61 protein-coding genes (1 of these 61 only partly in view) are annotated in these 52,019 nt (G+C 42.7%); 22 read left to right on the top strand and 39 right to left on the bottom strand.

From position 1 onward, the window contains the following. Positions 1-167: 167 nt before the first annotated feature. From VF412_RS17080 to VF412_RS16975, 23 genes are all read right to left on the bottom strand, one after another. Positions 168-917, bottom strand: coding sequence for a substrate-binding periplasmic protein (locus VF412_RS17080; protein WP_331340477.1), 750 nt, complete (start codon positions 915-917; stop codon positions 168-170). 435 nt (positions 918-1,352) lie between these two features. Further along, the gene (locus VF412_RS17075) at positions 1,353-2,456 is read right to left on the bottom strand and encodes a site-specific integrase (RefSeq protein ID WP_331340476.1); all 1,104 of its coding nucleotides are present in this window, start codon (positions 2,454-2,456) and stop codon (positions 1,353-1,355) included. Between the two features lies 1 nt (position 2,457). Further along, positions 2,458-2,685 carry a helix-turn-helix domain-containing protein gene (locus VF412_RS20100; protein WP_414640844.1) on the bottom strand — a complete coding sequence of 76 codons (228 nt, stop codon included), beginning with the start codon at positions 2,683-2,685 and terminating at the stop codon, positions 2,458-2,460. Positions 2,686-2,746: 61 nt separating this feature from the next. After that, positions 2,747-3,208: a hypothetical protein gene (locus VF412_RS17070; RefSeq protein WP_331340475.1), complete on the bottom strand. Its 462-nt coding sequence runs from the start codon at positions 3,206-3,208 to the stop codon at positions 2,747-2,749. A 381-nt stretch (positions 3,209-3,589) separates the two neighbouring features. Further along, a complete protein-coding gene (locus VF412_RS17065; RefSeq protein ID WP_331340474.1) occupies positions 3,590-4,306 on the bottom strand; it encodes a hypothetical protein in 717 nt (238 codons plus the stop codon). A 112-nt stretch (positions 4,307-4,418) separates the two neighbouring features. Further along, positions 4,419-5,891, bottom strand: coding sequence for an FtsK/SpoIIIE domain-containing protein (locus tag VF412_RS17060; RefSeq protein ID WP_331340473.1), 1,473 nt, complete (start codon positions 5,889-5,891; stop codon positions 4,419-4,421). Positions 5,892-5,976: 85 nt separating this feature from the next. Continuing rightward, positions 5,977-6,879, bottom strand: a complete 903-nt coding sequence (locus tag VF412_RS17055) for a TrbI/VirB10 family protein (protein ID WP_331340472.1) — start codon at positions 6,877-6,879, stop codon at positions 5,977-5,979. Then, the gene (locus tag VF412_RS17050; RefSeq protein ID WP_331340471.1) at positions 6,876-7,283 is read right to left on the bottom strand and encodes a hypothetical protein; all 408 of its coding nucleotides are present in this window, start codon (positions 7,281-7,283) and stop codon (positions 6,876-6,878) included. Before VF412_RS17050 ends, VF412_RS17055 begins: the two co-directional genes overlap by 4 nt. After that, entirely contained in the window at positions 7,280-7,810 is a 531-nt protein-coding gene (locus VF412_RS17045; RefSeq protein ID WP_331340470.1) for a hypothetical protein, read from the bottom strand. Before VF412_RS17045 ends, VF412_RS17050 begins: the two co-directional genes overlap by 4 nt. A 74-nt stretch (positions 7,811-7,884) precedes the next feature. Then, positions 7,885-8,817, bottom strand: a complete 933-nt coding sequence (locus VF412_RS17040; protein ID WP_331340469.1) for a hypothetical protein — start codon at positions 8,815-8,817, stop codon at positions 7,885-7,887. Positions 8,818-8,820: 3 nt separating this feature from the next. Further along, positions 8,821-9,510 (bottom strand): hypothetical protein, encoded by a 690-nt coding sequence (locus VF412_RS17035; protein WP_331340468.1) that lies wholly within the window; start codon positions 9,508-9,510, stop codon positions 8,821-8,823. Continuing rightward, positions 9,507-11,933: a VirB4 family type IV secretion system protein gene (locus VF412_RS17030; RefSeq protein WP_331340467.1), complete on the bottom strand. Its 2,427-nt coding sequence runs from the start codon at positions 11,931-11,933 to the stop codon at positions 9,507-9,509. The genes VF412_RS17035 and VF412_RS17030 overlap by 4 nt, the downstream gene beginning before the upstream one ends. Positions 11,934-12,263: 330 nt before the next feature. Further along, positions 12,264-12,545 carry a TrbC/VirB2 family protein gene (locus VF412_RS17025; protein ID WP_331340466.1) on the bottom strand — a complete coding sequence of 94 codons (282 nt, stop codon included), beginning with the start codon at positions 12,543-12,545 and terminating at the stop codon, positions 12,264-12,266. Positions 12,546-12,645: 100 nt separating this feature from the next. Further along, entirely contained in the window at positions 12,646-13,017 is a 372-nt protein-coding gene (locus VF412_RS17020; RefSeq protein WP_331340465.1) for a hypothetical protein, read from the bottom strand. Continuing rightward, complete coding sequence (locus VF412_RS17015) at positions 13,004-13,138, bottom strand: hypothetical protein (protein WP_331340464.1); 135 nt, start codon at positions 13,136-13,138, stop codon at positions 13,004-13,006. The genes VF412_RS17020 and VF412_RS17015 overlap by 14 nt, the downstream gene beginning before the upstream one ends. After that, positions 13,135-13,413, bottom strand: a complete 279-nt coding sequence (locus VF412_RS17010) for a hypothetical protein (RefSeq protein ID WP_331340463.1) — start codon at positions 13,411-13,413, stop codon at positions 13,135-13,137. Before VF412_RS17010 ends, VF412_RS17015 begins: the two co-directional genes overlap by 4 nt. A gap of 20 nt (positions 13,414-13,433) precedes the next feature. Then, positions 13,434-13,973, bottom strand: coding sequence for a sigma factor-like helix-turn-helix DNA-binding protein (locus VF412_RS17005; protein ID WP_331340462.1), 540 nt, complete (start codon positions 13,971-13,973; stop codon positions 13,434-13,436). 267 nt (positions 13,974-14,240) lie between these two features. Continuing rightward, the gene (locus VF412_RS17000) at positions 14,241-15,941 is read right to left on the bottom strand and encodes a HAMP domain-containing sensor histidine kinase (protein ID WP_331340461.1); all 1,701 of its coding nucleotides are present in this window, start codon (positions 15,939-15,941) and stop codon (positions 14,241-14,243) included. After that, positions 15,938-16,903: a hypothetical protein gene (locus VF412_RS16995; RefSeq protein ID WP_331340460.1), complete on the bottom strand. Its 966-nt coding sequence runs from the start codon at positions 16,901-16,903 to the stop codon at positions 15,938-15,940. Before VF412_RS16995 ends, VF412_RS17000 begins: the two co-directional genes overlap by 4 nt. After that, on the bottom strand, positions 16,900-18,312 hold the full coding sequence (locus VF412_RS16990; protein WP_331340459.1) for an ABC transporter substrate-binding protein: 1,413 nt from the start codon (positions 18,310-18,312) through the stop codon (positions 16,900-16,902). The genes VF412_RS16995 and VF412_RS16990 overlap by 4 nt, the downstream gene beginning before the upstream one ends. Before the next feature lie 89 nt (positions 18,313-18,401). After that, positions 18,402-18,641: a hypothetical protein gene (locus VF412_RS16985; RefSeq protein ID WP_331340458.1), complete on the bottom strand. Its 240-nt coding sequence runs from the start codon at positions 18,639-18,641 to the stop codon at positions 18,402-18,404. Between the two features lie 3 nt (positions 18,642-18,644). Next, entirely contained in the window at positions 18,645-20,063 is a 1,419-nt protein-coding gene (locus VF412_RS16980) for a sigma-54-dependent transcriptional regulator (protein WP_331340457.1), read from the bottom strand. A gap of 215 nt (positions 20,064-20,278) precedes the next feature. Beyond that, entirely contained in the window at positions 20,279-20,536 is a 258-nt protein-coding gene (locus VF412_RS16975) for a helix-turn-helix transcriptional regulator (RefSeq protein WP_331340456.1), read from the bottom strand. Positions 20,537-20,642: 106 nt separating this feature from the next. Between VF412_RS16975 and VF412_RS16970 the strand changes: the two genes are divergently transcribed. The 4 genes from VF412_RS16970 (at position 20,643) to VF412_RS16955 (ending at position 24,941) form a co-directional block, all read left to right on the top strand. Further along, positions 20,643-20,897: a hypothetical protein gene (locus VF412_RS16970; RefSeq protein ID WP_331340455.1), complete on the top strand. Its 255-nt coding sequence runs from the start codon at positions 20,643-20,645 to the stop codon at positions 20,895-20,897. 678 nt (positions 20,898-21,575) lie between these two features. Continuing rightward, positions 21,576-21,827 carry a hypothetical protein gene (locus tag VF412_RS16965; protein WP_331340454.1) on the top strand — a complete coding sequence of 84 codons (252 nt, stop codon included), beginning with the start codon at positions 21,576-21,578 and terminating at the stop codon, positions 21,825-21,827. A 982-nt stretch (positions 21,828-22,809) separates the two neighbouring features. Continuing rightward, complete coding sequence (locus VF412_RS16960) at positions 22,810-23,730, top strand: S1 family peptidase (RefSeq protein ID WP_331340453.1); 921 nt, start codon at positions 22,810-22,812, stop codon at positions 23,728-23,730. Between the two features lie 452 nt (positions 23,731-24,182). After that, positions 24,183-24,941, top strand: coding sequence for a hypothetical protein (locus VF412_RS16955; RefSeq protein WP_331340452.1), 759 nt, complete (start codon positions 24,183-24,185; stop codon positions 24,939-24,941). 212 nt (positions 24,942-25,153) lie between these two features. Here the strand turns inward: VF412_RS16955 and VF412_RS16950 are convergent, their stop codons facing one another. The 3 genes from VF412_RS16950 to VF412_RS16940 form a co-directional block, all read right to left on the bottom strand. Then, positions 25,154-25,822, bottom strand: coding sequence for a recombinase family protein (locus tag VF412_RS16950; RefSeq protein WP_331340451.1), 669 nt, complete (start codon positions 25,820-25,822; stop codon positions 25,154-25,156). Positions 25,823-25,900: 78 nt separating this feature from the next. Further along, positions 25,901-26,206 (bottom strand): hypothetical protein, encoded by a 306-nt coding sequence (locus VF412_RS16945; RefSeq protein WP_331340450.1) that lies wholly within the window; start codon positions 26,204-26,206, stop codon positions 25,901-25,903. Positions 26,207-26,213: 7 nt separating this feature from the next. Continuing rightward, positions 26,214-26,621, bottom strand: coding sequence for a recombinase family protein (locus tag VF412_RS16940; RefSeq protein WP_331340449.1), 408 nt, complete (start codon positions 26,619-26,621; stop codon positions 26,214-26,216). Positions 26,622-27,236: 615 nt separating this feature from the next. Between VF412_RS16940 and VF412_RS16935 the strand changes: the two genes are divergently transcribed. Further along, positions 27,237-27,530, top strand: coding sequence for a hypothetical protein (locus VF412_RS16935; RefSeq protein ID WP_331340448.1), 294 nt, complete (start codon positions 27,237-27,239; stop codon positions 27,528-27,530). 344 nt (positions 27,531-27,874) lie between these two features. Here the strand turns inward: VF412_RS16935 and VF412_RS16930 are convergent, their stop codons facing one another. Next, entirely contained in the window at positions 27,875-28,741 is an 867-nt protein-coding gene (locus VF412_RS16930; RefSeq protein WP_331340447.1) for a LysR family transcriptional regulator, read from the bottom strand. 68 nt (positions 28,742-28,809) lie between these two features. Here VF412_RS16930 and VF412_RS16925 point away from each other — a divergent pair, with 68 nt between their 5' ends. The 5 genes from VF412_RS16925 to VF412_RS16905 all read left to right on the top strand — a co-directional run bounded on the left by VF412_RS16925 (position 28,810) and on the right by VF412_RS16905 (position 31,216). After that, complete coding sequence (locus tag VF412_RS16925) at positions 28,810-29,946, top strand: VOC family protein (protein WP_331340446.1); 1,137 nt, start codon at positions 28,810-28,812, stop codon at positions 29,944-29,946. Positions 29,947-29,948: 2 nt separating this feature from the next. Continuing rightward, positions 29,949-30,233 carry a helix-turn-helix transcriptional regulator gene (locus tag VF412_RS16920; RefSeq protein WP_331340445.1) on the top strand — a complete coding sequence of 95 codons (285 nt, stop codon included), beginning with the start codon at positions 29,949-29,951 and terminating at the stop codon, positions 30,231-30,233. A gap of 96 nt (positions 30,234-30,329) precedes the next feature. Beyond that, positions 30,330-30,590 carry a hypothetical protein gene (locus VF412_RS16915; protein WP_331340444.1) on the top strand — a complete coding sequence of 87 codons (261 nt, stop codon included), beginning with the start codon at positions 30,330-30,332 and terminating at the stop codon, positions 30,588-30,590. Positions 30,591-30,610: 20 nt separating this feature from the next. After that, complete coding sequence (locus tag VF412_RS16910; RefSeq protein WP_331340443.1) at positions 30,611-30,871, top strand: hypothetical protein; 261 nt, start codon at positions 30,611-30,613, stop codon at positions 30,869-30,871. Between the two features lie 102 nt (positions 30,872-30,973). After that, entirely contained in the window at positions 30,974-31,216 is a 243-nt protein-coding gene (locus tag VF412_RS16905) for a hypothetical protein (protein WP_331340442.1), read from the top strand. A gap of 5 nt (positions 31,217-31,221) precedes the next feature. On the opposite strand, the gene VF412_RS16900 is transcribed toward VF412_RS16905, so the two are convergent. Beyond that, positions 31,222-32,160: an AraC family transcriptional regulator gene (locus tag VF412_RS16900; protein WP_331340441.1), complete on the bottom strand. Its 939-nt coding sequence runs from the start codon at positions 32,158-32,160 to the stop codon at positions 31,222-31,224. A 1-nt stretch (position 32,161) separates the two neighbouring features. Here VF412_RS16900 and VF412_RS16895 point away from each other — a divergent pair, with 1 nt between their 5' ends. Beyond that, entirely contained in the window at positions 32,162-32,698 is a 537-nt protein-coding gene (locus tag VF412_RS16895; protein ID WP_414640845.1) for a YbhB/YbcL family Raf kinase inhibitor-like protein, read from the top strand. 346 nt (positions 32,699-33,044) lie between these two features. On the opposite strand, the gene VF412_RS16890 is transcribed toward VF412_RS16895, so the two are convergent. Then, the gene (locus VF412_RS16890; protein WP_331340478.1) at positions 33,045-35,156 is read right to left on the bottom strand and encodes a prolyl oligopeptidase family serine peptidase; all 2,112 of its coding nucleotides are present in this window, start codon (positions 35,154-35,156) and stop codon (positions 33,045-33,047) included. 463 nt (positions 35,157-35,619) lie between these two features. Here VF412_RS16890 and bla point away from each other — a divergent pair, with 463 nt between their 5' ends. The 5 genes from bla to VF412_RS16865 all read left to right on the top strand — a co-directional run bounded on the left by bla (position 35,620) and on the right by VF412_RS16865 (position 39,769). Continuing rightward, positions 35,620-36,477 (top strand): class A beta-lactamase, encoded by an 858-nt coding sequence (bla, locus tag VF412_RS16885; protein ID WP_331340439.1) that lies wholly within the window; start codon positions 35,620-35,622, stop codon positions 36,475-36,477. A gap of 366 nt (positions 36,478-36,843) precedes the next feature. Further along, a complete protein-coding gene (locus VF412_RS16880; RefSeq protein WP_331340438.1) occupies positions 36,844-37,383 on the top strand; it encodes a GNAT family N-acetyltransferase in 540 nt (179 codons plus the stop codon). 96 nt (positions 37,384-37,479) lie between these two features. After that, positions 37,480-37,974, top strand: coding sequence for an ATP-binding protein (locus tag VF412_RS16875; protein ID WP_331340437.1), 495 nt, complete (start codon positions 37,480-37,482; stop codon positions 37,972-37,974). Between the two features lie 288 nt (positions 37,975-38,262). Next, positions 38,263-38,988, top strand: coding sequence for a CPBP family intramembrane glutamic endopeptidase (locus VF412_RS16870; RefSeq protein WP_331340436.1), 726 nt, complete (start codon positions 38,263-38,265; stop codon positions 38,986-38,988). Between the two features lie 31 nt (positions 38,989-39,019). After that, on the top strand, positions 39,020-39,769 hold the full coding sequence (locus tag VF412_RS16865; RefSeq protein ID WP_331340435.1) for a hypothetical protein: 750 nt from the start codon (positions 39,020-39,022) through the stop codon (positions 39,767-39,769). A 319-nt stretch (positions 39,770-40,088) separates the two neighbouring features. On the opposite strand, the gene VF412_RS16860 is transcribed toward VF412_RS16865, so the two are convergent. From VF412_RS16860 to VF412_RS16835, 6 genes are all read right to left on the bottom strand, one after another. Beyond that, a complete protein-coding gene (locus VF412_RS16860) occupies positions 40,089-40,520 on the bottom strand; it encodes a hypothetical protein (protein WP_331340434.1) in 432 nt (143 codons plus the stop codon). A gap of 403 nt (positions 40,521-40,923) precedes the next feature. After that, entirely contained in the window at positions 40,924-42,195 is a 1,272-nt protein-coding gene (locus tag VF412_RS16855; RefSeq protein ID WP_331340433.1) for a hypothetical protein, read from the bottom strand. Between the two features lie 399 nt (positions 42,196-42,594). Next, positions 42,595-43,182 carry a GrpB family protein gene (locus VF412_RS16850; RefSeq protein ID WP_331340432.1) on the bottom strand — a complete coding sequence of 196 codons (588 nt, stop codon included), beginning with the start codon at positions 43,180-43,182 and terminating at the stop codon, positions 42,595-42,597. A gap of 246 nt (positions 43,183-43,428) precedes the next feature. Continuing rightward, on the bottom strand, positions 43,429-43,911 hold the full coding sequence (locus VF412_RS16845) for a hypothetical protein (protein ID WP_331340431.1): 483 nt from the start codon (positions 43,909-43,911) through the stop codon (positions 43,429-43,431). Between the two features lie 143 nt (positions 43,912-44,054). After that, positions 44,055-44,543: a GNAT family N-acetyltransferase gene (locus VF412_RS16840; protein ID WP_331340430.1), complete on the bottom strand. Its 489-nt coding sequence runs from the start codon at positions 44,541-44,543 to the stop codon at positions 44,055-44,057. A 20-nt stretch (positions 44,544-44,563) separates the two neighbouring features. Further along, positions 44,564-44,755 (bottom strand): helix-turn-helix transcriptional regulator, encoded by a 192-nt coding sequence (locus VF412_RS16835; RefSeq protein ID WP_331340429.1) that lies wholly within the window; start codon positions 44,753-44,755, stop codon positions 44,564-44,566. A gap of 77 nt (positions 44,756-44,832) precedes the next feature. Here VF412_RS16835 and VF412_RS16830 point away from each other — a divergent pair, with 77 nt between their 5' ends. Further along, positions 44,833-45,081, top strand: coding sequence for a helix-turn-helix transcriptional regulator (locus tag VF412_RS16830; protein WP_331340428.1), 249 nt, complete (start codon positions 44,833-44,835; stop codon positions 45,079-45,081). A gap of 30 nt (positions 45,082-45,111) precedes the next feature. Here the strand turns inward: VF412_RS16830 and VF412_RS16825 are convergent, their stop codons facing one another. The 3 genes from VF412_RS16825 to VF412_RS16815 all read right to left on the bottom strand — a co-directional run bounded on the left by VF412_RS16825 (position 45,112) and on the right by VF412_RS16815 (position 47,410). Then, complete coding sequence (locus tag VF412_RS16825; RefSeq protein ID WP_331340427.1) at positions 45,112-46,206, bottom strand: hypothetical protein; 1,095 nt, start codon at positions 46,204-46,206, stop codon at positions 45,112-45,114. 88 nt (positions 46,207-46,294) lie between these two features. Next, the gene (locus VF412_RS16820) at positions 46,295-46,765 is read right to left on the bottom strand and encodes a L,D-transpeptidase (RefSeq protein ID WP_331340426.1); all 471 of its coding nucleotides are present in this window, start codon (positions 46,763-46,765) and stop codon (positions 46,295-46,297) included. Between the two features lie 63 nt (positions 46,766-46,828). Further along, positions 46,829-47,410, bottom strand: coding sequence for a zf-TFIIB domain-containing protein (locus VF412_RS16815; RefSeq protein WP_331340425.1), 582 nt, complete (start codon positions 47,408-47,410; stop codon positions 46,829-46,831). Between the two features lie 146 nt (positions 47,411-47,556). Here VF412_RS16815 and VF412_RS16810 point away from each other — a divergent pair, with 146 nt between their 5' ends. The 3 genes from VF412_RS16810 to VF412_RS16800 all read left to right on the top strand — a co-directional run bounded on the left by VF412_RS16810 (position 47,557) and on the right by VF412_RS16800 (position 50,313). Further along, on the top strand, positions 47,557-48,549 hold the full coding sequence (locus tag VF412_RS16810; RefSeq protein WP_331340424.1) for a M28 family peptidase: 993 nt from the start codon (positions 47,557-47,559) through the stop codon (positions 48,547-48,549). A gap of 552 nt (positions 48,550-49,101) precedes the next feature. Continuing rightward, positions 49,102-49,737 carry a hypothetical protein gene (locus tag VF412_RS16805; protein ID WP_331340423.1) on the top strand — a complete coding sequence of 212 codons (636 nt, stop codon included), beginning with the start codon at positions 49,102-49,104 and terminating at the stop codon, positions 49,735-49,737. Between the two features lie 204 nt (positions 49,738-49,941). Then, positions 49,942-50,313, top strand: a complete 372-nt coding sequence (locus VF412_RS16800) for a hypothetical protein (RefSeq protein ID WP_331340422.1) — start codon at positions 49,942-49,944, stop codon at positions 50,311-50,313. A gap of 13 nt (positions 50,314-50,326) precedes the next feature. Here VF412_RS16800 and VF412_RS16795 read toward each other — a convergent pair whose 3' ends face one another. Then, positions 50,327-50,797 carry a L,D-transpeptidase gene (locus VF412_RS16795; RefSeq protein ID WP_331340421.1) on the bottom strand — a complete coding sequence of 157 codons (471 nt, stop codon included), beginning with the start codon at positions 50,795-50,797 and terminating at the stop codon, positions 50,327-50,329. 206 nt (positions 50,798-51,003) lie between these two features. On the opposite strand from VF412_RS16795, the gene VF412_RS16790 reads away from it, so the two are divergent. Together VF412_RS16790 and VF412_RS16785 are read left to right on the top strand one after the other, a co-directional pair. Continuing rightward, positions 51,004-51,264: a hypothetical protein gene (locus VF412_RS16790; protein WP_331340420.1), complete on the top strand. Its 261-nt coding sequence runs from the start codon at positions 51,004-51,006 to the stop codon at positions 51,262-51,264. A gap of 573 nt (positions 51,265-51,837) precedes the next feature. Beyond that, positions 51,838-52,019 carry the 5' portion of a hypothetical protein gene (locus tag VF412_RS16785; protein WP_331340419.1) on the top strand. The gene runs 160 nt beyond the window's last position, so only the first 182 of its 342 coding nucleotides appear in the window; the start codon lies at positions 51,838-51,840; its stop codon lies beyond the right edge, outside the window.

Genomic DNA, 52,019 nt, shown 5'->3' with positions numbered 1-52,019 from the left:
TTCCATTGGGGATCCACTAATGACACCTGCTTTCTTAGATTTTGCTTCGTAACCAAATCTTAAGAAGATTGTGTAATTAACTGGATCCCTTTTTTCTTAGGTCCTAACGCCTAGCATTCCACCATTAACTGGGAACAACCTCATTAGAGAACCCTTTTGAGTGATTTTTAGTAGTGTCGAAAAATTTCATCTAATTTTCCCGAATTTCGAAGTGAACTCAAAGCATGTTGAAGAAGCTCGATGTCCTTGCCGGAAAGTTTACGAGAAACCATGACATACTGACCTTGTGCTCCAAATACCGCCGGAAGAATCCTGAACTTTCCCCTCCATGGCGGCTCATTTAAAGTATGCTGCAAACCTAAATCTACTAGAAAAAGGAAACGTCCTTTTCCGCTTTCCAATTTCTTAAGATTCTCTTCAACTAAAGACGCGGAGGCATCCAGATTGAGACCTGGATCTCTTTCTAGAATCATTTGCATGGCTGTTCCATGCAAAGTTAAAATTACGTTATCGGATTTTCCCCGAATATCGTCGAACGTTTTAACTTTGGTTGAATCATTCCTACGAACCACCATCATAAATCTCATTATATAAATTGGAATGTCTATAAAATAGAACTTCTTTTCTCGTTCAGGAGTTTTGAAGGCTGATATAAAGACATCTAATTTGCCAGACTGAAGATCGGCCTCAATTTTTGGAAATGTACATAGCTGGTCGTATCCTGTAAACTCAATTTTTTTATCTATGTCTTGTAGAGCTCTTATGATGTCCACAGAATATCCCTGAACACGGCCCCTTTCCTGCATACCTTTGGGATAAAAATCTTGGATGCAAGTTCGAAAAGTGGTTGCTCGGCTCGTTGTCGGGAACAAGAGAATATAGGTAAAGAAGATAAGACAATCTTTTATTCGATTCATGAGTTTTCATATCTCCTCTTCATCTGAAAGCGAAATTCATAGGAACTTAGAAATGTTAATAGGTAGATGCAAGATTCATTTCGAGCTTTCACTTATTGCAAGAATGCTCCTGCATGTTCCTACGTTGATAAACAGTTTGCAATGGGTTGGCGCGCTAACATGGCATTAAATTCTGAATTTGAATCTGGAATAGAGGTCTTATTATGCCTCCGAAAACTAAGAGGTTTTGAACATCCAAAACAGGCGAAAATTTAGAACCATTGCATTCTTTTATTTAACTTTGTTGATTGACCTGCTCCACCCCTTAACTTATGGCGGAGAGGGCGGGAGGCTCGTAAATAGCTGAAATCACTCACGCTGATTTTTCGACCCTACCAAATCCTACCACACCAAACTTGTTGTCGGCTTTTGATGCCCTTAAGGGGGCCTTAGGCCCTATCTATAGGCATCGAGCCGAACAACTTGCGACTCATTAAAAGTTGGAATTTCATAACCGAGGCTGTTTGTAGCACCTTGCAACTCTATCCCTGCGCGTCGATTGTACATGTCCGTTGTCTCAGAATCACTGTGTCCAACGATCGCCATAACCTTTGATAACGCCACTCCCTCGGCAAGCAAGTTTGTAATAAACGTAGCCCGAAGGTCATGGAAGCGGACTTGGGTGATCTTGATTCGCTTACAGAACTCTCGAAGAACCTTCGCCTGATCCCCGCGTTGCCATTCATTGAGCCTTGGTAAGACATGGGGCTCATTAGGCTGGGATTTAAGCTGCAATTCTCTTAAGAATACCAGAAAGTCATCGCTGATAGGCACCACTCGATTTCGTTCGTTTTTGGTGCTCTTTAAGCCGTTCTTACTGCTCCAAGATTTCGTTACGTGAATCATCTTCCCTTCAAAGTCCACATCAGACCATAAAAGGGCGAACATTTCCCCGGATCGCATCCCGGTTTTTAAGGCCGTGACCCAAACAGGGTAAAAATGATGACTCGTAACCTTGGCTTCGGAAAGAAGCTTATCCACCTCAACTCGGTTTAAGACTTCTTGGTCATTGACTGGAGCCTTCACCGTCACCCCCGCACAGGGATTTTTAGCAAGCTCCTGACTATCTATGGCCATTTCAAAAATCTTACGCACGAGTTTTAGTGTATGCTTCCGACTATGTGGTGTTGTTCCCTCCGGCATTTTTTCAAAGATCAATTCTCTGACATCATCTTGCGTGATGTTTTGAATATCCTTTGATTCCCAGACCGGGAGAACATATCGATTTAAGCACTTCTCGTAACAGTAGTAAGTTGATGGCTGGTATTGCTTTTTTAAACTCGCCAGGCACCGATCAAGCCAATTCTTCCAAGAAAGAGCTGGCTTTTGATTGATGAAACTTTCGATTTCTTTTTTTAACTCGAATAAAGCTTCTTCAGCTTTTCGCTCAGAGGTTAATCCTTGGCGAGAGCGAAAGATTTGCTTTCCATCTCGGTTTCTCATTTTGACTTCGACTAGAAAAAACTTTTTACCATTTTTTGTATACGGCTTAATTGCCATATCATGCTCCCTTCGAGAGCAGGCTGCTTAAGTCAGCAGTACAAAATCGTAGGCGGCTTCCCAGCTTGTGGAATTTTACTTGCCCGCGACACACTTTAATTCTTAAAGCATTCGGGGTAAGTCCCAAAAACCGGGCGGCCTCAGTCGAGGTCAACCATTCTCCAACTTCTAAATTTTCAAAGAACTTTTGCTCTGATTTTTCAGAGCAACTTATAGAAACAACTTTCACATGGCTCCGATAAAAAATCAAGTTTTATGGAGAGAAGAAATCTCTAAAATGCTTGATGGCATTAGCTTTCAAGCGTTTTAGATTCGTTATCTTCGACTTGATTTTCAATAGATTGCTTTTCATTTGCGCTAGCTTTGCGCTCACGTTTCTCAAGTGACATCTTTATTTTCTCAAGCGGCTTACGTTTGAGCATTAAATCTTCAAGGCTCAAAGTCTGCCCTTGGCGCTTGGCCTGACGGACCTTCTCGATAGCTCGATTAATCCAACGAAGCTCGTCGTAATATTCAACACCCAGCAAATTAATTTGGGTCTCGGTCAATTCCGCTTCCTGGTGACGAAGTAAAAAATTAACCAGATCACTTTTGGTGAATTTCACAAGACCGTCGTAGCGCTCATTGAGCTGACTGAGCCAGTGATCAAGTTTACTTGCTTCAGCGGGCCTCAACACGACACGCTCGATGGCCTCTCCAGTGGCGGGGCTTGCAGCTTCTTCGTTAGGTGCTTTTGATTTTAATTTGCCCACGACGCCCCCTTATCAATAAAATACTTCCAGTGCCCGCCAGTCATTGTAAGACCGTCGTCTTCAATTTTGTCTGGTATCCAAATTTTTCTGACGACGGGTTTTGTGAGCTTCGGCGAAGCCTCCGGTTTTTCTTTTTCACTCCGGCTAGAATTTTTCGGTGGCGTCTGGCAAGAGGTAAGACACACGCAAACACAAATCGAAAAAATCAATCGAATCAATGAAACCTCCAAATAAGAAATAAAAAATAAAATATTTTTTGTTCATTCAGTCTTTAGTGGCGTGAATTATGGGTAAGGATTAGTTACGAAGCAGATGTTGATTTTAATTCATAGGGTCTATACGGGTATAGAGTTAGAAAAATTAGGCGGCGTGCGCCTCACTCTAACGTTTTGAAACCCATGGGCTTTTCTTTTTTGAAAGGAAAATTTCTTGAATTGTACCATCCCCAGGTCTTACCCGCTCCTGCCCTGGATCTTCCCCAGTCCTTGCCATGTAGATCTCACGAACAGTTTTATTTTTTTCTCGTCCTGATCTTACAGGTGCTTGCCATCCAAGTTTTTTAAAATCATCCAAAAGGACAAAATGATGGGTCTCAAATCTTCGAAGCTTGGCAGAATTCAGACACTCAAAAATCCTCTCCATGAGTCTAAAACCGTCGCAAAGCCAAAAAACTACATCTGTTCTAGAATCAAGTCCGTCATAATAATATCCTGATTTTTGATAACGAATGAGCGGCTTAAGATTTAAATCGACTTCAATAGCGAATACCGAATCAAATTTTTCATTCTTAATTCTGGTAAATCCATCCGGAAAATGATCTCTAGATTTTGGCACCCAATCAGGTAGAAGGCTATCATCGCTGCATTGAAGTTCTTGCTCTGTGAAAAACTCAACATCAGGACGAGGATTGATGGCAAATTCTCCAAGTTGAAAGGCGGTCCCCCAATAGTCATGGGCGACACTTTGAGCTGCAAAGCGATTTTCTTTTAAAAATCCCAAATCATATTTGAGATATTCAAATCCTTTTTTTGATAATTGCAGGACAGAAAAATCAAGATCTGATCCGTCGCGCTCAATTATATATCCTTCAGAGATCAAGCGTCGGATTTTTTTATAATAGCGCTTGTGAGAAATATCATCAAAACAGATCTTTTTTGCCGCCGTATAGCTTAAGACCTTCCATTTCCAAATGGCCTTTAGAAGAAGGGCCTCAGGCCTCGGAATTTTCCGAAACGGGGAGCGAGTTGAGTTGATTTTCACTTTTGTCTTTCTCCGTTTGAGTGTTTTGGTTCCAATATTGGTCGATAGATCCTCGGACATTTATCACATCCTCCTCGGTTAACAGGGGCGCTTGAACTTCCACCATCTCTAAGCCATGCTTCCAAATGGCGCGGCCCTTATATTCTTTGTTCAGGTCGGCTGCGCGACTGTTACCAAGAACAATAGTACTTTGGTTAAAATGGCTCACGGCAAAGCACACAACGCCTGACAAGTTGGCCTTGATTGTTGGATCGAGGTTTCGAGCGTCTGGCTTTTGCACACCTACTACCAGATTAATTCCCACGGCACGTCCCATTCGGGAGATCCGATTTAAAGTCGAATTGATTTCAACGAGATCACTGTTGGCTTTTCCTTTAAAATTCGGCATGAGCTCCGCGATCTCATCAACCACGACGACAATACGTTTTTCCCGCAGCTCTTTTTTCATGACTGATTTATTGTACATTTCTAGATTTCTGGCCTTGGCATTTTTAAAGGCTTGCATCCGAATATCTAACACACGCTTGATCTCAGCCATTTTTGTCGCCGCAGTGCTAAAATCATCTATGCATTGAAGATTGCTAAATCCAGAGAAAACTTGGTTTTCCATTCCGGCCTTAAAATCTAAATAGTAAATTTCGATTTCATCGTTGTTTGCTAAAAGAATTGTGAGCATCATGCGAATGAATGTGGATTTACCGCCGCCGGATTCACCGGCCACCAAAAAGTGCGCGATATCTTTTAAGTTCGCCTTAATTTCGCCCCGGTAGCTTTTTCCAATGGGAAAAGAAAAATCTTTATATGTATAGATATTGTCGATGGTCCACAGCGCTGGCATTTCTTCAGTAGTGTAAACGATATCCACAAATTCTTTGTTGCCTTCAGGATTTTCCATTTTGGCTATATAGATGTTAAATTCGCTTTCAAGCGTCGGTTTCACGTTCACGAACGAATCCAGTGGAATGCCACTGGCGCGGACGCGAAGTTTTCTTCCGAATTCATCAATGGGAAGATCAGAGTAAAACTTTGGCTTTTCTTTAAGCCTCGTTTCAAGGCCCGCATTCGTCCAAATCCGATCAAGCTTTGCTACGGTTGCTCTCCGCTGAAGGAGGCGATAAAGTCCCCAGCTATAAAATCCAAAGAAAAGAGAAAATAGACCAAGCCAGTCCCTGAATTTTCCCGCCGGTACAAGTAAACGATGCTTATGACAAAGTGAAAAGACCCAGCCGTCGACGTAAATCATCAGCGAGAGGCTCAGAAAAATACCAATACCAAGACAAAGATATGTCGGAAGAGCATGGGTCTTACGGCCAATGTTAATTTCGCGAGCAATATCCCAGGTGAGGGTTTTTATAAAAACAAACAGATTTCTAACAAATACAAAAAGATCAGGTTTTGCTACAGGAGCCTGTGTCTCAGACAAAATAAAACCTCCAATAAAAAAGAAAAGCCCCTTTTTAGGAAGAGGGGCCTACTGTGGTTGAAATATCGAAACTTAAAGTGAAAAATTATTTCTTAGGAACTTCGTCAAAAATGACGAGCGCCGTTGTTGAGTGGGCCACTTCTACGCGGGAGTCAGAGGCCTTCATTTTTTCAAGCATATCTTTTCCTACTTCACTTGTGGCTGTCGTGACCCCGGTGAGGGCAGCATCGCGAGCACTAGGTCTACGTCGTTCACCGGGCATGAGATTTACGTCTTCGCGCATTCCGTCCGCCATACCGCCAAGGAAGATTAGCCCGGAACTAGCGGCAAGCTTAAAAGCGTAATCCGATATTTTCTTACCGCGAACCCCTAAGATGCGATCTTCTTGATCATACGCCAAAGCTTTGACTCGCAATGTACTTCGATCTGGCAAAATGGCCTTAGAGAATTCCATAAAAAGACGATCATCGCTTGAAGTGCCAACCCCCAAAAGGACCGTCCTAGCCGGTAAAATGACGTCGCCGTCGGATTTAAGGTTCTCTGTTAGAATGGCCTTAACCATGCCGGTCGCACCACCACTGACCAGAGTCACGAGAGTTTCAGATCCGGCAGGCACCCCAGGCTGAACTCCAAGGTTCACCGCCCGAATGCGTTCAATTGCCGGATACGTACCCTTTCTTGCTGCAGAAATAGCGCGAGCTTTTTCTTTTTCTGTGGCTAATTCTTCTTCTCGATTCATCACTTTCGGTATGTAAGTGGGAGGAGTCGCTTGTCTAAGCTCTGGCGGAACAAAAGCCGTGTCGACTTTTTGTTTTACTTGTGGCCGAAAAAGACCGTAGCCTTGAAAGATTAAAACCAAAATGCCGAGGCACCAAATCGCAATTTTGACGGCGTTGCTTGTGACTTTTAATTTTCTGCCCTCTGTAATCATCAACCATCTTTTTGGACGCCATGAGTTCCCGGACTCTTTGATTTTAGGTTCGATCATTTAAAGTTCACCTCAAATTGATCCTCTTCAGGATCTTTAATAAAAATTATGTCGTCACCTTGGCTTGGCACCGTCACAACATCAAAGGCACACCTTCGCTCGGCCATATAGACGAAGACGTTGGTTTTCGCGTTTGCCCTAAGGGCCTTGATTGCAAGGTCATTCTTAATCTGCTTAAAATCAAAACTGCTTTCTCCTGGCAAAATTTCTTTTGGTTTTACTGGAAAACTTAAGACCGTGAGTCTTCCTAAGGCTACTCGAATTTTCTGGGTCTTGTTTTCATCGCAGGGAAGCGAGCGTTGTTTAGCTCCTAATTTCGTGGCATCAACTTCTTCAATTGCAAACATGATCGCAAAAAATAAAATTCCTAGTAAGACCCCTTGAAAAAATTTGGTGTACTTCACTTTTTCACCTCGGTCTGTTCAGTTATTTCAGAAAGTACGAGCCCATAAGGGTTTCCCTCGGATCTGCTGCTGGATTTCAGTTGAACTTTCAATGGAAACTTAAATGTTGATCTGATGTCGCCAACTGAAATGAGTCGGTCGGCGTCCACAGTAATTTGATCTTTATCAAGGGTGACACTATTGACGATCACTTTTTGCTTCATGTTTTGTTTTGAGAGCTGAGCTTGTTCTTTTTCTTTAAAAGCACTTTGCTCGGTCGTTAAAAAAAGCGCATCATTCCAACCAGTGTTAAAACGCGCTTTGATGGCCTCTTCGACAAAGGCCTTGATTTCATCGTCTGTTGGCTGGGGCGCCGATTTCTCGACCATTCGTGAATAACAACTGCGCTGAATGAGAATTGGGTCTTTCGTGCCGACTGCCATGACAGTGATGCAAAGAAAAATGGCGATGGCCAAAATCACAAAAACAATAGCCTTCAAAAAATGATTCTCTTTTTCAAGAGAATCCCACGATGCATGAAACTTCATGCAAACCTCCAATGGGGTTAGAAATTAGAAATTAAATTTCGCAAAAAATTTAAGATGACTGAGAAAAGTGAGATTTATTCCTCACTGCTGGAGTCTTCCTCTCTATCACTGCTAGTCTTTTTCTTCTGGCCACGACTTTTCCCGCTGGCAAAGTTTGCAACTTTGCGAATAGGTTTATTCCAGAGATAACTCTTCGCTACTCTGCGGGTTGCATTTAACGGGGCTGCCGCTTTCGTAGCAATACTTCCTGGAGTCATGGAAGCTGCTGCCATGAGTGTACTTCCAAATCCATCAGCGACTCCGGCAATTCCACCACTTAAAAAGGCAGAAGTAATTTTCGGAATAATTAAAACTGAGAAAATCAACATGAAGTTTACGATAATGGCCGTAAGAAAGTTAATGTCATGATCGGCTTTGTTGATGTCTGAAAACGCAAAACTCCAAAGTAGGCAACACATCACACACCACAAAATTTTCCAAACACAAACCTGAACCAGGGATTTAAAAAGCTCTCTCGTGGCACCCGCCGTAGACGGTAGCACATAGAGTGCAATTAAAACTGGCGACATCACGTAAAGAAGCATCCAAGCATAGACGAAAAATGAATCCGCCAAGTACACGGTCACGTAAAGAATGAAAAAACTTAGCAGCGATATAATGACGAGCACCATATCTTTGATACTTACCCAGGAGAAGCTTAAGGATTTAACCTTATCTCCAAGGCGATCAAGAACGTGGCTAAAATCATTAAGACCACCAAGTTCTGTCACCACAGCGTCCGTAAAACTTGCGAGTAAGTTCATGATCTCTGGCAGCGCCACTAGTAACAAAGCGGCGATAAACACCCGGCCAACGAGCTGCGAAAACTGAGGAGTGCCACCGAGTGCAAATTTAAAATATTCAAGTAGCACCCCTAAAAGCAAAAGCACGGTCATAAAAAGGTAAAACAGATTCCCAAACACCTGATGAAGGGTCTGGGCTTCTGTCGCGAGCCATGAGGTATCCATATTTTAAAACCTTGGAAAAATAAAATTAACTTGTTTTGCCTTCATGGCAGAGCCGAGGGCGTCGGCCTGCTTTAAGTACTCGGTCGTTGATTCTTTATCTTTTTTGTTCTGAACGGCTAATCCTTGAGCTTGCAGTTTTAAGCCAGTGGCTTGTGCCCGGATTTGCTGATTCATGACATGTACTAAAACGCCTAAGGATTCGGCGGTGAGTTTTTGTGCGCCACCGGGTGATACCTCGTGGGAGAACGTCTTTATCTTTTCACCGATTTCATCGAGATTTTTAGTGTAGTCATAAAGAGCATTATTAAGGTTAATAGCCTCTGCCACCACCTGATCGGTATCCTGCTCGGAAACTTTATTTGGAGACGGTGTCACAACTCCGTAGTTAGAACGAAGGATCGCGACAATCTCCTCCACTTTTTTAAATTCTTTATAAGTGCCAGGGTCCATGTAGGGGCCAAGCGTATCAAGTGCTGCCAAAGAATCATTGATCCCCCGGTTAAGATCACGCATGAGATTAAGTGTGTCTTCGCCGGTTTTTAGGATTTTCTGAAGCTCATAGAGTTGCTTAATCGCTTGAGCCAAAATTTGAATAAGGGTGGCATTTTCCTCGCCGAATATGGATGCCTGCGCAGGAACACCTGGTAAACTGAGGGCCACAACTATGGCAAAAATGAAAATTTTCTCCATCACGCCGCCTCCCCACCGCCGACCGAAGCACCATGCGCCCTCGTATTTGCGGCAAGCCTAATGACTCCAAGATCATTCAAATTTGGGTTCTTGGCTTTTAGCTCGTTCATATAAGCGATGTCAGCGGGGTCCGTGGTGAAAAGCCAATACTCAAGTGGTACGGATTCAATGCGAACGACCTGGCGTTTATCTTCCGCAATCAAAAAGGCTTCTGAAAAATAGCCCTTTTTTGATTCAAGATTCGAAATCAAATCCATTTCCCGGTCATTGAGGCCCAGCACAGCTTTGATATTTTTCTGGTCAGCCCCTTTTTGGCGTAAGATCCATTTCAAAGAACTATTTGGCATGATGGCGCCTGCGACTTTACTTTTTATAAAATCATCCATTCCTTGCGAAACTCCGATGGCGCTTGCTTTGTATTTTCGAAATGTGCGGAAAACATCGCCGATAAAATTAGCCGCCGATTCGTCCTGAAGAAGCCGCCAGCACTCATCAAAAACCGTGAATTTCATTTGCGTGCGGTCTTTTTGAACCTCTCGCCAAATCAAGTCCGTAATCAGGAACAAACAAACTGACTGAAGATCGGGATAGCTATCGAGGTTTTTAAGATCAAAACACACGACGTCTTTGCTAAGACCTACAGTTGTGGGTCTATCCACAAACTTTCCAAATGGAGAGTCCCCACACCATAGGGCCAAGATTCTTCCGAGGCGTTTTATTTCTGAATCTGTATGAGCTAAGAGGCGTTTTTTAAGATCAGAAAGGCGCGGATTTGGCTCCTCATCCAGTGTCACTTTTATAAGATTCTCTAGCTCCGCACGCTCAAGTTTGCCGAGCGCACTTTTCCCGGATTCTTTGGTCATGAGTTCCACAAGGGCTGAGAGATACTTAATTTTCTGATCGTATCGTTCTGGGTCCGCCTTTTCTTCAGCACTCATATCAAAAGGATTAATAGAGAGATTGGATTTAATCCCCAAATCAATATATTGCCCGCCAAGATTCTCGCACACTCGACGGTAACTTCCGCCGATATCTAAAATAAAAACGGTCGGCTTTTCCTTCATCATCTGAGACAGAAGCGAGTTTACGAAGTAGCTTTTTCCGACGCCGCTACCACCACTAATGATCATGTTTGAATTTCCAAGCTGGTCCGAAAATAGATCCAGTGGCAAAAGTCCGCCGTCTCTATCTCGCAGTAACACCTTCGGCTGCTCATGCCCTTTCCAGTTTCCATAAAGGGGCATAAGATCAGAAACCACACTCGTATTGACTTTAAGGGTTCGCTCTTTTGCAAGTACTTGCGGAAGGGCCACAGACTGAAAAAGATCAAAGGCATAGATAGTTTCAAGCATTCCCTCAGCACCATTTAGTTTTCGAATGAGCGAGAGCGTATCTGAAACCTGCGTATCCAAAACCTGCAAATCGGGAGATCTCAAAATAATTTGCATGGAAATTTTAAAAACGTGCTCAGATCCTTGAATCATTTCCTCCAAAATGCCTTCAAGGTCTCTTAGTTTTGCCTGGGATTCGAGATCAGCGACGCCTTTTTTACCGACAGTTGCGGCATAGGCCATGCGCCTTTGAAGCTGCAAAGTTGAAATTTCTTTTTGCTGGTCAAGCACCTCAATGGAGAAAAAGAGCCTTGATTCAAAAGGCAAATCTTTAAGCTCTTTTGCCATCGAGGCAAAAGTGGTCTCAGGCAGCATTTTTAGTGAAATCACTTTGTGATAAACTGAGCCAAGCGAAAAGTTATCAATACCAATCACTGCATCAGTGAGCACGATTTGATCCCTAACATCGTCACCTGAGATTTCTGCGGGGCCTACCGGGCGATCTGGGTTCCACTGCGTGTAGATTTTTCCGAAAGTCTCAGTTTCATTGAGTCGCCGAGCTTTAATCTCTAGACTTGCAAATTGGGTAATGACCGTATCAAGAACGCGTTCAAATTTGTTAATCTCTTCGTTAAGAACTGACTCTTTAAGGGGTACTGTACTTTTTTTGAAAAACGGAATTGAGAATCCTTTTTTCTGAGGCGGCACCTCGAACTTTTTTCGTAGGAAAACAAAAAGACTTTGTTTCGGAAGCTCACCGTTTTCATCGAGGTTAGTGAATTTAGAAATCCTAGATGCAACGATTTCTTTTTGAACGGGTGTCAGATCAGATTTTGCGAATTCCCCATGGGCATGGATTAGGTCATCACTTCCGCCCGTGATTTCTTGCATGAGCTGAATGGAAAGTCCTGTCGGTAAGCCATTTAAAAATTGCCTGATGCGATTTTTTAATGTGTTAATGGTATCGTCATCTTCACAGTTCACATCGATCATCGGGATCTGAAAGCCCGCACCGAGTGAGAAATCCTTAAAAACCATGACGCCTTTTTCAAAGCCCCAGAGTTCAAGGCGATTAGCGAGACTTGCGTCTTGCATATTTTCCTTTCTGTTTTATTTTTAGTAGTGCATTGGGTGAAGTTGCACGTGGCCACGCTTTAAAAACACCGGGCGCAATTTGAAAGCGAATCCAGTGAAGAAGATAATTCTCGGCTTTTCCCATCTTCATAATTCGAAGAAGGGCCGCTACGATTGCCACAGGCCCAAAGGTGAAAAATAATTTCATCGAAGAATCGGCGAAGACGAAATTAAGTACACATAAAAGAACACTCATTAAAAATAGGTCGACTACTTCAAAGCCTAAAATCAGCGTCTTTTTCTCAAGGCACTTATAAACGGTCGATGACTCAAGAGCCATGCAAGCCCTCCCTAGTGAATAACACTCTGGATAAGACTCATGATGGAACTTGCGCCAAAAGCGACCGCAGCACCAATGCACGCTAAGATCATATGATTTCGTCCATTGGGGTTGCCGCTAATATAAGAAATACCAGCAAAGATAAATCCTAGAGTTGCAGCAATAGGAACGAAGGTGCCGACGAGTTCATTTTGCACGTTACGAAGAGACCCCTCAACGTCGGCAAGAGCCAACACTGGAAAAAAGAGAAAAAGGCAAAGCAATGCCCTTTTAGCAATAAATTGCTTACGCATGAAAACCTCCGAAAATGTAAAAAGTGGCGTTTAAGAAATAAAACGCCGGAATGGAAAGGGACCGGCCACGACTGATTCGTGGCCAGTAAGTTGAAACAAATTAGGCAGCCTGATCGGTTCTGGAATCGAAGTGATAATCTTCGGGCTCAAGCTTTAGGTAGAAAACTTGTCGTAAATCTGGAAGATGAAGCTCTAGCGTGTTGTTCTTTGAAACATAGACGCCGGAACCAATCTTACAGAAAAATCGAGGTGGTTTATTTTCACTTGTGGCACAGCCGGAAAAGATCACAAATTCCCAAGGTCGATCTCTGTGGGGAGCAATGTAATACGGGATACCTGGTAGAAGACGCAGGTAAAGAACGTAGTGGGTTTCCTTTAATTTTTTGTAAGCCGAACCCACAATTCTGTAAGGACGCTCTGCCTGTGTGTGACTAACCACCAAAAACCGCTGTTCCATTTCAGTTGTGTCCATAGGGTCCTCCTTTAGGAATAAATTTTTTAGATTCAAGCTTTTCAAACTGAGCCAAATCAAAATCGCGCGGTTGAAGCCATTGGCGGATTTTGACAAAAAGTTGACGAATAAAATTTTTCATAAATAACTCCCGATGAAAGCGATCTGATCAGTGGCTAGAGCTTTGCTGATCTTTAAAGCAGCGCGGTCGATAAGCTCATTCGCTCCGTCCCAGGACATTCCCATCAGATCCGCGACGCGGGCGATGGGACGTGGGGAGACAAAGCGAAGCTCAATCGCTCGTCGTTCAAGGTGACTTAAGCTGCCGATGACCAGGTCTAAAGCCGACAGGTAACGGATACTCATGTTGCGTGCATCAAACGGGCACTGGGCGGTTGATTCTTTATGTCTTCTCATTTCAATCATTTGTTCCCAGTTCATTTGAGATAACTCCCGTTGAGATCTTTCAAATAAACTTCGAGGATTTGTTCTTCACGGCTGAGATGTTGAGGATTCATTTTTTGCGAGCCTCCTATAAGGTAGCTGGGAGTGTTCACGCTGTTTTCAAGTAACTCCTTGATAAGACCTAAGGAATTGGCCTTGATTTTATGAATCCGCGACGGAGCGAGATCTTCGATTTTAGCAATTGTTCGAATTGATTTATTTTCCCAGTAATGAAGCCGGATGACTTTTCGAGGACGCTTTTTAAGTTTCTTTACTGCGGTTTCAATTTCTTGCTGAACTGGCAACGGCAGCAACTTATGACGGTTCCAAAGTCCTTCCGTTTCTTTTTTGCAGACATCATCGTACTCGTTGGTAGTGTCGACTTCGTGATCAGAGGGCTCGGATTCCACAGTGGAATTTAAGAACTCTTCCCAAGTCTCTGGGGACCAGTCTTTTGATATTGCTTTGAGTTTTTCATCTGAAAAAATCTTTCGGTCTTGATCGAGCCAAGGTTTGCTTGTTGACGTTTTCACTTTGCACACTCCGTTTTGTTGGGCTCGCGTAATTGCGAGACGGAGAGGCACACTTGCGAAAAGCGATGAACTATGCCTGAACAGGCATAAGCGTTTGGAAATAGGAATGATTTAGTTGAAATTGTAGGCGTGACGGATTTCCGTCATGACGGGAGAAATGACGAACCGTCGTCATATGACGACGGGAATCCGTCACGAAGTGAATTTGTTATTTTAGATAAAGATATGGCGGATAAAAAACGAAAGTGATTTTAGTGGGGAAAAAGCCTACCGGCTGCGGCAAGCTGCAAAGAGCAACGACTTAGGAATGATCCCAATCCCTAGCTCAGAGGAAATTTCTAGAGCCTTTGGGTTTAAGTAGTCACTTGTTGCTAAATAGGTATTGCTGTTGTTTCCAAGCATTCTAATAACATCCACACCTGAAATAAGATCTCCTAGGTGCAGATCCACAAGCCGCGAAAACTCTAGAGCCTCTGGCGTAGATTCAATCCAACTAAGCAACGCATGAGGGGTGTTAAAATATTTTCTTTGTCCCGGGGTCTCTGCCCAGGCTAGCTTTTGAAATTCAATTTCATCATCGAGAATGGCCATTTTGTCAAACGAGTCTTCACTGGGCATCGCTCTAAAATGTGCCTTCATGGTGACGAGGGGTAGCTTTAATTGAAAAACAGTGCCCTTGGGAGATGATTCAGCAATAGAAACAAAACCGCCGAAGCTTTCTGTTTTAGTTTTTACGAATGAAAGGCCTTCGCCGGTGCCGCTTATTTTTCCAAAGGTCGCCCCACGCTCAAACAGCCTTGGTAAAATTTCTGGTGCAATTCCACTGCCTTGATCTGCGATTTCGATTAAAATATGGCCTTTGAGATGCCGAACGCCAACACGTACAACCGAAGATGCCGGGCTTGCTTCAATCGCGTTCTGTATCAGGTTCGCAATTACGCGGCGAAGGTAATTCGGCTCGCACATGATGGGGCTTAATTTCTCCTGGTTATATTCAAATTCAATTTTTATATTACTACGCCTAGCAAGAGTCCCAGACTTCTCATGAACCACATCTTGAATTGCGACTTCTGCAATTTCGATCTCAAGGTTATCTTTTGATGTGACTGTTTTGATATTTTTATTCTGATCTAGGTCGCTGATAATTTTCTCTATAGAAATAATCGTGTGACGGATAGCAACCGATTCATCGGGAAGATCTTTAATCCCTCCAGCCGTAATTTTAAGAGCGGACAAGGGACCTTTTAAATCATGCCGAACCATTGCCACCATATTCGCAAATTTATCAGCTCTGATTTTTTCTTCTTCAAGTTTTGAAACTAGATTATTGCTCTGAATAAGTTCAGATTGCTTCTGTGCCAGTGATTTCTGTAACTTCTCAACATCGGGTTTAATATTAGAGGCCGAGTTTAAAAATACTTTAGCAAGAAATCTTGAAAAGAGACTTGATTTGATGGTGGGTTCGTTTTCAAGGCCTAGGCTTACACGGATTTCTCGCAGAACTTGTCCGAACCAAAGTGCTCGCATCTGGCGCAAGACGAAGCTCAGAACTACGTACATCGATAAAATAAACATAAACGCTGCTGCCAGTTTTTCGATAAGGGAAGGGCTTAAAATCGCTTCGTCTTGAAATTGAAAAGATATTTCGTAGTCTGGCCGGTTTTCGATCTGACAACTTTGCGTATATATACTGCTGCGATTTAAAGAAGCGTGTGCACCAACCTCTTTTTCTCCACGACGAACAAGAATTTCCACCGGCAGACCCGTGCTGTGTTTATGCCAAAATGAGTACAACTGATCATGCACATCGCGGGTAGAACCCGCCTGCGCACGTGCTGAGACGATATCACAAGCAATGGTCGCTAGCTGATGGATGTTTTCATGCCGATTTTTAATCGAATCCCATTGCGCGAAGACGGCGCTAACAGCGGAAATTATCAACACTAAAAATAGGCGTTTTGCCGTCATAAAACGGGATTCCTTCCCGGATTGCGAGATGAAAGGTCAAACTTATCAAAAATTCCTTTGATAAGTTCCGAATCAGCCTCTTTAAAGCGATCCATGATAAGAAGGGGTATTAGCTCTTCTGACCAGCTGTAAGCACCATACAAAGGGAAATCAAGATTCCACCGATCAGATAAATTAAAGGTTTCAATTTTCATGACAGGATTAGATAAAGCCTGAACAAAACCACCTTCTACAAACTGTGGCGGTTCATGCGGGGTCATCATCCAATTTAAAATGCCTTGTTCTATGGGCATGAGTTCCTGTGGAGCATTTGATTTTGCTAACTTCAAAAACGGCTCAATTTTATCAGTAGCCTCGAAAACGGCATGAGACCAACGAGTCGAAGTGGCAAATTGATCGCTCTTGCCAGCAAAGTATCCAAATGAAATTCCGGGAAATCTTTTGGAGGTTGTTAGAACCATACCCGCACGTAAATCATTTATCGAATATTTCGATGCAACGAAGGTCAAAGTCTCCTCGCCAATTTGGACTTTCTTTATAAATTCAAATCCGCTCCAGCCAGTTTTAAAAAAACTGTACTGTAATAGATGACGTTCTATTACTTCTAATGAAGCTCCGAGCACTGCTTGCTCTTCAGAAAAATGAATCGCAAATCCATTGGAAGTTTGTAAAGCTCGGGGAACATGTGAGAACTCTTGAGAAAATACTTCATGCATAAGGCGGCGTTCATAGAATTCGGCCACTGCCTTTACATGGGCCTTTCTTTTAGTTGGAGCCCTGCCGAAGCCCGCGACTTTATGGCGCTGAGCTTGTGTCAAAAAATAGGTTTCGCCGTTTAAACTACCTTCACGTTCAAAAATATAAGCGTCACCTTCTTTAGCAAAATGCTGAAGAAGCCTTGTCTCAGCGACAATGCTGGGTAAATTCGCTATATCGTGTGACAACGAACGAGCAGTGGTCATCGTTTGGTAATTCTCCAAAGTTCGACCTCGGCATCAGCCGGAGGTTGATCGCCGACGCTGAGGTTCTTTTTATACATCATCTGATGGCACGATAAGAATAAAGGAACTGCGTACTGGTTCTTAAGAAGGTCTTTCTGATAGTCTCTAAGTATTTCCTTCTTTTCGGGTGATAACTCTGGAGTTTCGGCCTGGGTTAAATCGATTTTAGGACCGCGCACTTCCCCGGTTATATAGCGAAGTTGGACTGCTGGGTAGCGTTCGGAGGCGGCATACACACCGAGAACAAAATCGATTTCTTGAGGAGCGTCGCCTTTTTCAAGAGAAGAGGACCATTCGTCACGCGTGAGCTCAACAATTTCGACTGTGATGCCGCTCTTTTTTCCAGCGTCCTTTAAAAAATCGTAAAAGCCTTTGGACAAATACGTCCAAGGAACGCCGACTCTCATCTTACTTACTTTTAAATCTGAAACCTTGGGAAGCTCGGCTAGATATTCAGTTCTTGTTAATGCCAAGCCTGGGTCGAATGGCAAAAAATTGTCGGCTGCAACAATCCCTTTATCCGTATTCGTATCCCAAAGGGTTTGAAGATATTCGCGGGGTATCAGATTTTTAGAAGACTTGCCAACGGCGTGAAGATACAGCAACGTCGCCGGTGCTGATCTAAATATATCAACGCCTAATTTGTCTAACGGAGTTGAATCATAGGGATTATGACTTCTTATTGCGATATCAATTCCGCCACGCTCAAGCTCAGCCATAACTTTATCAGCAGCCATGGTTTTAATTTGGATAAATTTGGGTGAAGACGGAAACGCCTGAGAAATCGGATTTTCTTCGTTACGAACGAGATTAAACCCCGTGTCCGTAATTTTATCAACTCTGTAGGGGCCGGAATATTTTGTAGGATTGATATCAAGCTTTTTGGAATCTATGTCACCCGCAAACCAAATGCCGGTTTCGGGAGATGACATTTGCAGTAAAAAAGATTCTGCTTCCTTTTTCAGTCGGATATCAATGCGCTTTTGACTTACGGCTTTTAATCCCGAGCATTCATCCTCAAGACTTTTGAGATGATCACAATCTTCTATATAATCCCACAGCGGAAAATGCGTTGAAGTTTTTTTGATTAAGAGCCGCTTTATTGAATTCACAACGTCTTGAGCCGTAATTAAAGTTCCGTCACTAAATTTTGCATTTTGTTTGAGTGTGAAAGAGTGAACACCGCTTGAATAGATCTCATAATCGGCCAGAAGAGACTTAAACTTTCCATCGATATGGTCAAATTGAGAAAGTCCCGATGAAATATGACCAAGCACATACCACTGCCCCGTGTTTTTTATACGGGCTGGGTCTGGCAGCGTCGCTGTGACAGGCATGTAGACTTTTAAATTTTCAACCTGAGTAGTCATGAAAGCATCCTTCAAAAAGCCACGAGCTAAAAATGCTGTGGCTAAAACAAATAACAGTACCGCAAAAATAGACGAGCGATTCGCTACTTTCATATGCCAGATGAGGTTTCAGATGTGGGTGCTTGATTTACGTTTTCAACATCTTTCGGAGGAGTTTTCTGCTTTAATTTTTCGAGCTCCTCGGGCAATTTATCCTTTTGGTCGACCAGGTCCTGTATACGGATTTGCTCTGCCTGGCTGAGCGACTGATATTGCTGAATATCAGCTGCACTCGGGTTGGCTGCTAAATTCCACGCGAGACCTAGTAATGCGATTTCACTGAGAGCCATATACTACCTTTCAGTCCCCAAATATTGATGGGGATTAATTTTAAGTTTTTTCAAACGGTCGTTAACAGTTGTTCGGGGAATACCCAAGAAAGCCGATGCATCCGCAATGAAACGAGATTTTTTTAACGCCTCGATAATATGATAGCTTGTAATCGAATCAACGATGACATCCAGATTTGCTGCGGACTTTTCTTGCTCAGGTTGGGATTCCGGTGCCACTTTTGTCTTAACAAATGCACGGAATAACTCTGGCTCGATTATTTCATTTTCTGAGTTCATTACCAGTCGCTCAACAATGCGCTCAAGATCTCGAGCATTTCCTGGCCAGGAATAGCCCTCCATGTCTTTGATAGTCTGTGGATGAAGGGTTCGGGACCGCTTGTGTATTCTGGAATATTTTTCTGCGAAGAAGTTTGCAAGTGGCTTAATGTCCTCACGTCTTTCATCAAGACTCGGAATTCTCAGTTCAGATTTTGCAATCCTGTAATAGAGATCGTCCTTAAACTCTCCGCGTTCAATCATTTCCAAAATCACAGGTTTTGCCGCTGCAACTAAGGTGACATCAAATGGAATTTCGGGACCAGCACTGTCACCAAGACGTCTAAATTTCATCTCCTGCAATGTGCGAAGCAACTTACTTTGCGCATTGAGTGACAGACAATGAAGTTCATCTAAAAATATCACGCCGCCGTTAGCTACTTCGAAAACGCCACGCTTATCTTGATCAGCACCCGTGTAAGCGCCTTTTTTACAGCCGTAGAGTTCGGCTTCTACAAAATGCTCTTGGCCGGTTGTGAACCGAGTACAATCGACGGCATAGAACGGCTTACCCGGAATCTGAAATGCTTTAGCAAACATTTCCTTTCCCGCGCCGGTGGGCCCAATGATTAAGAAACGTGACTTAAACTGACGATAATTTTCCGTGAGCTTTACAAGAGAGTGAAGCGCTTTGGATCTTCCAACCATTCCAAAAGCGCGGATCTCTGCTTCTCTTTTTAATTCATCCTCGAATGTGTCTTCTACGACAGAATTTCCACTGACGGCAAGTTCAGCAAGAATACGACGAACGATTTCCATGATTTCTTCAGGTTCTCCGCCTTTGAGAATAAATTCTTCCGAGGACCCAACTTGAAGCATGTTTCTGTAAAATTCGGTGTTTTGATGTCCGCTCATGAAAGCGAACGCCTGATACGGGTTTTGCCTTTTGATTTTTTGAGCGATATCAGCCCCGGTGATTTCAAAACCTTTGAACTCATAGTCGATCAACAGAAGATCAAAATCCATTTTTTCTTGGGAATAAATTTTAAAGCCATCGGCGGGACTCGCCGCCAAGGTCGAGCGAACGCCATTTTTCTTCAATAGCGATTTCAGAGAAGTAGCAAAACCTAAATCATCATCAATAATCAGGATGTTTGCACCCATTAAGCCCCCACGCTTTGAGTTGCTCGTTTTCTATGCAAAATGGGGGACATTGGGAAGTAGCCGTCAAATACTCATATTTTGCTATAGATCGTAGGCTGTTTACTCAAGTGGGGGTAAATTTTTCATACTTGGCAAAAAGTTAAACTCTCAGGAGCCAGAACGGCCCCGGCGACGGGGTCTTTAGGTGTTGGGTTCTAATTTCAAGAAAAAATCAACTATAGTCCTTTTAAGAGCTCTACGGGCGGAATTTCAAGGGACTGGGCGATCTTGTAGAAAGTAACGAACGTTAGGCTCAATTGACCGGCTTCAATCTTTTGCCAGTGTTGGCGAGATTTAATTAATAGGTCCTCGCCGGTAACATCATACACGGTGAGCTTCTTTTTCTCCCTGATCTCACGAATTCTCTCACCAAGGGCCTTTAAAATCTTTTTATCCGTGCTTGAAATGAGTGCTGTTCCCTTTGCTAACCCCATGAATCTCCCAAATCCCACTGCGTATGATCTTATGCACTTGATCTTCTCTGTTTTGTGTGATGAATGTGCGTAAGATCTTACGCATTTGGCAGAATAAAGGAGCTATATGGAATATGCAGATATAGAGCCTCTGAATATTGAACTCCGTGAATGTCTAAAGATGGCTCTAGAGCAGCGAAAAAGTGATGGTGATGAATTTGCGGCGTTTTTAGAAGGTGCTATGCCAGACATTCACATCCTCTTTGAAAGGCCGGTGTTGGTGCCCTGTTATATTCTATTCGGGCTTGCTCAAGAACTGGGAATTGTTAATCAGGTTTTTAAAATTATCACTGACTATCAGTTGGAATATATCCGCGATTAAAGAAGCCAGAGGGATTGCTCAAGAAAGCACGTATTTCAGAACAGTTCTATGCAATCCCGACCAGCTCGCTTTTTTCGGGACGAAACAGTTTTGGGTATTCTTGCTCGTATGACCAAGCAAGCTTTAAAATCCAGTGTTTTCGAAAATGTTTCGAGTTTAGGAAGATTTACAACTTTTCCTAAACTGATAGTTGACTTCAGTACCTCATGGTATAGCAAACGAAATTAGTTCTTCAAAAACTACGGAATTTTCAAAGTAACTTAAGGAGAGAAATCCATGAAAAATTTGACAAAGGCCATTTTCGTTTTAATTTTGTCGTGCGGCTCAATCAGCTTAGCTGGTTATCGAGTTTGGAATGACGCTAACGAGGTGCCAAGATGTTTTAGAACTGATACCTTTGGCACCATATTCGGCGCCGCTATTTCGGACGTGTTCTGCCATTTCGCTTATGTAGTTGCTCCAGATAGTAACGGTGTCCTTAGATGCTTCAATTCCGATACATTTGGCGAGGCCTACGGCACGGCTGTCTCCGACGATCTTTGTGTCGGTCCATAAAGAAGTGGGCCTGCATTTGGCAGTGCGCCCTAATTAGAAGCAAAACCTCACCCCAAAAAGCACCCAAAATTTCCCCCCTCCAAATGCGAGTTCCGCAGCAGCGCCCAAAGGGCGCGAGCGAGGATGTCTGAGTATTTGGAGGGGGGCGGGATTTTTGGTGAAGGCAGCGCCAATCTAGTCGAATTAAGCGTTTCAAGGGCTTATACGACGATTTGGAAGAAAGAAGCAATCGACCTCTCCGAGCTGGTGCTAAAAAGGTGGGTCGAAAGGTGGACACTCTTTCAGGGCTGGTTTTCTGTGAGCAATGCGGTGACGGGATGTCAGGAAAGTCCGCTCACGGAAGTGTTAGAAAAGTTGGATACTATGAGCATATAAAATCAACTCGACTTCAGACAGCTCAGCACGAACGTATTTTCGTCAACAGAATCTCAGCAAAGCTCGGGCGGCTCCCTATTAAAAGACTTGTGGGGCTCCCAGCGCAGACTTCCTGATCGGGGTGTTACCGAGGCAAGTTTTGGCTTCAAAAGGCCCGTATTAATGGTTTGTAGTGGAAATACAGGGTGTCTTCTGCGAGAACCGGCCTGAAGGGGCTGACACCGCAGATTCAATGCCTGTTCGCAAAGGCTCATTTTGCTGACCGAGCAAAAAGACGAACTTCGGGAAATCGGCCTTAGAAGCACTCTGGTCAGAAAAGCTCAGGCGGTTCCAAATCGCCTTCTGACATCGGAGCGAAAGGGACCCCAGGAAGATTTGTTTTCGATACAGTACTCGGGATTCCAAATCCGGCAAACCAGCGCGAATACAGACGATTTGACCAAAATTTTTCGTCGCTGTTTTGCACCGTCTTCGAAAATTCCGAATATATCCTGCGTCTTCTGAGTCAAACTCTGTTCAGCTCGAACGAGCTTTCTAGAAAAATGACTCGAAAAAGCGTCGATTTTTTCGCGCTCGGTTTCTCCGTGGCTTTTGCGAAGAGTGAACAATCAACGTGAGTTCATGACTTCCGACGAAAAGTGAGGACGGAAAAAAACATATGGCCAGAATTCGCCCCGCCACAGAATCGCCAGCTTTTCGATCCGGGGCTGGCGCCGTTCCCGGCTCCAAATCACTAACTTCTCTTCTGTCGCCGTCAAACTTTTAAGCGATGACAGTTTTCGCTTATTTTCATAATCCTTTAAACAGATTTTGTGCCAAATCAGATATATAACTCACTCGCATTGGCATGAAGGTGGCAAGGTCGTTCTACAGTAAACTTTTGCTTCTGTATCATGGGAAATTAATCCCAATAATTTCGGAACGGTATCTATTTTTAAGGGTTGGCACCGTAGCTGGCGGTGTATAGAAAGGCACTCCAATCATGAAATTTACTAAAATTATTTTAAGTTTATTTGCAATTTTGTCGGCCCCAATCGCATTTGCCGGCTCTCCGTTTTTAATTAAAGTTAAAGAAGGATTTTCAGCAACCTTACCGGCGGAAACCTTTAAGGATGCTTGGGATAGTACCCTGGCGATCGTGCAAACGAACGGACAAACAGCAGCGGGCCGGACAGCAAGTGGCGTTGTCGTATTTAAAGAAAATCGCGGTGGGTTCACGTATCTAGGGGTCTTAACCGCAGGACATGTCATTTCTGATATGTATCAGAAGGAAAAACGAATATATCCAATTCCCATGAAAGTCTTTGAGTATGATTCGAAGTCTGGGAAGATAAACAATGATTTTTTTGACCAAACTGGGCTTTTAGCAAACTCTTTTTTTACATCGAAAAAGGATCTGGATGTAGGTTTAATTGTCATAAAAACCACTCAACAAGATGGTGACAAAGTAAAGGCAATTCCTTTTTCGGGGTCATGTGATTTAAATTCCGGTGATCCACTAATTGCTTTCGGGTATCCGAACGTCGATTTACGCAGGCCAGAACTTCAAAGAGTTCCAATCCCAGATTCTCAAAAAATAGAGAAAAGAGCTTCTGTCGGCGTTTTTATATCTAACGACGGAAAATATGGCGCAACGACAACAGTAGATAGCTTACCAGGAAATAGCGGCGGCCCCGTATTAAATGAGCGAGGAGAAATAGTTGGAGTCCTTACCAAAGCTCTAGCAATGTATTCTGTTGGGGGCGTTAAAAATCAAAATGCCGAAATAGATTACCCCTATTTGGGCAATGAAACGCCGACAAATCTTCAACACCATAGTATAATGTCTTCGTGCAGAGGTACAAAAAACTACGCAATGGACAGTTGGGAACAGGCTATAAAGACTTTTCCTAAAGATATTTAATTTTCTTCTTAAAGGTAAAAAGTACGAATCATTTTTTCGGTGAACCTATCTAAAAGAATTCTTTGCGGGCCGGAGAACAAACCGGCTCCGTTTTAAAAAGCGCAGGCTTTTTATCGCGCGACTCGAATGCCGGCGTTATTCCCAGGCTTCGAGCTTTGTCCGATGCGAGATTCTGCCTGCGAATACGAGTAATCCTGATGATGCGCCTTCAAATGTAAGGGCCACAGTTTACAAAATTGGACCTAAATAGTAAAAAGTGGCTGGCCAGGTAATCGCTGATCCACAATCCGCGTCAACTGCGATAGACATTCCTTTTAAATCAGGGGCAGGCGTCGGTCTTCAGGTGCGCGCACCCGCTGCCTTGGCAGTGGACTTAATTTTGCAAAATATTCGTCGGTACCTAAATGGCATTTATTAGGAGCTGGGACACAATTTAAGCAGTTAAGGAAATTATGCGAACGTTTTTTGTCATTTTGACCAGTCTTTACTCAGTTTTAGCGCTAGGGCAAACACCAAATGGCTCCTCTCTGAGCTTATCTGGAGCGCCTCTTGTAACGCCAGACTCTGGAGTCTGCGCACGAAGCATTTTATTTCTTCCTCAGCTTCACGAGGACCAGCTAACGGGGCTGAATAGCGCAGCCCTGACGAAGATGATTTCGCAATCCCAGTTTGCAATCGCGACCGAACTCTTGAAGCATTCTAATGCACCCGTATTTTCAGAGGGCACGTATGCTATCATGGACCTCGATTGGTATAGGAAGAACGCGGATGACAGTGAAAGCACTATTCAAAAATATAAAAATGCGTTCCCCGTTGGACTTCCAAAATCATATAGCGAAATGACCGTAGATCAAACCTATAAAATTGCAAAGGCTGGAGGAGACCTGACGCTTCTTCTGTTGGGATTGATTCCTAGAATATACCCTGTGGCGACAGATGCTACCGCTGAGGATAACTTTTTCAAGATCAGCCAGGCTTGGTTACAAGCTCATCCAGGTCACGATTTCTCTGAAGACCCACAAATGGACTACATTGCTATGACTCGCAGAGAACGACTTGCCCTGCAGCAGGTGGACGACTTTTTTGCGAAAAACCAGAATCAGAATGAAGTAATATTGATTTTCGGCTCAAATCACGTTTTCACAAAGTATCCAGATTTGTTCGATCCAAAATGCATTCGCACAGGACATACGGATGTATCCGAACATTGAGCCTAGGTTGTGGCACGCTCTAGCTTCAATCTAACAAGGCGGTTTGGGGTCTTTCCTGGTCTCGGTAGCACAGTGGTCAACAAAGCTCAGGAACCGCCGTCGCTCTCTAAAAAACTGCGGCTTTTCCCAAAAAGCTCGCTTTACTGACCGTCGAGGGCAAAAAAATGCCGCCGCTCCCTCGCATGAGGAAACGGCGGCACTTTTCATGAAACTTATGCTGGACTTGGTGTAATTGATGGATCAATAGACAGGTTTGTTTTGTCTTGCGATTCCACTTTTGACTGAAGAGCTTTTTTAGCGACCCATTCTTTTTTCTGGGCGTGAACTGAGCCGTGCGAACAAGCCGCCACTCGGGCGATCTCTCGATACGATAGGCCCGCTTCGAGGAGGGATTCAATCAAGGCTGAATTTCTTTTGCGAACTCGGCCAATGATTTTTCCTTTTGCTCTTGCATTTTTTAATCCCGCAACCACGCGTTCTCTAATAAGTTCCCGCTCAAGTTGGGCGAGTGCTCCGAGGATTGTGAACAGCGCCATTCCCATAGGGGAATTGGTGTCTAAAGCTTCCGTGATTGATAAAAAGCGCACTGATTTTTCTTTAAATTTCTGAAGTGCTTTGAGCAAGTGGCTCACGCTGCGGGCGAACCTTGAGAAGGAAAAAACAATGACCTGTTCCGCTTCGCCTTTTTCAACTTTTTCCATAAGGCGATTCAATGCGGGCCTGCTTTCCTTGGCTCCCGAGATGCCGTGATCCTCAAAAATTTCATAGTTCATGATTCCTTGTTTGGCACACCAATCAGTCAGTGCGCGAGTTTGACTCTCAGTATTTTGATCTTGGGTGCTCACTCTGACGTACAATAGAACTGTCTTTGCTGTATCCATTAAGATACCTCCAAAAGGAAAAGGCCCGATTTAATATGCGAGCCTGCGGTGAAAAAATAAAAAATAGATAAAGAGAACCTAGGCCCAACTCAAAGTGAGAGCCTTTACGATGGAGCGCTTTAGCTCGGGATCAAGGGAATTTAGTCCGTCAAAGGGGCTTGTGCCTGGATAAATTTCTTTTTTCCAAAGCGCATAGGCCCAGGCAATGGCGATTTTGTGGGGGTAATTAAGTCGCAGTTTAAAGATTTGGTCCCACTGGATTTCTTGGTTTTTAAGATCTATAAAGGGCTTCGTGCATTCTTGAAGGTAAAAATCACTACTCATAATCACAAGGACCGCGAGCATACTCGGCGTGAGGGGATGAGTTAAATTTAGGTTATTCATGCCACTCCTAGTGCAGGTCTAAGTTGGCATTAGGCTTGTCGCGGCCATTCTTTAATTTAGAAATGATCTCGGCCCTTGAGTTGCGCTGACTATCCATACCCTCAGCAAGGCTTTTTAGGCGGACCCCTTTGATTTTTAAAAACGTCAAAAATGCCGATAACGACTTTGAGTCATTCCCAGCAATATGGGTAAGATCTGGAACAACCAGCATCGAAATTTCTTCTCGTTCAATTAAATCCAAAACCTTTTGCCACAGGGGACGCTCTTTTTCATGAGGAAGCACCTCTTCGGCAAAGATCTCAGATTCCACCATGGTATCGCGGCAGTAATCTTGAACCGAGCTAAGAACAGATTTGTCGTTTTCTAAGCCCAAAGAAACATAAGCAACTATTGGAAAACCGTAAAAATAAGACATGAAAACCTCCGGGGAAAATAAAAAAGCCCGAGGGGTCTCCTCGGGCTTCATGGAAAAAATTTAAATATTGAATGAACCTACGGCTTTTGCAGGGTAGGCCGTGGTTTTGCGTTTAAAAGCGTGTGCGTAAATCGTGTATAGCTCATTTGATCGTGCATATGAGCGTGGATCGCAGCTTCCGCCATGTCGGTCGTAAGCCTTGCGAGCTTTGGCCCAAATCCCACGCCGAGTGCGACGGCCACAAACCAAGAAATAAATCTCACCATAAAAATCTCCTTCCGGATTTTTTTGAAAAAATCCAAATCGATAAAATAAAAATCCAAAAGAAGGAGAATGTTTGACGTAACTGAATTCAAAAATGGTGACGAATTTTCGACCCTACCAGAGTCCTACCAAAACCCTACCAAATTTTGAAATGCCGTGAAATATGCTGAAATACTGACCAGAGAGCGTGCTCGTGTTAATATTTGTGTAACTGTTTAAATTGATTTGAGTATTGAAAGTTCACTCTCAATGAGCAGCGAAGAATGGCGGAGAGGGCGGGATTTGAACCCCTAAACTTAAAAATCCATTTTTCGAGAATAGAGCATTTTGAAATTTTAATTTTGTCATTTCTTGAAATTTCATAAAGTTGCGCTGATGATTAACACCGATAAAGTCGACCTTTTGAGTGACGAATTTTCGTCACTTAAAATTTTTCAACAGAAATTACCGGTTAAGAAGCCTACGAATCATGTCAGGCAGTCAGCCCTTCTTCGCCCCTTGAGCTTGATTCCAAACTCCACCAAAGCGGCTCGAACAGCCGATTTCGAGGAAAAATTTTCCGCCGCAATTTGGGCTATAGAACGGCCTTCAATGCGGTATTTTGCTCGAGGAAATTCTTTTCTTTCCAAGGCTGCGTATGTATAAAATCAATGATGTCAATGATATGCGAATTTGGTGAGATGAGTGAGGAAACATTTCGTCCCGATGACAGTTGGTCAGTCATTTATCTAAATGGCTGAGCCCTACGAATTTGGAAAAAGGAAAACGGAAGTCATAACATAGACTTCCGTTTTTTGTTTGTAGGTTCGATAGTACCAAATTCATTAGCTCCTGTTTGTTTTTCTTCACAATTCATAGAGTCAAACAGCATCGGTGCCTTGGAAGCCAAGTCCATCAATGGAATCAGGTTATTTTGCTCGCTCTGTTTGTATCATCGACAATTTTATAAGCCAGAGTACGATAGTTAGATTTGTCTCTTTCGTAGGCCTTTATGATTTTCCTAGAGAACGAATAATTTCGCTCAAAGAAGCCTTCAGGGGAGTTTTTTTGTCGGAACTTTTTTTTAAGTTGAGATAAATCTTATAGGGACAATCGTACCAAGGGGTATTTAGGATACTGACTTTTCTTCGTTGTTCGATGCTTAAAGCAAAATCGGGAACCAGGCCGGCTCCGAGTCCATTGGCGACGAGCTCGATGATGGCACTCCAGCTACCGATTTCATGGGAAATAGACGGATGCTGTGCATAGTGATCTTTATAGGCCTTCTTGAAAAATTCGGTTTCATAGCGAGGCTCGGTCAAAAGAAATTCAATTTGAGTGAGGTCTTTTTTTTCTGGAGGGGTAATCAAAACAAAGCGACCGCTTTTGATGGGAACTTGAATCAGGGTTGGTAAAGATTGTTTCTCAAGCGTGATCGATAGATCCAAGCTTCCCTTGGCAGTTTTCTCAAGAAGATCGGAGGTGGTGCCAAAAACAACTTCAAGTCTCACATCAGGGTGAAGCTTTGTCATTTTTTTAATGATATGAATTAGTAAATCTTGAGTCATAGACTGTGAAATGCCTAGTGTTGCAGTTCCTACGATTTTTGTCAGAGCGGCATTGGATTTGTCCGCCATGCGTTTTAATAGTTCCAGAATTTCCTTGCTTTCAGTGGCCAGGGCATAGCCTCTCTGAGTCACTTCAAATTTTCTTTTACCATGAATAAGAAGTTGCATGTCCATCTGTTCTTCTAAGGCTTTAATCGCCTGACTTATGGCTGGATGGCTCACTCGGTTTTTTTCTGCAGCAGCGCTAATACCGCCCAACTCGACGGCATCAACAAAATACTTGAGATGATAGATGTTTGGAATTGTCATAATTAATTACATTAATTGTTATTTTTATGTAATTTACAAGATCTATTTTAAGATTTAAATACATGTCCATGAAAACGATAATGGATTTGGAAACATTCATAGCCGAAGGTGAGTATTTTCTTCAGAGGGCTCTTCTGAGAATGCGTCGAGCTGGATTGGATATTGGAACTTGCGATATTGATCACCTCTGCTTTCGCGTTCATTCCGAAGATGAATATTCACTGTATAAAGTGCTTCTTAGCGAGCAGGCTGTGTTACTTACTGAAGTTCCTGTTAACGGACGTTTTATTGCCACTTTTAAGTTGCATCAGGGATTCAGGATCGGAGACAGAGTAGTAAATGTGGTAGAGCTTCCAGCTCCAAAAAAAAGCTGTACCTACCTCACAGGTTTTGAACATCTTGAGGTGGTGATCTCAGAATCCTTTGAGACTTTTCAGGCGCATTATCCCCATTTGTTATTCGAGCCTGTCGCTCGCAAGGTTCTCAATTCAGAGCTTTGTTTAAAGTTCGAAGATTTTCAGGTGAAATTCCATCACAATTCACTCGAGCGTGTAATCGAAATAGAGGAGGCAGAGCTTAGTGACATCGTTTTCGACTTAGATGGTACTTTGGTGGATTCTCTTCAGCAGATTCTTGAGGTGAATCGTCGGGTGCTGAGTGAAATTCTTCAGCGAGATGTGACACAGGACGAAGTCATAACCAACTTTCATTCGGATTTTAAGGGGATTTTTGTGGCATTTCAGATTGTCGAAGAGGCCGCGCAAAGACGATTTATTCAGCGCTGGTCGACTCTTTCGAAAGAAGCGTCTTACTTCTTATTTGAAGGAGTCATGTCCCTTTTGTCTCACTGCAAAGATCAAAGTCTTCGTCTTCATCTATGGACTGCACGAGATTTTGAATCAACTATTCATATTTTAGATGCTTTGGGTGTTGTTGAGTATTTTGATTCCATGAGCTGCGCGAACGAGGAGTCATCCAAACCTCAAGCCACGAACTTCATTGGATCGTCAAGCCGAGAAGTAGGGGCCTTTATCATGTTGGGAGACAGTGCCACGGATATGCTCGCCGCTCAAAACATTAAGGCCATTGCGGCGGCAGCAAGCTGGAATAGCGTTGTGGTTCACGATGATCTGATAAAAGCAGGAGCTGAAATATCTTTTAAAAAGCCGACTGAGTTTCTCAATTGGTTGAAGGAGCGTTGGTAATTATGTCTGGTATTCATGATCGATTGCGACGGCTTCGTCTGCAACAAAATCTAACCATCAACAACATAGCTGAAAAAACGGGAATTTCGGCCAGTACTTACAAGGCATGGGAAAATGGTCGACAGATTCAAGGAGAGCCATATCCTGCCTTAGCGCGGGTCTATCAAGTTTCTTTACAGGAATTAATTACAGGTGAAAAAGCAAATTGTTTCCAGATACTTGAGCGCATAGATCGGCTCCGGCACGAGTTGCAGGAGATGAAAAATGATCTACTTGGACTTTTTTAGAGGTCGACCAGGACCTATTTTCTCGGTCTTGCGGAAATTGAATTATTTTAATGTGCACATAACAACTCAGTCTGTGACTGAGAAAAAGGAGCTTTTATGAAAATGTTTATTTTGATGATTTCATTGCTGTCCGTTTCCGCTGCTTTTGCGGCAACAGATACCTATCAAGGAACCGTCGTTGAAGATAGCGGTTATATTGGTGTGCAAACACCAGGTGATGGCTTTATTGCTTTTGATGATCAAGCTATGTCGCCATCTTTATTGAATGAAACATGGGCCTGCCTTGGTAGGTCAGCAATAGTGAAGGTTGAAGATCGTGGCATGTTGGTCGATCTCCTCAGCATCTCTTGCCAATAATCAGCAGACCAGGAGATTTTATGAAAACGATGTTGATCGCGGCCCTGCTTTTCTTCTATAATTTCAGCTTTGCCGCAGAGACAGTCCGTGTCTCTGTGCGAGCTCCTTTTAGTTGCGAGAATGCAGAAACTCAAGCTCAGGCGGAGCTTGCAGAACAGTGCCAGAATCAAGGTGGAAGCTTGATGCATATTCAATACTTTGGCTGCATATCAGACGGGGATGATGGTGGGTATGTGAACTATTTCCTTGAGACAGTGCAGGGATTCTGTCAGACCAATTGAAGATTGTGTACTCTCCAGAGTACACAATCTTCAATCTTCTCTAGACGAATCATAGATATCGGTTTACTTCTCCTTCCATTGATAGCAACAAAGGAGCCGTCTATGATAAATTTAAAGACGATTATTTTTACAGTGGTTTTATTTGGAACATATTCCGCCCAGGCGCTTCCCAAACATTTGTTCTGGTGCAGCCTCTTGAGCGCAGATCCGATGAGCCAGGTCTATTTTGAAATCGAAGATAGTCAGGTTCACAGCGGTGAGGTCGGAATCCTTATGATTTCTAAACAGCCTCAAAATCAAGCTACTCCTGGTTGGCGGATTGTCGAGACTGACTCAGTCAATTAGACCGATTAACGACGAAGTTCAGAGGGCGAATAGCCAAATCTCTTTTTGAACCGAATCGCAAATCGCGACGCTGATTCATACCCTACGGTCATTGCTACATCTACAATCGGTAACGACGTTGCCTGAAGCAATGTCAATGCGAGTGACATTCTTACATCCATAGCAATCTCTGAAAAAGAGCTTCCTTCATCAGAAAGCCTTCTTCTAAATGTCGCCTCACTCATCGCAAATTTATTGGCCACTTCAGCTGCTACCCACTCTTTGTGTGGCATCTCTGAGATGAGAGAACGAACTTCCAGAGTAAGACGTTTCCTGTTTGTTACTGGAAATCGAACTCCATGCTGGCAAAGCCAAAGAAGAACCTCAGAGACTCTGCTTTTTGCGATTTCATGAGAAAGAGATTTTGTATCTCGAATGGCATTAAAGGCTCTTTCAAAAGCCTCCAAAAAATCAGGCTCAAGATTATTCAGGGTCTTTGCTTCTTCTATTTCTTCTAGGCCTTTAAAGTTTCGTGCTATTTCCTCTATCAGTTCGCTAGAACAGGCAATCCAGCTCGATTGAAATTCCCCATCAAGAGGTGCGTTGTGAACATCAAAGACCTGTCCTTTAGAAATTGCTACGATCTCATTTTTTGTTGCCTGGTATTTTTTCTTGCCATTGCTAAGATGCTTTTTTCCCCTGCGAATCAAAATGATAACCGATTGATCAATAGCCAATCTTTTGAATGTCATATCTCCCCGTTGAATGACCGTTGCAACAGTCCCTACACCTTCTCGGGTTTTGATTTTTCGGTCATAAATTTTTGAAGGAGGCATATTTTTAACTCCACAGCGCACATTGATCGGGTTGGCACCTAAATTGAGCGTCTTAACACCTCTTGATGTTATCACTAGGAGTACACTCTGATAAAGTTTAACTGACGAGGAGGCAAAAATGCTAACCAAAATCCTACTATCGACATTTCTAATATCATCTATGCTTGGTGTGTCCGCGCATGCAGAATTAAAACTTTCAAGTAGCTCCATCTCTTCAAAAAAGCAAATCGACAATAAATTTGTGGCAAATGGGTTTGGTTGTTCGGGGCAGAATATTTCACCGGAACTTCATTGGAGTGGCGCTCCTAAAGATACAAAATACTATGCAATCACACTTTACGATCAAGATGCTCCAACAGGCTCAGGCTGGTGGCACTGGCTTATCATTAATATCCCAGTGAATAGCTTTACAATCCCAGAAGGTGCAAGTTCCAATGAAAGCACTCTTCCCACAGGAGCAATTCAAACTAAAAACGACGGTGGTCAGTACGGATACTTTGGGCCGTGTCCTCCAAGAGGTGATAAAACTCATCATTACACTCTGAGACTTGTCGCCCTTAAAGATAAGATTCCACTAACAAAAGACGTTTCAGGTGCTATGGTTGGTTTTTATATAAACTCGCTTAAGCTAGAAGAAGCAATACTTCGATTTAATTTCGAAAGATAACCTCAGTCTGAAGCCAGCCGGAACGCGTTTAGCTAACGCGCAAACCAAGTTGTTGGTGGCAGTGTCAGCTAACACCATGGTCTGAAATAATAAAGAAAGCCCTGCTTTAAAAGTCAGGGCTTAAGGAAAAATATTTTCATTTCTATGCACAAAGCAAATTTATGCCGTTGTTTGATTTACTTTTTGTGCCTTGCACAGATTTGGAACGGCACATTGAGGTTCCTTCGTCGAATCCAGCTTTATACGAGATATTAAATGAGAAGGCTGACTGCTTGTTCTTAAGCTATGGACATCCTTTATTAGGTAGGGCCCCAAGACATTCAATTTCAACTCCGGCCATCTCGACCTATTTGATATTCATCATGCGAAAGATAAAACTTTGATAGTAAGAAAATTCCTCAACCGTTTTCCTTACTGTGTCTGCTTGATGGCCATAGCCCAGGGGTTGAACAAACAAGTAATATCGGTCCCTATCAGGCCGATCATAGAGTGCTTTAAAGAGCCTCATCGAATGCGACGGATTGACATTAGGATCGCCGTAAGCGGTCCTTAAGAGGATCGGTGGGAGATCAATGGTCGTAGCTTGCTTACTGATCGGCTGATATTGTTCCCAAAATGCTTTTACTGCGGGATCCACGGAATTACCATAATCTTGTCGCTGCCACATTTCGCCAGGAGAATCCGTCCTCGCTGAATTTAACACGTCCGTGACTGGAGAACGGGCAACCACCGCTCCATATAAATCTGGTCTTTGCATTGCTGCCGTTAAAACTAACAGACCACCGTTGCTCTGGCCGATAGCGGCGATTCTTTTGGTATGTGCAAATCCTAATTTATTGAGAAACTGGATGGCACTATTAAAATCATCGACACCATTTTTGCGACCAGGTCCCCAGGAGTTTTTCCAAGAGGCAATTCCAAGCTCTCCGCCGCCACGAACAGTCACCGTTGCAGTAAATCCACCATGATCAAATATGTTGTCGGCAACAAGTCCGAAATCACCCAACCCTTCGTTAGGCTGAATAATGCTATTAAAACCGCCGTAGGCCGCCACAATTCCAAAATTGTCAGAATCAAAAAGCTTCATGTTTCTGGGCATTGAAACCCAAAGAGGCAAACGTTTTCCGTCAGAAGTTGGATACATGAGCAATCGAGTCACAGCTTTCGTTCGACTGAAAGTGGTATCAGCAGTCTGTTGCGTTGTAAAAAAATGCCCAGTATCGAAGTCAAACGCTTGAATAAAAGTCTGATGGTCCAAATGGTCAGCAGTGAAGTAGAGCTTTGATTGCCTAATCGCTAAAAGGTTGTAAGGAAAGCCAGGCTTTAAAGGTAAAGTCTGCTCCGAGAAAGCCTGGTTATCGTCAAAGGCTCCTCTGTATACCCGGATTTCGTTTCTTCCTCGATTCAAGAGGGATACGGCCATTTTCAAATAGCCCGACGGGTCGTATTGCAGTGAAAGCTGTAAAGGCACGGGGACTTCAGTAGCTTCCTTGGGTGAGGGAGTACGGCCGGAGTTTAACCGAACTAAGATTCTATCCTTTGCTAGATTCAAAAAATTTATTTTAAGAGTAAGATCTTCTGGATTTGCAGTTGGCGTTATTTTATGAACCTTAATCGCAAATTCCGAATCGTTGTTGAATGTTCCATCTTCATTAAGGTGGTCTAAATCACTATAGACAATATACACGTCGTTTCCAACGATCAGGGGATTGACAGAGTTCAGTCCATTTCCCGAGCAATAAGTAAAGAAAACCTCGATGATTTTCCGATTTACTTGGTTCGTAATCGTGTGACGACACAGCATTGTACCCATCATTTCGGAATCAATTTTCAGAGTCAGCGCATCGACCTGAATGGTATTTACCTGCGGAGTAGGAGTTGAGACATCATGAGGCTTAACTTCTAAAGGGTTTTCTCTTTTTTCAAATTGAGGATTTTCAGCAAGATTGTGAACTTGAGTCCAAGTGGAGTTCTCATTCTGCATTCCTCGATAAGATTGCACATTATACAACTGAAATTCTAAGTTCCCGACTTTATCTGTTTTGTAAGTTGCGGAGTATTTAGGTTCTTTTGCAACATCCAGAGTGGATTGTAGAATGTCTCGATATCTTTGATCGCAAGTTAAATATTGAAATGTACGAAGGTTACTGGCCTGAACCCAGTTTGTAACGACCTCCGATGTCTGGTATTCAGTTTGCTCATCAGTGGGGATAACCAGATTTCCATCATTGAGGTTAGGGCCTTGAAGCTGACAATATTTATTCGCTTGAGTATATTCCCACGGATTGAGAGGTTGATTGCTCGTCCCGGAACTTCTATTTGTAACGATAAAGACTTCATCCTGATTTTTCTGATTTGAAAGTGTTGTAAGAGTTCCAGACGGATCTCGAATCACGGAGTTATGTGAACATGAGATTAGAAAAATCAAAAAAGCTGAACTGAGAAAAAATTGTTTCATACTCACATATTACCTTTTGTGACTGTAAATCCGCAAAGTTTCGGTCCTGTTTAATTAGAAGCTGGATTATGGTCATATCTATTTGTTTTGCTATTCCTGGCAATTCCGATCGAACAAGCAATGTCACCACTAAATGTATTCGTTCGCACAGAACTTTATGGTTCATAGACGTGTCGTGAAGGGCGGACTAGAATCGCCTCAATCGATAAGTATGTTCCAATGAAAATCTTGAGAACACCCGGGTAAATCCGGAGTGCGCTTAACATAACCGGAAGATGACAGTCCTGCCTAAAGTAACTAAACGAGTAAAACAAAAGGTTGAAGTGATAGTCGCCGCAAACACCTGCCGGTTATGAAGACCTGTCTTGAAACTTCCAGTCTGACTCAGATAAAACCAAGGCAACCGAGCGCCGCCTCTCATTTTGCCGATGACAGTTAGGAAGAGTTCTGGCATTTTGCTCTCATGATAAATTCTTCTTTGGTTGTATTTCTATTCGTAATTTCAGTGGCTGCCTCGGCAAAGACTGCGCCTACATCGAGTCTTGCGTTACAAACTATCGAAAAGAGCATAGGTGGTCGCCTTGGCGTGGTCGCAATCGATGTAAAGACGGGCCGTCATATAGAATATAGAAGCGAAGAACGATTTTTAATGTGCAGTACCTTCAAGCTGGCTTTGGTTGGCCAAATTTTGAGGCAAATTGATTCAGGTAAAGAAAAAATGGATCGAGCTGTCTCCTTTTCATCTGCCGATCTTTTGGAGTATGCACCTGTGACTTCCAAGCACGTTTCAGAAAGGCAGATGACGATCAAAGACTTGAGTATTGCCACACTTCAGTACAGCGACAGTGCAGCGGCCAATCTACTTCTTCGCACGCAAGGCGGACCAACGGGTTTAACTAAATTCCTTAGGAGTATTGGAGATAAAAAAACTCATCTCGATCGGATCGAGCCAGAACTCAACACTCCAAAGGATGATCTGGATACAACGACGCCAATGGCGATGGCAGAGACCGTTCGGAAGCTTGTTCTTGGCGAGATCTTATCGTCAAACTCTCGAGAGTTCCTTCAAGAATGGCTTTTCAGTAATGCTATTTCCAATGCTCGTTTCAGGGCTGGTGTACCGGTTGGATGGAGAGTGGCTGATAAAGGAGGATCTGGAGACGCAGGTGCTACAAATGATATTGGGGTACTTTATCGTCCGAACGGTACCTCGATTGTCTTGACGGCTTTCGCTTCTGGCTCAACCAAACCGCGTAAGGAAATCGAAGCGGCTTTGGCTGAAGTGGCGCGATTGGTAAGTACCGAATTCAGTGATCGTTAAACCACTTATGATTCTGTCGGCATCCTTGCAATGGGATTCATTAGTTGAAGAGGTGCAACCTGATGTAACCTATGAGGAGTATCTTCTGCCGATTTAAACCCCTTGTTTTTTAGGCAGAGCCTGTTCAGAACTGGACAGGCTTTTTTGTTTCCAGCAAGTCTGAAGGTCAAAGCGAGTGGAACACGTTTAGCTAAACGCGTTCCGACTGGCTTGAAGCTAAATGCCTTCGGTCGGGCTGTTCTTAACGTTTTCAACTCACTTGGGTGTTCCACTCGCTTCTGAGATGAAGTCTGTGCATTTCAATACAATGCTCGGACCAAATTCCTTTTGTAGACAAAAGCGATTGAGATTGTTTATATTTCTTCGATGGAAAAACTAGAGAAAAAACCATTTGCACAAACGTTACAAGGCTCTCGCATTCAGCTTGTGATGAGTGGCCCTAAATACACTCAGCAGGTTTTTGATTATATTCAAAGAGATCACAAATTGGGTGGAGTAAATTATTCTTGGGTGGAATCCTTAGAGGATGTCGCCAAACATATTACCACTGAACCTGAAGAGAACTTCCAAGAAATTAATTATCTCATTTTAAAAGAGAATGTAGCTATTGGCTCCTTTCACGTTCACTCCATCTCCTACTTAGACCACAAGGCCGAAGTTGGCTATGGTATTGAAAGAGGAGAAGAGGGTAAAGGTTTTGTCAGCGAAGCGCTTCAATTGGTTTTGTCTGAAATGAAGCGCCTAGGCTTCAATAAGGCAGTGATAAACTGTGACAAAGAAAATACTCGTTCAATTAGCGTTGCAGAGAGAAATGGCTTTTCTAATGAAGGGCTTCTCCTTCAAGATTGTATTGAAAACGGTCGTTTTCGAGATTCGATGATCTTCGGTAGGCTTCTGCGTTTGTAACTTGAATAGCACCATCTATTTTTTGAGCAGATTTTTTCTTTATCGGAAAGAGTTTTTTACTAAATTAAATGTTAACTGAACTGGGCGAGGGATCATATGGCGACGATAACACTTCTTTTGGGGCCTGTGGGCGCGGGCAAGACAACATTTGGTTTGAGCCTATCCTCTAAGGAGTCAGCAGTCTTTTTTAACCTCGATGAGTGGATGGCGAACTTGTTCCGTCCAGATCGGCCTGAAAAGGATTTGATGGCCTGGTATGCCAATCGAGTAGAACGCTGCAATCTGCAAATTTTAAAAATGGCAGAACAAGCGTCGTCCACCGGTATTAATGTGGTTCTTGAAATCGGTCTCATAAGAAAAGTGCAGCGTGAAGAGTTTTTCAATTGGATCGATGAACGTCAAATTGACCTTGTGATTTATATTTTCGATGTAGATCGCTCTGTCCGACGCGAGCGAGTCATCCAGCGAAATAAGACTCGAGGGCCAAGCTTTTCCATGGAAGTGCCAATGGAATTTTTTGAAATGGCTAGCGATTTTTGGGAGCCGGTCGAGGCTCAAGAGATTGAGGGAAGAACTCATATAGTTCTTTGATTTTTAAATAACTGGAATGAGCCCCGTAGATCAGACACTGAAGGTCCATTATTTTTGAATGGGCCGGTCGGCGAGGTTAATGTTTAAAAAATCAGCTTCAAACTCCGCTGCGGTTTTGTAACTCAAGCTTACGTGAATCCTATGAACGTAAGCTGCTCTGCATGCCTCCAGGCATCGGCAACGTTTTGAACTATGTCCTGGTTTAGACGTCTATGAGTTTATGAACGGGGTGTGACTGAAAATCATTTCATTATTGATTTTCACAAACTGCTCTTTTAACTTCGTCTTATGAAAGACTTAGCACTGTCGTGGCCAATTTTGAGTTTTCTATTGGTATTTTTGGTGCAACTACTTGGGTTTGAGCTAATTACGCCATTAATTAAACCAATTGTTGGATCATCTTCTCAGCACATCGCTTTTCTATTTAGAATTTTTATCACTCTATGCATTTGGAGCTATCTATCTGCTGACTGGCTCGAGGCATTTAGATTAGACGTCACCAGCATCCCATTTTCTCTTGTGGTGATATTGGTAGTGTATGCAACTTTGTTTTTTCCTTGGCCGATACCTCCAACCCAAGTTGCTTCTTCGAAAGTCTCTTTGCATATTTTAATTTCAGTATGGGAAGAGATTTTGATGAGAGGGCTTTTTCTTACCTTGTTGCTCAAAGTTTATTCTGACAAAACATTTTCTGTTATTTTGTTTGTGGGAGGTCTGTTCGGAATTTTGCATTTTCTAAACTTGTTACATGGATCTACTCTAAAGGAAGTTCTGCCACAGGTTATTTGGTCTTGCGCTCTTGGCATTGCTTTCAGTGTAATCACATTTAAGTCCGGCTCGATAGTTCCTGCAATTCTTTTACATTGCGGTTTTAATCTCATCCCCGCTTTCTGGGAGGGAACTCCATGGCTTCTTAAAAAAACCGAATCCCATGGCTTTTACGGACCTGCAGTTATTGGGCTGATATTTCTCCCAATGATGCTACTTTCGTTGTGGAAGTTAGCAGATAGATAACACTTGTTTTTAAGGCAGAGCCTGTTTGGGAATGGACAGGCTTTTTAGTTTCAAGCCAACTGTTCCTGAGGTGAAGTCTGAGCATTTCAATGCAACGCTTGGACTTATTACATTCCTTTTTGAAGTCGGTTTTATATTTGAACCGAACTCGCGCCTACCGCATACTTACCTTAAGGGGGACAAAATGAAAAAATGTGCTCTAATTATTTTACCACTGCTAATCGCATCATGCGCCTTATTGCAAACGAAAATAGATTCGGAGGCCACTAACACTGCTCCGGGGTTTGAATATAAATACCCTAAAACTGGAGATTGGATTCTTGGCAGTGCAAAGCCTGGCAATGTCATAATCGGTAAGAAAACCGGAGGTGACGACACATCTATACTGGCCACGATAAAATATGGTCCTATTGGGTTGACCAATAGTGAGCTTGAGGAGCTTAAAAAAACTGGAAAAATTAAAGCTCATTCGGCAGAAGAAATCATTTCGAGTTTTAAGAAAAATATAGAAATGGATGCCAAACAAGGCCGAGTCAAAAATATCAAAACAAAGTTTGAGGAAACAAAATATGACAAGGGAAGCTGTCTGACATTCTCTCAGACAGGCGAAGACAATGGGAAAATGCCAATTTCAAATGACGGAAAGTGGTGCTTTAATTCAAAAGCTTATAGTTATATAATGTTGAATATGAGTGCTCGAGTTCCTGAGGGAAAACGGCTTCCAGATTTAACTTTGGAAAAGGCTGAATTTTTTAACTCGCTTGTTTTCACTGAAAAATAGGCTTTAAAACCACTTGTTTTTAAGGCAGAGCCTGTTCGTAGATACAATTTCAGCTGTCAGGATTTTCGACAGGTAGTTTCTACAAAACCCGATGTCATTCAGTTATTAAATGTATCGGTTTGCGCAGTTTAATGAAGGCGTTCGAAAAAACCATCATCGAAGCAGAACCTTTTAGATTGATAAACTAAGAGAGAAAAGTGGAGTCGCCGCCAATAGAGTTCTCTAAAATAAAAAAAAGCCCTGCTTTAAAGAGCAGAGCTTTGGTGGATAATTGATGGTTGGAAGTGGATATTTAGGTAGCGAGAAGAATTGAAAGTCGCTATTGATGAGATTGAAGTTCAAGTAAATATTTAGCTCGTTCAGCACTGCACTGATGCATTGCTGGCTCACGTTCTTCAGGTGATCTCAAATCATAAGTAAATTTAATTTCATTATTCGAAACAACTTTATTGGATCGAGAAGAGGCGTTAATTAAAGTTTCAGTTGTGTTGCAATTAACAAGTCCGAGAGAACAGCGTTTTTGAACACTGACAAGATACTTTTCAACTGTGTCTTCTGATAAAGTGTGAAATGAGATTGTCGCCCAACGATCAAGATTGTTGTCATAACATTCTGAAACTTTTAACACCTTACTTGATACAGTTCTTGATCGCTCTTCGATTTTGGTGTCGCCATTGTGAATCTCAGAGGCAACAGATTGAATGCTTAAAGTAACTCCAAATACAAACATCATAAAAGTTTTGATAGGCATAAGCTCTCCATTTTTTTTTTGCTACACTTAACCAATATGCAAGGTCATGCCATCGCCTCAATATGAGATCGGTATCTATCGATAAAGATGAGGTTCACTAGAGTAAGTCTTGATCGGTGGGTAACTGAAACTTGCCTGTTATCTATCGGCAATATGTAAAACAAAAAACGGCTTCATTCGAACATTTCTCTGAGTTGTCGCCAAGGGCCGAATTCGATTTTGATAAAACAGAAGAGTGTTCCAATGAAAATCTTGAGAACACCCGGATAAATTGGAGTGCACTTAGCATAACCTGAAGATGACAGTCCTGCCTAAAGTAACTAAACGAGTAAACCAAAAGGTTGAAGTGGTAGTCGCCGCCAACATCTTTCACGGATGTCTCAGTCAGTGGCTTTCAATAAGGCTAAAGACCACAGCTGGGAGACTTGGTCGGAGAGGTGCAGCCCATTTGCTTGCGAACATTTGAATCAAAGCCCATCATTTCGATGCGGAGCTTTCCTGATGGGTGATCTCCAGACTCCGGGGAACCGCAAAAGTAACCATACGCATTTTGAAGAAAATTTAATTTTTCAGTAGGGGACAGTGATTTTCCCTCGTTCTTAAAATATTGAACGATAGCACCTTTAGCCCAAAAATCTGGAGTGTATTCTTCGAGGTGATCGTCCACAAATGCGGTCTTATTCTCTTCTATGTTCTTTGCGCCTTCTTCTGTATAACTCTGGTTGTCCTTTAGTGCTTGAAGATATTCTGAAACTATTTGTGAGGCATTTCGATTCTGAACGCATTTTCTGAGACCTCGATACATCTGTGGCTCCCAGTGATAGGACATGATATGGGACATCTCATGAGCGGCCACCTGAAATTCATTGGCAAGGTGCTCAATGGGTAGATCGTCTTTAGTGTGAAATGCAAATCGTCCGCTACAAATGAGAAGTGTCTGATTGCCTTGTGCTCTAGTTTGATCGGTATCATCGGCTACAGCCAAGGGCTTTAAACCATCGCTGTCGCAGATTTGAAGGGCCCGACCGAATAATTCAGCATATTTCATATCCTGTTTATGATTAAAAATATTGTCCGAGCTTGTGAATTGTTCGCGGTCGATATAGCTTAAAAACTTCTGTTTTTTTTCTGTTGGTAAAGAAGACGCTTCAATAGCGCGCTTTAAATTTACTTTAATGATTTGAAAGTGGGATTCTTGGAATTCCTTATCTGCTTTCTCTGAGTAAGAAGCCTCGAGCTCTCTCGTTTTTTCAAAAAAATCATCGCGATATTGTTGTGTTAGATTTTGATCTCCGAAAGCCAACAAGCCGGTTGATTTTAACTTTTGCATAAGCTCATCGCCGGCAGTAAGGCTGTATTTTTTGGCGATAAATTCCATTGCTTGTTGCTCTGATTTTTTTCGGATGTCATCAAGATGTCCTAAAATGCTTGAACGATGACTTTCAGTATTAGCGCAAATGGCTTTGTAGGGCTCTTCGCAGAATTGAGGGATGTCGGAAGCTGGTATTTGGGGGCAATTTGAGTGAGCTCCGTTAACGATATTGTTTGCCTTAGTCACCAAGGTCGTTGCATTGCGGGCATCATCAATTGCAAGTATAGTGGATTGAGCTTCCTTATCTGCATAGGAAGTGTTCCAGAAGCTTAACAAAAATGCGACGCAAATGAGAGTCTTCATTCTATTTATATCGACGAAAATTCTTATCATCTAAAGGCTCGCTTGCCCCACAGGAGCAGCTTTTTACTAGAGCTAGACTTTTAGCTAAGCGTGAATGAAATGCATAGAACTTGAATTGAGATTATTTCAATAAACGGCGATGTTCTTAATAAAAATTTGAGAACACTAAGTTACTTCGATATCTGTCATCTAAGGTTTTCGATATAAATCCGTTCCACTCTACATGTCAGATGAGTTCGAAGGGGATAGCGAGTTGAAGAAATTTGCGTGGAAGCATTATGTCTTCAACTTGCTTAAGCTAAAAGCGTTCAGACTGGCTCAACATCGCCATCACCTTTCATAGATATTTGAGTCAGTGACTTTCGATAAGGGATTTGTCTAAATTACAAGTGATTCTAATTAGCCCTTGCGCCACTTTTTCGCCTCAAGAAGAATTTCATGGATCAAATTAGATTTCAATTCCGTGTATTTTTCTCGAGTCACATTGGACTGCGCAGTGAGCTCTAATTTGAGATTTTGATATTCGGTTGCTCTGTTTGGATGGGCAATTAAGTAGTCTCGAAATAAAAGATGGTTTTCTATTTCTAAACTACCTTTAGCAAAAGCATGAATATGCACAAAGCTCAGAGTTTTTTCCAAATTGTATAGGACGTAGTATCTTCGCCCTCGAATACCGTATTCCCCTTTGTATTCATACCCTAGTGTCTCTAGCTCTTGGCGACTTTGATCTATGATCTCAAGCGATGGTGCTTCAATCAATATATCGAGAATTGGCTTAGCAAGAATGGAGGGGATGCTTGTAGAGCCAATGTGGAAAATTTTAAAACCTGAATTGCTAAGGCCATCTTGAATTCTTGCACTTTCGATTTCGAAAGCCTTTTGCCAATCCAACGGACAGGACTTGAGTTCAATTCTGCCGTCACGCTCTAGACCTAAATTTAATTTTCCGAGGATTTGAATTATTGTCATCTCTTTTAGAGAATACATTTTGTCTGTTTAAGTGTCTATAAACTCAATGTCTCTAAATCATTAGATGTATCGGTTCGTACAGACTTTATGAGTCTCTAGCATAAAATGAATAGGGTAGAGTGCCAAGACATTCAACTCTACTTCCATCGCCAACAAACCTGTCTTCGTTCTACATGGTGAAAATGAAGTCTGGAAGACGAAATTGAAACCATCACCAACATTTCAATTTAAGATGTCAACGGTTTTTATAAAAGGCCTTTTCTCTTAACGAACAAATTTTTTAAAAATGCTCATTGAAAATAGAGAATTCATTCTGTCTACGTCCAGCCAAAAAGCTTCCTCAGGACCGTTAAAAGCTCTTAAGTTTAAACTAAAAGGATCTTGTGCAAATTGAGCATTTACAAGAATTGCCTCTTGGCCCGTCAAAACAATCGAGTACGTTAAAGGATTGTTCTTGAGAAATTTCACAAGAGATTTAGTTTCACAAGAAGCGACGACGTTTCGATCAGGACGAATGCCGCCATCACAAGAGATTTCGAATTTATCTGTTTTCAAACTTTTATGTGACCCATTGCCTGGCAAGATTGACCAAAGTTGACCACCATAATAGGGAAACATGGAAGGGTCGTCTTTAATTTGTGTATAAAGAATGCTTCCGCCTTCAATGAAGGTTCCGCTGATCTCAGAGGCAGACGCTGAAAATCCCACTGACAGAATCGAAACTACTAAAGCGATAAAACTCTTCATTAATACCTCCACAGAGAAAATCTAGAAAAGCGCAATTGTGATGTCTAGAAAATAATTTTTGAGGTGTTCTGGATTCTAATAAAATTCTTTTGAGGGGTGCTGCACTGAGGCAGAGTTATGGAAGGCCAAGGATGTGAAACTCTTCAGAGCATTAACTTCATTGGAATGTATCGAATCTTAGATCCACCAAGCTCGATGGTAGCCAATTCCCCTGAGTCGACGAATCCCATCTTTTCATAAAAACTGTGAGCTGTTAGGGTTGACTCCAGATTGATTTCAAAAGCATTTTGTCTTCTAGCCTCTGCAAGCATTTCTTTAGCTACTGCTGCTCCGAAACCTTTGCCATTGGCCTCCGGGACTAGATAAAGTCCCATGACATGTGCTCTTATTCGACCATTATCGGAAATTATCGATAAGTGTCCATAACCTTCAATTTTACCTGAATTATCAACAACCCAAACGAATTGATTTTTAATAGCGTTGACTCGTTGGTCCTCGCGATAAGGACGATTTCCCCAGCCTTTGATTTCTTCCGGTGAGTGATCCTTAGAACAAACCTCACGGATTGAACGCATGTGTGCCTCATGAATTCCTAGGGCATCTTCAGGTTTTGCTCGTCGTACTGTAGGCATGGCTTGCTCCTTCAGTGTGTTTAATCTTCAATAAGATCAGTGACACTGACATCAAGAACTTTCGCCCATTTCTCCAAAGTCGAGAGGCGAGGGTCATATCCAGGCTTGAAGAATCTAACGATATTTGAATAGGGGACGCCAAGAAGCTGCGCGAAGCGGTACTTGGTCATTTTCTTTTCTTTGAGGACTTTATTTAAAACTACTTTTGCCACGAACAAAATTATGACTCGATAGTATATTTAAAAATAGGTTACTTGTTTTATACGTACAAAATGATATACCCTTCGGAATGAATAACGCGAGGGTGGATCTATCAGGAGAAATATCTCAGTGGTTGAGGAAGTTGAGGCTACAGGCGCGGATGTCGATTGCGGAGGTGGCGAAAGAGGCGGTTGTCGAGGAAGCATTGATAATCGGGTGGGAGACCGGGTATCCGGTTCCATTGGCAGATTTTCTCGTCTTAATGAAGGTATATCATGTGGGTTCTAAACTGACGGCGGCCAGGATAGCCCGCTGGCAGGATAGGTATTTTGAGTAAGATTGTCGCGGCTGCCGCCGTCTGGCTTGCTTATTTGCCTTTATCAATCCAAATAACTTCGCTTTTTGAGTCAGCTAACTTGTCAGTATCAAGCCACCAGCGGCCTTTCTCGCAGGTTCCAGGTTCTTTTTCACTATCGCAGTTTTCACCCCACGAGTTCTTGATCGCTAATTCGCAAGTTTGCTTTTCCTTATTCCACCGACGTCCCGTAACTATGCTCGAATGCCAACCTGAAATGTTGGGCGGCCATTTCATCATAATTGAAAGATCGTAGTGAAGAGCGAAAGGCCTATCATTATCCAGAACCGACATCATATACTTAATAGCGTTTGGATTCTTTTCCTGGCTTGTAAAAGAACGAGAGTGAACTGTGAGTCCTTTTGTCGAGACGGGATGTTTACATAAATTTTCTGACTGTGTTCGCAATTTTTGAGCGGCCCAATCCTGAATGGCTTCCTTAAGAGGAACCATTTGATTTAATCCGTCTAACGGGGGGTTAGCGACACAGCTATTTTGAAGTTTATTGTAAAGGGGCTTGTCTCCAAAAAATTTCTCTACGTCATGTCCGCCACCTAATGTCCCCATTTGTATGGAAAAGAAATTCTGCTGTTCTGAATCTTTATAGTTTCTGCCAATCAACTCAGATGGAACTTCTCTTTCAAGACAGACATGTCCATTTTCAATCAGATGCGCGGCAATTAGATCTGTTTGTCCGCCTTCGCGCTTTAATAGAGGTTTTCCCGAGGGATCGTGAAAGCGGTAGTTTGTGCTAATTCCAGGTAATGCATTACCCATCATAGCACCCATTGAGATATTTGCTGGTATCGCCGGATTATCAAATGAAATTGCTGCGTTCGCTGATTTTACTTCGTCTTGTGACATGGAAATATATTGGGAAGCAACATGGAAGGCCGAAACGGTATCGGGTGGTTTTACTGAAGCAGCTTCGGAAAGAAGGTCAGAAGCTGCAAACGAATAGCAGAATCCTGCATTTCCTTGATCTTTTGGCGGAACGAATCGATCTGAATAGTCTTTAAATGAGCACTCGGCTTCGGTAATTTTTGCTGAAGCTAGTTGTCCTGCAGCTAAGAGTAGAAAAATAATAATTCTTCCGAAGTGTCTCATCAAAGATCTTTTCGGAATTAGTGCCAAAGTTATTTACAAACCAAAAGTCCAGTTATGGGGTCTCTGATTGGCAAAACTGCGAGGTAAATTAATCAACGATTAAAACCTCTGTTCCTTCTTCAACTAAATCATAAAGCTCAATAATGTCCTTATTGGAAAGACGAATACAACCATGTGATACTGGCTTGCCAAGAAGATGCTCTTGGTTTGTTCCGTGAAGGTAGATATACCTGCCAAGTGTGTTGGCATTGTGATTTTCGCATCCTTCAAGCCAAAGGACTCTAGATGTCACTAAGTCTTCTGATGATTGCCAAAGAGAGCTTCCCGGAGTGCATATCTCTCCGTTATGTACTCTTGCTCTGAAGATCGCTCCTTTTGGAAATTCACCGCCGATCTTTTTATGAATCTTTAATCTTCCAGTCGGGGTTTTGTTGCTGCCGATTTCGCAGCCAAGGCCATTCATGGCGGTTGAGACTGAGAATAGGCGGGTAGGTTTGCCGTCGATGAGGAGGGTGAGTTTTTGGTCTTCGGCGGAGACGAGGATTTGAGTTTTGGACATGGGATTAGGGTATCCTTGGCAGTTGCTATTTGCAATGTTGGATCAAGAGGCGTTTCAGAGTGCTTACCAATATCGGCGCACTTTCCAACTCAGAGCTTTTCCCAGAGCTGTTAGTGCCTGATATTTTCTAATTACTCGGTCGTGCTCCATCACAAAATTTCCCAAAATTTCAGATTTGCTTATATTTGAATCCTCCTGGCCATGGAAAAGAGCGAGAAGGTCTTTTTCATCTTGAAAAATTAACCACATTCCAAAACACTCCGGACACGAAGAGAATTTAATTTCTTTAGGAATAATCGTGTGAAGTTCTAACATGCGTGTTTCACATTGAGGACAGTGTTCAGTACGGGGAGCTTTAAGTTTCAACCAGCTTGCATAAATGAAGCTCACAAACTTTGGACTTGTCTCGTGCCTAAACTCCTGAAGCGTCAGAAACACTCCATGGTTCTTTGGGCAAATGTGATGACCGTGATCCTCAATAAGTACAGAATGACAGCTTGGGCATTTGAGATTCATATATATAAATCTTGCTATATAAAGCCAATTAACTACAATTAGTTTATGGAGAAAAAGAAATCTGAAATAGGCTGGTTTTCCGCAATCTTCTTGCCAATTCTTTGGGGAGTGAGCTTTTGGCGTTTCCATGAGACGGGGTGTTTCCGAATTTCCCCCATGCAGCCGATCTGTGAAGATCAAGCAGTCCTAGTTCTAGTTCCTTGGTTTCTATTTTGTTTTTCATTTCCTGCAGTTTTTATCTATCGCCGATTTCTCGCTTCGAGTGACAAGAATAAATGAAAGTCTCAAAACTATTTTTTAGCACAACGGTTCTATTCTTATTTGCTCTTTGGGTGTTCATATTCTTTTACCTAAGAAGTCCAAACTTAGTAGTGTCTGGCGAACATTCTGAAATTTCTGTGAGCGCAGCGACTCTGGAAAACGATGTCCGTTTCCTTGCTGGTCTCACTCCTAATCGAAGCTATCACCACACAGAATCAATGTATAAAGCTGAAGAGTTTGTTTCAGATAAGTTAAAAAGCTTTGGCTACGAAGTTCGTCTTCAGAGTGTCGATTCCTACAAAACACCATTTCATAATATTATCGCGAGATACGGCGATCCCAATGCTAAAGAATTGGTTGTCATTGGAGCGCACTACGATGCGGCCGGTGAACACAACCCTGGTGCTGATGATAACGCCAGTGGTGTCGCAGGTCTTTTAGAGATTGCAAGAGTCCTTATGGAGAGAAAGCCGAAGCTTAGAACTGCCATTGAGCTTGTCGTCTACACTCTGGAAGAGCCACCATTCTTTGGTGGGCATTCGATGGGGAGCGCTTATCACGCAGATCAGTTAAAAGCAGACGGGGAAAATGTTAAGCTTATGGTGAGCTTAGAGATGATTGGATATTTTTCTGATGAGTTCTTGTCTCAATCTTTCCCGATGCCTCTTCTTTATGGGTTTTACCCATGGACTGGCACCTTCATAGGAGTTGTGAGTAGTCCCGCTGACCGAGATGTGACGATAGATTTTAAAAGATCGATGTCAAGGGTGATGGAAGTTCCCGTTTATTCAGTGAGTGCACCTTCAATAATGACGGGTATAGATTTCTCAGATCATCGCAGTTACTGGGCTCATGAGTGGCCGGCACTCATGGTGACAGACACGGCCTTCTTTAGAAATCATGAATACCACGAAGCTGGTGATACGCCAGATAGACTTAACTATAAGAAAATGAGTGATGTCGTAACAGGCGTATATCATGCACTAATCAACGCCGCAGGAAGGTAGATGGTGAGACGATGAAAAGCATCCATCTGACTTCGTTGTCAGGAACCTTCCTTCGCTGCGGACCGGATGGTCGCAGAGTGAAAGGTCTGAGGACCTGGAACTGAAGTAGTGGGTGTGTAGCCTCTGTTGTGATGAGCTCCTGCTCACCATCCTTCGGACTGGCGCTTCGAAATAGCATCCTGCTATTTCAATCGAAAGAACCCTTCCGCCTCGCATCTTAATCCTTTTGATCATCCTGTAAGAATCCAATACTAAATCAACTCCTTCGTAAAAGTATGCCGTCTAAGAAGTCTTAATACGACTTCTTACCCGCGCTCCGCGCATGAGGTGAGAGGTGACTCGAACGGCAGGCGCCGCCAACAATTTGTAGCTAAACGTGTTCCACTGGCTGTCTGAGACGAAGTCTGTAAACTTCAATACAACGCTTGGCCTTAAAACATTTGGTTTTATTCACAGTGACAAGTTAGGCAAATTTAGCTAAGAAGTGGTATGAAGAACCTGTTTATAATTCTAATTTCAATTTTTTGCGTGAATATTGGGTACGGAGGACAAATGAGCTTAATAAAACAATATGCGGCTGATATCCCCGTAGACAGGCTTAATCAAGAAGTTGCGAGTTACCTCAAGAATGAAATTTCATACCTAGATTCATTTAAGAGTGATTACGTTTTAGTCGAATATAACGACGCTAAATCTGGAAAAACTTGGTACGTAGTTGATGGTTACTTCACTCTTCAAGATAATTCAGTTTTGTTCTTGGATTTTGACTATGAGCCAACAACAAAGGTGTCGAAAGCGATTAATAACTACGTCTTCGTACCTGAGGAAAATAAGCGATATCTTCTAAAGGCAGATGAGGTTTGCAATCCTTTTAAGCGTCACTTTATCGGGGTTGTTGGCGTAGGTTTCAGAGAGGCGGGTCATCTCGATGAACTTGTCAGCTTTCTAGGTCGAACTTTAAATGGTTCTGCTATGCTTTACACGGATGGTGCGAATCATATGATTCAAGATCTAACGTCATTTTTAGGCGCCAAACCTCTATTCACTCTCCATGAAGAAGATCTGGTTAAGAAATTAAATAATCTTCCCTATGTTAAGAGCGCGATGATTATTCCGTCGGGCCGAAATCCATCCGACGAAGCGATTTCTCAAACTTATGAACCAGTTACACTAGGGTGTAAGCACTAACAGAGTCTGTTTCAAAACCACTTGCTTTTAAGGCAAAGCCTGTTCAGAAATGGACGGGCTTTTTTGTTTCAAGCCAGCCGGCACGCGTTTAGCTAAACGTGTTCCACTGGCTGTCTGAGGTGAAGTCTGTGGATTTCAATACAACGCTTGGCCTTAAAACATTCCACCATTGACCGAATATACCGGGCCAATGAAAATCAATTCATGACCGAAAGAAACCCGTACGTAAATATCGCCGAGAAGATCTATTTAAGATTATTAGCTATTTGCTATTTTGTAGGCGGAGTTTGTCATCTTCTTGATGTTTTATCGTTACGATTAAACTTCCATCACATGGATCTTACGTGGAAAGTATGGATTGTGACACTTCTTATTGCAGACTTTGCTGCAAGTCTCGGACTTTGGTTTCAAATGAAATGGGGAGTGTGGCTGTTTCTTTCAATCGCTTTTGCCCAGCTTATTGCTTATTCAGGAGTTCTTGATACTCCTCGGAATGAACTTTTTCTCATTGGCTTTCACGGCATCACCGTCATGGTTTACTTTCTGTTGAGACTCCGCAGAAGCGGGCAGAGTTAGCAAGGGAGCTGTCTCACTCAATAATCAAAACTTCGGTTCCTTCCTCAACCAATTCATAAAGCTCAATAATGTCCCTATTGGAAAGACGAATGCAACCATGTGAAACCGGATTGCCGAGCAAATGTTCTTGGTTCGTTCCGTGAAGGTAGATATATCGCCCTAGTGTATTGGCGTTGTGTTCCTCGCATCCTTCAAGCCAAAGAATTCGGGATGTCACTAAATCCTCGGGCGATTGCCAAAGAGAACTTCCTGGTATGCACACTTCTCCGCTATGTACTCTTGCTCTAAAGATGGCTCCCTCTGGAAATTCACCGCCGATCTTTTTATGAATCCTTAATTTTCCAATCGGGGTTTTGTTGCTGCCAATTTCACAGCCAAGGCCATTCATGGCAGTTGAGACTGTGAATATGCGTGAGACTTTGCCGTCAATGAGGAGGGTGGCTTTTTGGTCTTCGGCGGAGATGAGGATTTGTTTGTGAGGCATAGAGTGATTATAGGGGCCTTTTGAGAAATTAGAAGTGGCTTTTATAGGTGGCCGAGAATTATTTTGTTGACGGATTTCTCTAAAGAACGCGATTGCTTGGGATTCATCTAATTTTTAGATCAATTTAATAAAAATAATCTAATTTAAAATATCTTATCAGAATGGTAGGGTCTGCCGGGCTTCATATTCAATTAAGGGGAGGATTCATGAAGACAATCGCGCTCTTCGTTTTGTTAGTATCATCAATGGCAGCGGCTCAAAGCTTTGAACCGGCGGCGAGACAGCTTGCTGACAGTACGCATGTGATCTCCGAATTGACTCAAGTTTCCGATATGAAAGTTAACTCATGTCAGTATGTCGGAGCCTCTACGGGTCCTTCATACTGTTGGTTTTGGATTTGTAAACCTCGGGGCTACAGCTCCTACAACTTTGATATGGCAAGTATGAGTTGCAACTGTTGCAATTAACATCGCCAAGTTAAGAGTAGAGTCGAAGCCAAGAGGATGTAACTGAAGCTGCACGGACTCGGCTGTGCTACTATGGCGACGACAAGAACTGGAGTAGTGGATATGTCCGAACGTATTCCTCCGGAGATGCTCAGCGTAATGTGTTCCAACGTGCTAGAGCTTGACAGATCTTGAAAAGCTCTCATGATATACGCATGAGGCTGTTTCTCTTTTGGATTACATCGTTATTCTTTTGCGCAATTGTAAGCTCAGAAGCTAAGGCGAGTGCATTTGTTCCAGACGTATCGCAGTCTTTGTTCTTCTCAGTTGAAAAAACGGCGACAAATCCTTCTTATATTGCGGCTGACCATTCAGCCTTTCAGTTAAATCATTTTTCGCCTCCACCATTTCTTCCGTCTCAGGTTTTCTCATTAGAAATTCCGAAGCTGTTTCAATCTTATGAAGCTTCGATCTCTTTAAAACATGATCCCAAAAGTTATTCTATCAGATCTGGTTTAAGTCCTCCGACCGCGTCTGCTTAAGACGATACAAAAATTCAATTAAAAATCTATTTATATCGGAAGGATAAATTCCATGAATTTACGATTGCTTACTATTGCCTTTTTATTAACTGTAACTTCATTCAAAGTATTTGCGAATGAAACAAAACCGTCTTTGACCAAATCTGATTTCTCCCACGCTGAAGAAGTTGTGAGGAACGAGAAGGCGATGGTTGAATTGAACTTAAGTCAAACGGGCAAGGAGAAAGTTAAACA

It is taken from the genome of Bdellovibrio sp. (assembly GCF_036384735.1).
GTDB lineage: Bacteria > Bdellovibrionota > Bdellovibrionia > Bdellovibrionales > Bdellovibrionaceae > Bdellovibrio.
Note: the sequence above shows the minus strand (reverse complement) of the source record. Positions and strands in the feature narration are given on the sequence as shown.

Coding starts and splice junctions, on each gene's coding strand:
- VF412_RS17080 (WP_331340477.1), bottom strand. CDS start 917: ATGAATCGAATAAAAGATTGTCTTATCTTCTTTACCTATATTCTCTTG.
- VF412_RS17075 (WP_331340476.1), bottom strand. CDS start 2,456: ATGGCAATTAAGCCGTATACAAAAAATGGTAAAAAGTTTTTTCTAGTC.
- VF412_RS17055 (WP_331340472.1), bottom strand. CDS start 6,879: ATGATCGAACCTAAAATCAAAGAGTCCGGGAACTCATGGCGTCCAAAA.
- VF412_RS17045 (WP_331340470.1), bottom strand. CDS start 7,810: ATGAAGTTTCATGCATCGTGGGATTCTCTTGAAAAAGAGAATCATTTT.
- VF412_RS17040 (WP_331340469.1), bottom strand. CDS start 8,817: ATGGATACCTCATGGCTCGCGACAGAAGCCCAGACCCTTCATCAGGTG.
- VF412_RS17030 (WP_331340467.1), bottom strand. CDS start 11,933: ATGCAAGACGCAAGTCTCGCTAATCGCCTTGAACTCTGGGGCTTTGAA.
- VF412_RS17025 (WP_331340466.1), bottom strand. CDS start 12,545: ATGCGTAAGCAATTTATTGCTAAAAGGGCATTGCTTTGCCTTTTTCTC.
- VF412_RS17020 (WP_331340465.1), bottom strand. CDS start 13,017: ATGGACACAACTGAAATGGAACAGCGGTTTTTGGTGGTTAGTCACACA.
- VF412_RS17015 (WP_331340464.1), bottom strand. CDS start 13,138: ATGAAAAATTTTATTCGTCAACTTTTTGTCAAAATCCGCCAATGGCTT.
- VF412_RS17010 (WP_331340463.1), bottom strand. CDS start 13,413: ATGAGAAGACATAAAGAATCAACCGCCCAGTGCCCGTTTGATGCACGC.
- VF412_RS17000 (WP_331340461.1), bottom strand. CDS start 15,941: ATGACGGCAAAACGCCTATTTTTAGTGTTGATAATTTCCGCTGTTAGC.
- VF412_RS16995 (WP_331340460.1), bottom strand. CDS start 16,903: ATGACCACTGCTCGTTCGTTGTCACACGATATAGCGAATTTACCCAGC.
- VF412_RS16990 (WP_331340459.1), bottom strand. CDS start 18,312: ATGACTACTCAGGTTGAAAATTTAAAAGTCTACATGCCTGTCACAGCG.
- VF412_RS16985 (WP_331340458.1), bottom strand. CDS start 18,641: ATGGCTCTCAGTGAAATCGCATTACTAGGTCTCGCGTGGAATTTAGCA.
- VF412_RS16980 (WP_331340457.1), bottom strand. CDS start 20,063: ATGGGTGCAAACATCCTGATTATTGATGATGATTTAGGTTTTGCTACT.
- VF412_RS16975 (WP_331340456.1), bottom strand. CDS start 20,536: ATGGGGTTAGCAAAGGGAACAGCACTCATTTCAAGCACGGATAAAAAG.
- VF412_RS16970 (WP_331340455.1), top strand. CDS start 20,643: ATGGAATATGCAGATATAGAGCCTCTGAATATTGAACTCCGTGAATGT.
- VF412_RS16965 (WP_331340454.1), top strand. CDS start 21,576: ATGTCTGAGTATTTGGAGGGGGGCGGGATTTTTGGTGAAGGCAGCGCC.
- VF412_RS16960 (WP_331340453.1), top strand. CDS start 22,810: ATGAAATTTACTAAAATTATTTTAAGTTTATTTGCAATTTTGTCGGCC.
- VF412_RS16955 (WP_331340452.1), top strand. CDS start 24,183: ATGCGAACGTTTTTTGTCATTTTGACCAGTCTTTACTCAGTTTTAGCG.
- VF412_RS16950 (WP_331340451.1), bottom strand. CDS start 25,822: ATGGATACAGCAAAGACAGTTCTATTGTACGTCAGAGTGAGCACCCAA.
- VF412_RS16945 (WP_331340450.1), bottom strand. CDS start 26,206: ATGAATAACCTAAATTTAACTCATCCCCTCACGCCGAGTATGCTCGCG.
- VF412_RS16940 (WP_331340449.1), bottom strand. CDS start 26,621: ATGTCTTATTTTTACGGTTTTCCAATAGTTGCTTATGTTTCTTTGGGC.
- VF412_RS16930 (WP_331340447.1), bottom strand. CDS start 28,741: ATGACAATTCCAAACATCTATCATCTCAAGTATTTTGTTGATGCCGTC.
- VF412_RS16925 (WP_331340446.1), top strand. CDS start 28,810: ATGAAAACGATAATGGATTTGGAAACATTCATAGCCGAAGGTGAGTAT.
- VF412_RS16920 (WP_331340445.1), top strand. CDS start 29,949: ATGTCTGGTATTCATGATCGATTGCGACGGCTTCGTCTGCAACAAAAT.
- VF412_RS16915 (WP_331340444.1), top strand. CDS start 30,330: ATGAAAATGTTTATTTTGATGATTTCATTGCTGTCCGTTTCCGCTGCT.
- VF412_RS16910 (WP_331340443.1), top strand. CDS start 30,611: ATGAAAACGATGTTGATCGCGGCCCTGCTTTTCTTCTATAATTTCAGC.
- VF412_RS16905 (WP_331340442.1), top strand. CDS start 30,974: ATGATAAATTTAAAGACGATTATTTTTACAGTGGTTTTATTTGGAACA.
- VF412_RS16890 (WP_331340478.1), bottom strand. CDS start 35,156: ATGAAACAATTTTTTCTCAGTTCAGCTTTTTTGATTTTTCTAATCTCA.
- bla (WP_331340439.1), top strand. CDS start 35,620: ATGATAAATTCTTCTTTGGTTGTATTTCTATTCGTAATTTCAGTGGCT.
- VF412_RS16880 (WP_331340438.1), top strand. CDS start 36,844: ATGGAAAAACTAGAGAAAAAACCATTTGCACAAACGTTACAAGGCTCT.
- VF412_RS16875 (WP_331340437.1), top strand. CDS start 37,480: ATGGCGACGATAACACTTCTTTTGGGGCCTGTGGGCGCGGGCAAGACA.
- VF412_RS16870 (WP_331340436.1), top strand. CDS start 38,263: ATGAAAGACTTAGCACTGTCGTGGCCAATTTTGAGTTTTCTATTGGTA.
- VF412_RS16865 (WP_331340435.1), top strand. CDS start 39,020: ATGGACAGGCTTTTTAGTTTCAAGCCAACTGTTCCTGAGGTGAAGTCT.
- VF412_RS16860 (WP_331340434.1), bottom strand. CDS start 40,520: ATGCCTATCAAAACTTTTATGATGTTTGTATTTGGAGTTACTTTAAGC.
- VF412_RS16855 (WP_331340433.1), bottom strand. CDS start 42,195: ATGAAGACTCTCATTTGCGTCGCATTTTTGTTAAGCTTCTGGAACACT.
- VF412_RS16850 (WP_331340432.1), bottom strand. CDS start 43,182: ATGTATTCTCTAAAAGAGATGACAATAATTCAAATCCTCGGAAAATTA.
- VF412_RS16845 (WP_331340431.1), bottom strand. CDS start 43,911: ATGAAGAGTTTTATCGCTTTAGTAGTTTCGATTCTGTCAGTGGGATTT.
- VF412_RS16840 (WP_331340430.1), bottom strand. CDS start 44,543: ATGCCTACAGTACGACGAGCAAAACCTGAAGATGCCCTAGGAATTCAT.
- VF412_RS16830 (WP_331340428.1), top strand. CDS start 44,833: ATGAATAACGCGAGGGTGGATCTATCAGGAGAAATATCTCAGTGGTTG.
- VF412_RS16825 (WP_331340427.1), bottom strand. CDS start 46,206: ATGAGACACTTCGGAAGAATTATTATTTTTCTACTCTTAGCTGCAGGA.
- VF412_RS16820 (WP_331340426.1), bottom strand. CDS start 46,765: ATGTCCAAAACTCAAATCCTCGTCTCCGCCGAAGACCAAAAACTCACC.
- VF412_RS16815 (WP_331340425.1), bottom strand. CDS start 47,410: ATGGAAACGCCAAAAGCTCACTCCCCAAAGAATTGGCAAGAAGATTGC.
- VF412_RS16810 (WP_331340424.1), top strand. CDS start 47,557: ATGAAAGTCTCAAAACTATTTTTTAGCACAACGGTTCTATTCTTATTT.
- VF412_RS16805 (WP_331340423.1), top strand. CDS start 49,102: ATGAGCTTAATAAAACAATATGCGGCTGATATCCCCGTAGACAGGCTT.
- VF412_RS16800 (WP_331340422.1), top strand. CDS start 49,942: ATGACCGAAAGAAACCCGTACGTAAATATCGCCGAGAAGATCTATTTA.
- VF412_RS16795 (WP_331340421.1), bottom strand. CDS start 50,797: ATGCCTCACAAACAAATCCTCATCTCCGCCGAAGACCAAAAAGCCACC.
- VF412_RS16790 (WP_331340420.1), top strand. CDS start 51,004: ATGAAGACAATCGCGCTCTTCGTTTTGTTAGTATCATCAATGGCAGCG.